This is a genomic window from Bradyrhizobium sp. USDA 3262 (assembly GCF_054060035.1).
In genome coordinates this window covers 8714404-8771747 of the sequence record NZ_JBSSCT010000001.1, presented here as the reverse complement: position 1 = coordinate 8771747, position 57344 = coordinate 8714404, and the positions used below count along the sequence as shown (strand labels likewise).

At 61.2% G+C, this 57344-nt stretch carries 50 protein-coding genes and 3 pseudogenes (2 of these 53 only partly in view); 36 read left to right on the top strand and 17 right to left on the bottom strand.

The features are described 5' to 3' along the window. On the top strand, positions 1-2387 hold the 3' portion of the coding sequence (locus ACVWYP_RS41495) for an efflux RND transporter permease subunit (RefSeq protein ID WP_304497298.1). 787 nt of this gene lie to the left of the window's left edge; only the last 2387 of its 3174 coding nucleotides appear in the window; its start codon lies off the left edge, out of view; it ends in the stop codon at positions 2385-2387. Positions 2388-2581: 194 nt separating this feature from the next. Next, positions 2582-8467 (top strand): AAA family ATPase, encoded by a 5886-nt coding sequence (locus ACVWYP_RS41490; RefSeq protein ID WP_304497297.1) that lies wholly within the window; start codon positions 2582-2584, stop codon positions 8465-8467. Here ACVWYP_RS41490 and ACVWYP_RS41485 read toward each other — a convergent pair. After that, positions 8462-8854: a response regulator transcription factor gene (locus ACVWYP_RS41485; RefSeq protein WP_304497296.1), complete on the bottom strand. Its 393-nt coding sequence runs from the start codon at positions 8852-8854 to the stop codon at positions 8462-8464. The genes ACVWYP_RS41490 and ACVWYP_RS41485 overlap by 6 nt on opposite strands. A gap of 222 nt (positions 8855-9076) precedes the next feature. Between ACVWYP_RS41485 and ACVWYP_RS41480 the strand changes: the two genes are divergently transcribed. The 4 genes from ACVWYP_RS41480 (at position 9077) to ACVWYP_RS41465 (ending at position 13556) form a co-directional block, all read left to right on the top strand. Next, complete coding sequence (locus tag ACVWYP_RS41480) at positions 9077-9712, top strand: response regulator transcription factor (RefSeq protein WP_028341944.1); 636 nt, start codon at positions 9077-9079, stop codon at positions 9710-9712. Positions 9713-10107: 395 nt separating this feature from the next. Next, positions 10108-10998 (top strand): LysR family transcriptional regulator, encoded by an 891-nt coding sequence (locus tag ACVWYP_RS41475; RefSeq protein WP_028341945.1) that lies wholly within the window; start codon positions 10108-10110, stop codon positions 10996-10998. Positions 10999-11197: 199 nt separating this feature from the next. After that, positions 11198-11599 carry an SPW repeat domain-containing protein gene (locus tag ACVWYP_RS41470; RefSeq protein ID WP_028341946.1) on the top strand — a complete coding sequence of 134 codons (402 nt, stop codon included), beginning with the start codon at positions 11198-11200 and terminating at the stop codon, positions 11597-11599. 361 nt (positions 11600-11960) lie between these two features. Next, a complete protein-coding gene (locus ACVWYP_RS41465; RefSeq protein ID WP_304497295.1) occupies positions 11961-13556 on the top strand; it encodes a GMC family oxidoreductase in 1596 nt (531 codons plus the stop codon). 77 nt (positions 13557-13633) lie between these two features. Here ACVWYP_RS41465 and ACVWYP_RS41460 read toward each other — a convergent pair whose 3' ends face one another. The 3 genes from ACVWYP_RS41460 to ACVWYP_RS41450 form a co-directional block, all read right to left on the bottom strand. Next, positions 13634-14647, bottom strand: coding sequence for a helix-turn-helix transcriptional regulator (locus ACVWYP_RS41460; protein WP_028341948.1), 1014 nt, complete (start codon positions 14645-14647; stop codon positions 13634-13636). Between the two features lie 290 nt (positions 14648-14937). Continuing rightward, the gene (locus ACVWYP_RS41455; RefSeq protein ID WP_304497294.1) at positions 14938-17142 is read right to left on the bottom strand and encodes a xanthine dehydrogenase family protein molybdopterin-binding subunit; all 2205 of its coding nucleotides are present in this window, start codon (positions 17140-17142) and stop codon (positions 14938-14940) included. A 4-nt stretch (positions 17143-17146) separates the two neighbouring features. Beyond that, complete coding sequence (locus ACVWYP_RS41450; protein ID WP_028341950.1) at positions 17147-17602, bottom strand: (2Fe-2S)-binding protein; 456 nt, start codon at positions 17600-17602, stop codon at positions 17147-17149. 459 nt (positions 17603-18061) lie between these two features. Between ACVWYP_RS41450 and trpC the strand changes: the two are divergent. Beyond that, positions 18062-18910: pseudogene (gene trpC, locus ACVWYP_RS41445) on the top strand (indole-3-glycerol phosphate synthase TrpC). A gap of 588 nt (positions 18911-19498) precedes the next feature. On the opposite strand, the gene ACVWYP_RS41440 reads toward trpC, so the two are convergent. The 3 genes from ACVWYP_RS41440 to ACVWYP_RS41430 form a co-directional block, all read right to left on the bottom strand. Then, positions 19499-20758: an arsenic transporter gene (locus tag ACVWYP_RS41440; RefSeq protein ID WP_304497293.1), complete on the bottom strand. Its 1260-nt coding sequence runs from the start codon at positions 20756-20758 to the stop codon at positions 19499-19501. Further along, positions 20758-22026 (bottom strand): MFS transporter, encoded by a 1269-nt coding sequence (locus ACVWYP_RS41435; RefSeq protein ID WP_304497292.1) that lies wholly within the window; start codon positions 22024-22026, stop codon positions 20758-20760. Before ACVWYP_RS41435 ends, ACVWYP_RS41440 begins: the two co-directional genes overlap by 1 nt. Before the next feature lie 221 nt (positions 22027-22247). Next, on the bottom strand, positions 22248-22697 hold the full coding sequence (locus ACVWYP_RS41430; RefSeq protein WP_028341952.1) for a hypothetical protein: 450 nt from the start codon (positions 22695-22697) through the stop codon (positions 22248-22250). Positions 22698-22955: 258 nt separating this feature from the next. Here ACVWYP_RS41430 and ACVWYP_RS41425 point away from each other — a divergent pair, with 258 nt between their 5' ends. From ACVWYP_RS41425 to ACVWYP_RS41415, 3 genes are all read left to right on the top strand, one after another. Next, on the top strand, positions 22956-23393 hold the full coding sequence (locus ACVWYP_RS41425; protein WP_304497291.1) for a hypothetical protein: 438 nt from the start codon (positions 22956-22958) through the stop codon (positions 23391-23393). A gap of 85 nt (positions 23394-23478) precedes the next feature. Further along, positions 23479-24144 (top strand): response regulator transcription factor, encoded by a 666-nt coding sequence (locus ACVWYP_RS41420; RefSeq protein ID WP_304497290.1) that lies wholly within the window; start codon positions 23479-23481, stop codon positions 24142-24144. Next, positions 24141-25532, top strand: a complete 1392-nt coding sequence (locus ACVWYP_RS41415) for a sensor histidine kinase (RefSeq protein WP_304497289.1) — start codon at positions 24141-24143, stop codon at positions 25530-25532. Before ACVWYP_RS41420 ends, ACVWYP_RS41415 begins: the two co-directional genes overlap by 4 nt. A 351-nt stretch (positions 25533-25883) precedes the next feature. Here the strand turns inward: ACVWYP_RS41415 and ACVWYP_RS41410 are convergent, their stop codons facing one another. Next, positions 25884-27032, bottom strand: coding sequence for a patatin-like phospholipase family protein (locus ACVWYP_RS41410; protein ID WP_028341955.1), 1149 nt, complete (start codon positions 27030-27032; stop codon positions 25884-25886). Between the two features lie 68 nt (positions 27033-27100). Beyond that, on the bottom strand, positions 27101-27922 hold the full coding sequence (locus ACVWYP_RS41405) for a 3-hydroxybutyrate dehydrogenase (protein WP_304497288.1): 822 nt from the start codon (positions 27920-27922) through the stop codon (positions 27101-27103). A gap of 168 nt (positions 27923-28090) precedes the next feature. Here ACVWYP_RS41405 and ACVWYP_RS41400 point away from each other — a divergent pair, with 168 nt between their 5' ends. Beyond that, positions 28091-28987 (top strand): LysR family transcriptional regulator, encoded by an 897-nt coding sequence (locus tag ACVWYP_RS41400; protein WP_028341957.1) that lies wholly within the window; start codon positions 28091-28093, stop codon positions 28985-28987. Positions 28988-29011: 24 nt separating this feature from the next. On the opposite strand, the gene ACVWYP_RS41395 is transcribed toward ACVWYP_RS41400, so the two are convergent. After that, the gene (locus tag ACVWYP_RS41395) at positions 29012-29722 is read right to left on the bottom strand and encodes a peroxiredoxin-like family protein (RefSeq protein ID WP_304497287.1); all 711 of its coding nucleotides are present in this window, start codon (positions 29720-29722) and stop codon (positions 29012-29014) included. An 83-nt stretch (positions 29723-29805) separates the two neighbouring features. Continuing rightward, complete coding sequence (locus ACVWYP_RS41390) at positions 29806-30090, bottom strand: hypothetical protein (RefSeq protein WP_304497286.1); 285 nt, start codon at positions 30088-30090, stop codon at positions 29806-29808. Between the two features lie 211 nt (positions 30091-30301). On the opposite strand from ACVWYP_RS41390, the gene ACVWYP_RS41385 reads away from it, so the two are divergent. The 8 genes from ACVWYP_RS41385 (at position 30302) to fahA (ending at position 37756) form a co-directional block, all read left to right on the top strand. Beyond that, positions 30302-30790, top strand: coding sequence for a DUF302 domain-containing protein (locus ACVWYP_RS41385; RefSeq protein WP_028341960.1), 489 nt, complete (start codon positions 30302-30304; stop codon positions 30788-30790). Positions 30791-30869: 79 nt separating this feature from the next. Next, the gene (locus tag ACVWYP_RS41380) at positions 30870-32225 is read left to right on the top strand and encodes a dihydrolipoyl dehydrogenase family protein (RefSeq protein WP_304497285.1); all 1356 of its coding nucleotides are present in this window, start codon (positions 30870-30872) and stop codon (positions 32223-32225) included. A gap of 115 nt (positions 32226-32340) precedes the next feature. Then, the gene (locus ACVWYP_RS41375; RefSeq protein WP_028341962.1) at positions 32341-32829 is read left to right on the top strand and encodes a cupin domain-containing protein; all 489 of its coding nucleotides are present in this window, start codon (positions 32341-32343) and stop codon (positions 32827-32829) included. Positions 32830-32939: 110 nt separating this feature from the next. Continuing rightward, a complete protein-coding gene (locus ACVWYP_RS41370) occupies positions 32940-34151 on the top strand; it encodes an MFS transporter (RefSeq protein ID WP_304500406.1) in 1212 nt (403 codons plus the stop codon). A gap of 216 nt (positions 34152-34367) precedes the next feature. Further along, positions 34368-34685: a DUF485 domain-containing protein gene (locus ACVWYP_RS41365; protein WP_051447956.1), complete on the top strand. Its 318-nt coding sequence runs from the start codon at positions 34368-34370 to the stop codon at positions 34683-34685. Continuing rightward, positions 34682-36376: a cation/acetate symporter ActP gene (gene actP / locus ACVWYP_RS41360; RefSeq protein WP_304497284.1), complete on the top strand. Its 1695-nt coding sequence runs from the start codon at positions 34682-34684 to the stop codon at positions 36374-36376. The genes ACVWYP_RS41365 and actP overlap by 4 nt, the downstream gene beginning before the upstream one ends. Before the next feature lie 23 nt (positions 36377-36399). After that, positions 36400-36738 (top strand): hypothetical protein, encoded by a 339-nt coding sequence (locus tag ACVWYP_RS41355; protein ID WP_456684294.1) that lies wholly within the window; start codon positions 36400-36402, stop codon positions 36736-36738. Next, a complete protein-coding gene (gene fahA / locus ACVWYP_RS41350; protein ID WP_456684293.1) occupies positions 36650-37756 on the top strand; it encodes a fumarylacetoacetase in 1107 nt (368 codons plus the stop codon). The genes ACVWYP_RS41355 and fahA overlap by 89 nt, the downstream gene beginning before the upstream one ends. Positions 37757-37886: 130 nt before the next feature. On the opposite strand, the gene ACVWYP_RS41345 is transcribed toward fahA, so the two are convergent. Then, complete coding sequence (locus ACVWYP_RS41345; RefSeq protein ID WP_304497282.1) at positions 37887-38963, bottom strand: AraC family transcriptional regulator; 1077 nt, start codon at positions 38961-38963, stop codon at positions 37887-37889. 249 nt (positions 38964-39212) lie between these two features. Between ACVWYP_RS41345 and ACVWYP_RS41340 the strand changes: the two genes are divergently transcribed. Together ACVWYP_RS41340 and ACVWYP_RS41335 are read left to right on the top strand one after the other, a co-directional pair. Further along, positions 39213-39980 (top strand): enoyl-CoA hydratase/isomerase family protein, encoded by a 768-nt coding sequence (locus ACVWYP_RS41340; RefSeq protein ID WP_304497281.1) that lies wholly within the window; start codon positions 39213-39215, stop codon positions 39978-39980. Then, positions 39980-41194, top strand: coding sequence for a CaiB/BaiF CoA transferase family protein (locus ACVWYP_RS41335; RefSeq protein ID WP_453945822.1), 1215 nt, complete (start codon positions 39980-39982; stop codon positions 41192-41194). The genes ACVWYP_RS41340 and ACVWYP_RS41335 overlap by 1 nt, the downstream gene beginning before the upstream one ends. A 426-nt stretch (positions 41195-41620) precedes the next feature. Here ACVWYP_RS41335 and ACVWYP_RS41330 read toward each other — a convergent pair whose 3' ends face one another. Continuing rightward, positions 41621-41857: a hypothetical protein gene (locus ACVWYP_RS41330; protein ID WP_028341970.1), complete on the bottom strand. Its 237-nt coding sequence runs from the start codon at positions 41855-41857 to the stop codon at positions 41621-41623. Between the two features lie 279 nt (positions 41858-42136). Next, complete coding sequence (locus tag ACVWYP_RS41325; RefSeq protein WP_453945823.1) at positions 42137-43180, bottom strand: helix-turn-helix domain-containing protein; 1044 nt, start codon at positions 43178-43180, stop codon at positions 42137-42139. Positions 43181-43429: 249 nt separating this feature from the next. Here ACVWYP_RS41325 and ACVWYP_RS41320 point away from each other — a divergent pair, with 249 nt between their 5' ends. Both ACVWYP_RS41320 and ACVWYP_RS41315 read left to right on the top strand, forming a co-directional pair. Then, on the top strand, positions 43430-43924 hold the full coding sequence (locus ACVWYP_RS41320; protein ID WP_304497278.1) for a helix-turn-helix domain-containing protein: 495 nt from the start codon (positions 43430-43432) through the stop codon (positions 43922-43924). A gap of 43 nt (positions 43925-43967) precedes the next feature. Then, complete coding sequence (locus ACVWYP_RS41315) at positions 43968-45077, top strand: HlyD family secretion protein (RefSeq protein ID WP_304497277.1); 1110 nt, start codon at positions 43968-43970, stop codon at positions 45075-45077. Between the two features lie 77 nt (positions 45078-45154). Here ACVWYP_RS41315 and ACVWYP_RS41310 read toward each other — a convergent pair whose 3' ends face one another. Then, positions 45155-45370 carry a hypothetical protein gene (locus ACVWYP_RS41310; RefSeq protein WP_304497276.1) on the bottom strand — a complete coding sequence of 72 codons (216 nt, stop codon included), beginning with the start codon at positions 45368-45370 and terminating at the stop codon, positions 45155-45157. Between the two features lie 136 nt (positions 45371-45506). On the opposite strand from ACVWYP_RS41310, the gene ACVWYP_RS41305 reads away from it, so the two are divergent. The 12 genes and pseudogenes from ACVWYP_RS41305 to ACVWYP_RS41250 form a co-directional block, all read left to right on the top strand. Further along, positions 45507-46184 carry a hypothetical protein gene (locus ACVWYP_RS41305; protein ID WP_420888154.1) on the top strand — a complete coding sequence of 226 codons (678 nt, stop codon included), beginning with the start codon at positions 45507-45509 and terminating at the stop codon, positions 46182-46184. 156 nt (positions 46185-46340) lie between these two features. After that, positions 46341-47783, top strand: a complete 1443-nt coding sequence (locus ACVWYP_RS41300) for a DUF1254 domain-containing protein (protein WP_304497275.1) — start codon at positions 46341-46343, stop codon at positions 47781-47783. A 294-nt stretch (positions 47784-48077) separates the two neighbouring features. Then, a complete protein-coding gene (locus tag ACVWYP_RS41295; protein WP_304497274.1) occupies positions 48078-48209 on the top strand; it encodes a hypothetical protein in 132 nt (43 codons plus the stop codon). A 37-nt stretch (positions 48210-48246) separates the two neighbouring features. After that, positions 48247-49212, top strand: coding sequence for a helix-turn-helix domain-containing protein (locus tag ACVWYP_RS41290; protein ID WP_304497273.1), 966 nt, complete (start codon positions 48247-48249; stop codon positions 49210-49212). A gap of 314 nt (positions 49213-49526) precedes the next feature. Continuing rightward, on the top strand, positions 49527-50270 hold the full coding sequence (locus ACVWYP_RS41285; protein WP_304497272.1) for an outer membrane protein: 744 nt from the start codon (positions 49527-49529) through the stop codon (positions 50268-50270). A gap of 74 nt (positions 50271-50344) precedes the next feature. Beyond that, positions 50345-51061, top strand: coding sequence for an outer membrane protein (locus tag ACVWYP_RS41280; protein WP_304497271.1), 717 nt, complete (start codon positions 50345-50347; stop codon positions 51059-51061). A gap of 27 nt (positions 51062-51088) precedes the next feature. After that, positions 51089-51565, top strand: a complete 477-nt coding sequence (locus ACVWYP_RS41275; protein WP_304497270.1) for a DUF992 domain-containing protein — start codon at positions 51089-51091, stop codon at positions 51563-51565. Positions 51566-51627: 62 nt separating this feature from the next. Continuing rightward, positions 51628-51984, top strand: a complete 357-nt coding sequence (locus ACVWYP_RS41270) for an HdeA/HdeB family chaperone (protein ID WP_304497269.1) — start codon at positions 51628-51630, stop codon at positions 51982-51984. Positions 51985-52150: 166 nt separating this feature from the next. Further along, positions 52151-53488, top strand: a complete 1338-nt coding sequence (locus ACVWYP_RS41265; RefSeq protein ID WP_304497268.1) for a TAXI family TRAP transporter solute-binding subunit — start codon at positions 52151-52153, stop codon at positions 53486-53488. A 469-nt stretch (positions 53489-53957) separates the two neighbouring features. Further along, positions 53958-54431 (top strand): annotated as a pseudogene (locus tag ACVWYP_RS41260) (L,D-transpeptidase); the annotation flags it as partial. 55 nt (positions 54432-54486) lie between these two features. Next, a complete protein-coding gene (locus ACVWYP_RS41255) occupies positions 54487-55323 on the top strand; it encodes an IS5 family transposase (protein ID WP_028341158.1) in 837 nt (278 codons plus the stop codon). 14 nt (positions 55324-55337) lie between these two features. Further along, positions 55338-55601: pseudogene (locus tag ACVWYP_RS41250) on the top strand (L,D-transpeptidase); the annotation flags it as partial. A 319-nt stretch (positions 55602-55920) separates the two neighbouring features. Here ACVWYP_RS41250 and ACVWYP_RS41245 read toward each other — a convergent pair. Beyond that, positions 55921-56118 carry a hypothetical protein gene (locus ACVWYP_RS41245; protein ID WP_304497267.1) on the bottom strand — a complete coding sequence of 66 codons (198 nt, stop codon included), beginning with the start codon at positions 56116-56118 and terminating at the stop codon, positions 55921-55923. A 381-nt stretch (positions 56119-56499) separates the two neighbouring features. On the opposite strand from ACVWYP_RS41245, the gene ACVWYP_RS41240 reads away from it, so the two are divergent. Then, a complete protein-coding gene (locus ACVWYP_RS41240) occupies positions 56500-56688 on the top strand; it encodes a hypothetical protein (protein ID WP_304497266.1) in 189 nt (62 codons plus the stop codon). A 458-nt stretch (positions 56689-57146) separates the two neighbouring features. On the opposite strand, the gene ACVWYP_RS41235 is transcribed toward ACVWYP_RS41240, so the two are convergent. After that, positions 57147-57344, bottom strand: partial view of an SIS domain-containing protein gene (locus tag ACVWYP_RS41235; RefSeq protein WP_304497265.1) — the 3' portion only. Its footprint extends 801 nt past the window's final position; 198 of the gene's 999 nt are visible here — the last part of the coding sequence; the start codon falls outside the window, past its right edge; it ends in the stop codon at positions 57147-57149.

Here is a 57344-nt window from a genome sequence, read left to right as displayed (position 1 = left end):
GGCTGCGCGACGTTGCCCGCGTCGAGCTCGGCGCCCTGTCTTACGCCACCAGCAGCCGCATATTGCGCAAGTCGGCCGTCGCAATGGTGGTGACGCAACGGCCCGGATCCAACGCGCTCGATACAGCGAAAGCGATCTCGAACACGATGGCGAAGCTGAAGGAGAGTTTTCCGAAGGGGCTCGACTACAATATCGGCTACAACCCGACCGAATTCATCGCCCAATCGGTCCATGAGTTGATCAAGACGGTCTATGAGGCGATGGCGCTGGTCGTCATCGTGGTGCTGGTGTTCCTGCAGGGATGGCGGCCTGCGATCATCCCGATCATTGCGATCCCGGTGTCGTTGGTCGGCACCTTTGCGGTGATGTCCGTGCTCGGATTCTCGATCAACAATCTGACGCTGTTCGGCCTCGTGCTCGCGGTCGGCATCGTGGTTGACGACGCCATCGTGGTGGTCGAGAATGTTGAGCGCCATCTCGAGCACGGCATGTCCAGGCGCGATGCTGCGCTCAAGACCATGGGGGAGGTTGGCGGCGCGCTGGTCTCGATCGCGCTGGTGCTGTGTGCGGTGTTCGTGCCCACCGCCTTCCTCGGCGGTATCTCCGGACAGTTCTTCCAGCAATTCGCGGTGACGATTGCGGTTGCGACCGCAATTTCCTGCTTCTGCTCGCTGACGCTGTCGCCGGCGCTGGCCTCGCAGATCCTCGTGCAGCACGGGGAAAAGCAGCCGCCGGCGCGCTGGAACATCATCGCGCGCGGCTGGGACAGCTTCACCGCGCTGTTCAACCGCGTATTCGACCGCCTGGCGCAAGGCTATGCTGGTGTCGCCGACTTCGTGATCCGGCACACGGTGGTGATGCTTGCGATCTACCTGGTGTTGATCGGCAGCGCCGGCTGGCTGCTCGCGACCACCTCGCAGGGCTTCATCCCGGCGCAAGATCGCGGTTACCTCATCATCTCGGCGCAGCTGCCGGGCGCGGCGTCGCTGGCGCGGACCACGGCGGTGGTGCGCGAGATCGAGCGGATTGCGCTGGACACGCCAGGTATCGTGCGCGTTGGCGCATTTAGCGGGTTCTCCGGCGCGACGCGCACGCAGGCCGGCAATGCCGCGGCCTTGTTCCCGGTGTTCGACGAGCCGGAAGTACGGCAGAAGAAGGGATTGTCGGCCGACGCGATCACAGCCGACCTTCGCAAGCGGCTGTCGGTAATCCAGGGCGCCTTCATCATCGTTATTCCGCCGCCCGCGGTGCCGGGCATCGGCACCGGCGGCGGCTTCACCATCCGCATTCAGGATCGGCAGGGACGCGGGCCGGAACTGCTGGCCGCCGCGACCGACGAACTGGTACAGGCCGCGCGCAAGTCGCCGAACCTGACCTCGGTGTTCTCGCCGTTCTCGGCTAACACGCCGCAGCTGTTCGTCGACATCGATCGCGTCAAGGCGCAGAAGCTCGGCGTTCCGATCGCCAACATCAACGACACGATCCAGACCTATTTCGGCTCCACCTACGTCAACGACTTCAACCTGTTCGGCCGCACCTATCATGTCACCGCGCAGGCCGACCTGCCGTTCCGGAAGGACAGCCCCGATCTTGCCCGGTTGCGTACCCGCAATGCCGCCGGCGACATGGTGATGCTCGGTAGCATCGTCGACTTCAAGGACGTCTCGGGACCCGACCGTGTCGCGCGTTACAATCTCTATTCGGCGTCCGAGTTGCAGGGCGAGCCGGCGCCGGGGGTGAGCTCGACGACGGCGCTCAACACCATCGAGCAACTCGCCGACCAGACCTTGCCGTCGGGCTTCTCCTTCGAATGGACCGATCTGTCCTATCAGCAGGTGACGAGCGGCAATGCCGGCCTCTACGTGTTCCCGATCTGCGTGCTTTTCGTCTATCTGGTGCTGGCCGCTCAATACGGTAGCTGGACGCTGCCGTTCGCGGTGATCCTGATCGTGCCGATGTGCCTGTTCGCGGCCACCATCGGCGTGCGCATCATGGGCCAGGACGTCAACATCCTGACCCAGATCGGCTTCGTGGTGCTGGTGGGGCTTGCGGCCAAGAACGCGATCCTGATCGTCGAATTCGCGCGCGACATCGAGCTCGAGGGCCGGCCGCGGCTGGACGCGGTGATCGAGGCCTGCCGGCTCCGCCTGCGGCCGATCCTGATGACCTCGTTCGCCTTCATCCTCGGCGTGCTGCCGTTGGTGGTGTCGACCGGCTCGGGTTCCGAGATGCGTCAGGCGGTCGGCGTCGCCGTGTTCTTCGGGATGCTCGGTGTCACGCTGTTCGGCCTGATCTTCACGCCGATCTTCTACATGGTGGTGCGCAACCTTGCGGAAGGAAAGAACGAGGGCAAGAAGGATCAGACGACCGCGGCTGCAGCCGAGTGAACCGCCCCGGGTTCCCCTGCGTCAGCGGGCATGCGGTTATTGGTCCGCGTGTGCCACCCTGCCAGCCGCAAGACCGAGGGGCGACTGGCTTTTCCGGACCGATGGAGTACGCTTTCTCGAGTGGCCGCGTGCGTGCTGCGCGGAGAGCTTGATTAGCCGACTTCAAGCTGAAGCCCGACGCCGGGATCTGACAGATGGTGCAGCAGTTGCTGAACGTCGCGTACTCGCATGGTAGCTCTCAGGTGTTGTGGGCGGACGGCGAGCGCGTGTTCAGCCGAGGCTGGCGACTGGATGACAATGGCAACCGGCTCGCCGTTCTGCTCGTTGCTCCTGCCGCCGACCAACCGTCGCGCTCAAGGCTCGATCGCCTCACGCACGAATACGAGCTGAAGGATGAGCTCGATAGCGCATGGGCGGCACGGCCGCTCGGCCTCATACGTGACGCCGGTCGGACCGTGTTGGTGATCGATGATCCGGGCGGCGTGCCGCTCGACCATCTGCTCGGTGCGCCCATGGATGTAGGGCGCTTTTTGCGGCTGGCTGTCGCTATCACTTCGGCTCTGGGAAAGCTTCATCAGCGCGGGCTTATTCACAAAGACATCAAGCCAGCCAATATCATGGTGGACTGCGCAGATGGAGAGGTGCGGCTCACCGGGTTTGGTATCGCATCGCGCCTGTCCCGCGAGCGGCAGGCTCCCGAACCGCCCGAGACCATCGCCGGTACGCTTGCCTACATGGCGCCTGAACAAACCGGGCGGATGAACCGCTCGGTCGATACCCGCAGCGATCTCTACGCCCTCGGCGTCACGCTGTATCAGATGCTCACGGGTGTCCTGCCCTTCACAGCGGCCGCCCCGATGGAGTGGGTGCACTGCCATATTGCAAGATCACCAGCGCCTCCCAGCGAGTGGTCAACGAATCTCCCAGGCATCGTCTCCACGATCATTATGACGCTGCTCGCCAAGACGGCTGAGGAGCGTTACCAGACAGCTGCCGGCGCCGAGAGCGATCTACGGCGTTGCCTAGCTGAATGGGAAGGCCGACGCGACATCAACGAATTCCCGCTCGGGGAGCACGACACTCCGGACCGGCTGCTGATTCCCGAGAAACTGTATGGTCGGACTGCCGAGATCGATACCCTGCTTGCTTCCTTCCATCGTATCGCCGCCGGCGGCAGGCCGGAGTTGATGTTGGTTTCCGGATACTCTGGCGTCGGCAAATCCACAGTCGTCAACGAGCTTCAGAAGCGGCTCGTTTCGCTTCGTGGCCTTTTTGCATCGGGCAAGTTTGACCAGTACAAGCGCGACATTCCTTATGCCACACTTGCACAGGCCTTCCAGAGCCTGATCCGCCCGCTGCTGAGCAAGACCGAAGCGGAACTGCGGCAATGGCGGGAGGCACTGCTCAAGGCGCTCGAACCGAACGGCCGGCTCATTGTTGATCTCGTCCCGGAATTGAAGCACATCATCGGCGAGCAGCCACCGGTCCCCGAATTGTCGCCGCAGGATGTGCAGGGCCGCTTTCAGCTGGTGTTCCGGCGATTCATCAGCGTGTTCGCGCGGCCGGAACACCCGCTCGCCCTGTTCCTCGACGATCTCCAGTGGCTCGATGCAGCAACGCTCGATTTGCTCGACGATCTGTTGAGCCGGCCGGATGTGCGGAATCTGTTGTTGATTGGCGCTTACCGCAGCAACGAAGTCGATCTCGTCCACCCGCTGATGCGCAAGCTCGAAGCGATGCGCCAGGCTGGAGCGCGATTGCAAGACATCGAATTGGCCCCCCTAACCGGTGGAGACCTCAGACAACTCATTGCGGATTGCGTTCACAGCGAACCCGAGAGAATCGCGCCGCTGGCACGGCTGATTCACGAAAAGACAACCGGCAATCCGCTTTTTGCTATTCAGTTCATTTCGGCGCTCGTTGACGAAGCATTGCTCACTTTCGATTATGGCGAGGCACGATGGTGTTGGGACCTGAATCGCATTCACGCCAAGGGTTACACCGACAATGTCGTGGACCTAATGGTTGGGAAGCTGAATCGCCTGTCTGCCGAATCCCGGAACGCGTTGCAGAAGCTCGCCTGCCTGGGCAATGACGCAGGGTTCGCCATGTTGCGGATCATCTACCAGAGCTCCGAGGAGGAGATGCATGGCCAGCTTTGGGAAGCGGTGCGAGCAGGGCTGATCTTTCGTTCGGACAGTTCCTACACGTTTCTGCACGACCGTGTTCATGAAGCGGCCTACTCCTTGATTCCGGAAGAATCTCGCGCCGAAACCCACCTCCGAATAGGGATGCTGCTCGCAGCGCGAACCCCTCCAGAACAGCTGGAGGAGACGATTTTCGAAATCGTCAATCAGCTCAACCGCGGCTCGCGTCTTATCACGTCAATTGAGGAGCTTGAGCGGGTCGCCGAGTTGAATTTCATTGCAGGTAGACGCGCCAAGACCTCGACGGCGTATACCTCGGCGCTGAACTATCTGCTCTCCGGCGCGGCCCTGTTGCCTACGGGCTCTTGGGAACGCCGTCGCGACCTGATCTTTGAGCTCGAGCTGCACCGGGCCGAATGTGAGTGCCTCACTGGTGCACTGGCGGAGGCAGAGCAGCGGCTGGCGGCGCTGTCAATCCGAGCCGCAACGACGATCGAACGAGCCCGCGTCACGTGCCTGCAGGTGGATCTTTACACGACACTGGACCAGGGCAGCCGTGCGATCGCAGTCGGTCTCGACTATCTCCGTCACCTCGGCATCGACTGGTCGCCGCACCCGACGGAAGACGAGGCTCGGCGCGAGTATCAGCGGATCTGGTCGCAACTCGGCTGCCGCACAATAGAAAGTCTTATTGATCAGCCGTTTATGAGCAATGCCACCTCGCTCGCGACCCTCGATGTCCTGACGAAGCTCGGGCCGCCTGCCCATTATACTGATGCGAAGTTGCGTTCGATGGTCATCTGTCGGGCGGTCAATCTTAGTCTCGAGGGCGGTAATTGCGACGGCTCGTGCTACGCCTATGCGGTGCTTGGCAGGCTTGCTGGACCGGAATTCGGCGACTATCAGGCGGGACTTCGATTCGGCCGTCTCGGCTATGAACTGGTCGAACGGCGGGGGTTAAGGCGCTTTCAGGCCAGGACCTATTTGAACTTTGGATATCTGCTCATGTTCTGGACGAGACATGTCCAGGAAGGCCGTGATCTGCTGCGGCATGCGTTCGAGACCGCAAACCAGATCGGCGACCTGACTTTTGCCGCATATTACTACACCCACCTGAACACGTATCTTCTCGCGGCGGGCGATCCGCTCGATGACGTGCAAATCGAGGTTGAGCATGGTCTCACCTTCGCGCGCAGCATGCGGTTTGGTTTTGCGGTTGATTCAATCGCCGGTCAGCTTGGGCTGATTCGGACACTCCGCGGCTTGACGCCGATTTTCGGTCGCTTTGACGACGGTCAGTTTGACGAACGTCTGCTGGAGTCTCGCTTCTGTAGGAACCCGGATCTTGCGTTGGCAGCGGGCTCGTATTGGACCCGCAAGCTGCAGGCACGCTTCTTTGCCGGCGACTATGCCGGCGCCCTCGAGGCGTCATTGAGGGCGCAACAGCTGCAGCCGACATCGGCGTCCTTTTTCGAATGCGCGGAATACCACTTTTATAGTGCGCTCTCCAGAGCTGCATTCTGCGAGCCCGCGGCGGCCGACCGATGCCAGGAGCATGTCAGGGCACTCGCCGTGCATCACCGGCAGCTCGAGGTCTGGGCGACGGCTTGCCCGGACAACTTCGAGAATCGCACCGCACTCGTCGGGGCTGAGGTCGCCAGGATCGAGGGTCGTGCGCTTGATGCCGAGCATCTTTACGAACATGCTATCCACTCGGCACACACGCATGGTTTTGTTCACAACGAGGCGCTCGCCAACGAGGTCGCTGCACGCTTTTATGCCGCACGCGGCTTCAGGAAGATCGCGAATGCCTATCTGCAAGATGCGCGGTCCGCGTACATCCGATGGGGAGCCGACGGCAAGGTACGCCAACTCGACGAGTTGTATCCGCACCTAGGAGAGGAGAAGCCGATTGCCGGATCCACCAGCACGATCGGAGCATCTGTTGAACAGCTGGATCTAGCTACCGTTATCAAAGTCTCGCAAGCGGTGTCGGGCGAGATCGTTCTAGACAAACTTGTCGACACACTTATGCGTACGGCGATTGAGCACGCGGGTGCCGAACGAGGGCTGTTGATTCTGGCGGTAGGTGATGTCTATCGGATTGAGGCGGAAGTTACGACCAGCAATAATAAGGTGACCGTCGGTCAGCGACGAGCGACTGTAACCGCCGCGGATCTGCCGGAGTCCATCCTACACTACGTGATCCGGACGAAAGAGAGCGTTCTTCTCAAGGATGCTGCAGCTCCGAGCTCGTTTTCTGCCGATAAGTACATTCATCAGCATCACGCCCGTTCAATTCTCTGCCTGCCGTTGCTCAAACAAGGCACGCTTGCTGGTTTGCTCTACCTCGAGAACAACCTGGCGGCCTACGTCTTCACACCCGATCGCGTCGCGGTGCTGAAAGTTCTCGCGTCGCAGGCGGCGATCTCGCTGGAAAATTCGCGGCTCTATCGCGACGTCGCAGATCGCGAAGGTAAGATTCGGCGTTTGGTCGACGCCAACATCATCGGAATCATCATCGCCGACGGCGAAGGCCAAATTCTTGAAGCCAATGACGCGTTTCTACGCATTTTGGGATATGACCGCGAGGATTTGGTTTCGGGCCGTATGCGCTGGACCGAGCTGTCCCCGCCCGAATGGCGCGAGCGCGACATGCTGACTCAAGCAGAACTGAGCTCGACCGGGAGAGTTCAGCCTTTCGAAAAGGAGTATATTCGGAAAGACGGCAGCCGTGTGCCCGTGCTTATTGGCGCCGCTTTGTTCAAGGAGGGAGGCGACGAAGGCCTTGCATTCGTACTCGACTTGACGGAGCGCAAGCGGGCCGAGGAAGCGCTGAGCCAAGCACAAAGGCTAAGCCGCACCGGAAATTGGATCTACGACGCGACAGCGATGCGTTATCTCTACTGGTCGGATGAGAGTTACAGGATTTGGGGGTTTGATCCGCTGCAAGGACTTCCAAGCCGGCAAAGTATGTGGGAACGCATTCACCCGGAGGACCGCGACAGAGTGTGGGCCGCGGTCCAGGGGGCCGTGCACCAGAAGAAAGATTTGATTACCGAGTTCAGACTCCTCCTGCCGGATGGGACGATCAAATGGGTCGAAGGAACCAGCTATCACGTGTTTTCCCCCCGGGGTACGCTGGCTGAGGTTATCAGCACAACCGTCGATGTGACTGAACGAAAGCTGGCACAGGAGGAACGTGAAAAGCTGCGCCAGCTCGAGCTGGATTTCGCCCACATCAACCGCGTGAGCATGATGGGGGAATTGGCAGCTTCGCTGTCTCACGAAATTCTGCATCCGATTGCGACCGCTCGCAACAATGCTCGTGCGGGGGTGCGTTTTCTGGAAATGAATCCACCAAACCTGGGGGAGGTCAGGGAAGCACTCGGTTGTGTCGTCCGGGACGTGGACCGGGCCAGGGACATCGTCGGACGGATGCGTGATCACGTCAAGAAAGCGCCAACGCGGAAGGAGTGTTTTGACCTCAACGCGGCCATCAACGAAGTGCTCATATTGGCGCAGAGCGTGACACATCGGAATGAGGTTTCAGTCAAAACCCGGCTTGTGGATGGACTGCCTCCAGTTCTGGGTGATCGCATTCAGCTGCAGCAAGTCTTGCTGAATCTGATTCTCAACGCGGTCGAGGCGATCAGCTTGGTTGCAGATGGAGCAAGGGAGCTGTTGATCGGCACAGAGCAGGATCCGACAGGCGTCCTCGTGGCCGTACGGGATTCGGGGCCGGGCATTGATGCGCAGCATTTGGATCGGATCTTCGACGCCTTTTACACCACGAAGTCCAGCGGAACAGGGATGGGGTTGTCGATATGCCGATCTATCATCCACGCTCATGGGGGCAAGTTGTGGGTAGAAGCAAACGAACCTCGTGGAGCCGTATTTCGGTTCACTCTGCCTGCGGACGACGACTCATGAATTGTCTTCAATGGGCCGGCCCGGCTGCAGAGCCGAACGAAGGCATCGCTCGAGATGGTCGTCGTCCACCGGCTTGCTGAGGTAGCAAGCAACCCCGTCTTTAAGAGCCTGATGCCTGATGACCTCATCGGGGTAGGCGGTAACGAGGATTGTCGGGATCTGGTACCCTGCATCGACCAAATGCCTGTGCAACTCGAGTCCGGTCATTCCGGGCATGCTGACGTCGGTGATCAGGCAGGCGGTTTCAGCCAAGACAGGCGATGCCAGGAACTCGGCCGCCGACGGGAACGCTTCGACAATGTAGCCCAGAAACATTATGAGCTTCCGCATCGACTCACGATAGGGCTGGTCGTCGTCGACGATAGATATCACTGTACGGTTCAACATTGCGGGTTCCAGGCACGTCCACCGACCGGCACGGCGACACCTCGCAGCATGCAAGTTAATGTCACGGACATTCCCCGATAGCGCAAGGCCGCCGTTCCTAAGCTATGGCCTAGGCTTTTGGCTATCCGCTTAGGCGACGGATATTGTTCATCGCGACAGATCGGGCGTAGAATGACGCCGGAAATAGGGAAAATGTGCTTCCTCAACGCAGGATTACCGAGAATGGGTGAGGCAGATCCCAGTGTCTTGGTTATCGATGACGATCCCGAGTTTCGCGACTCGGTCGTGCGGCTGTTGCGGACAGTCGGCTTATCTGCCCGACAATTTTCGTCTGTTTCAGATTTTCTCAAGGCCGATCCGCCGGACGGTCCCACTTGCCTGGTGCTCGATGTGAGAATGCCGGGGCGAAGCGGTCTTGAGCTTCAACGTGATCTTGTCACCGCAAACAGGCAGGTGCCGATCATCTTCATTACGGCGCACGCGGACGTACCGATGACCGTGCAAGCAATGAAGGGCGGCGCGATCGAGTTCCTCACAAAGCCATTTCGTGATCAGGACTTGCTTGATGCCATTCAAGCCGGCCTCGATCGCGATCGCGCCCGTCGCGAGAGTGATAGCGCATTGGCCGCGCTCAAGGATCGCTTCGGCACGCTCAGCTCCCGCGAGCGTGAAGTCATGCTCGGCGTCGTGGCCGGTCGCCTGAACAAGCAGGTTGCCAACGATATCGGCATCACCGAATCCACGGTAAAGGTACATCGCGTGAATCTGATGCGAAAGATGAAGGCGCGTTCGCTTCCCGAGCTCAGCCGAATGGCGGACCTTCTCAAGGTAAGACACCAGCAACCGCAAAGCTCCTGACCTCAAGGGGCATGTCGTCAGCTCTGTTGTGCGAGCGCAGCCGTCTAATCGCAAATTGTGTCTGCCGCGTTTTGCCGCGCCGTTGATTCCCTCCCTCACGTGCCCATCCGGCTAACGGACACGTCGCGCGATCGCTTCTAAGCGAACGCTTAAAACGGGCGGCGACAAGCGAACCGCACAATACCTGCGTGCAATCGACCGCAGTACCTCAAGCTGCCAGACTGCGCTCAACAAGGTTCTCGTTGGAAAGCCGCCTTTCTAACTAAGCGAGCTTACAATGCGCCCAGTTATCGGCCGCTCGGCGCAGCCCGAACCGGGATTTGATGTGCATTACGGCACTCTTAGTCCGGATAGGGATCGGCAATCGTGTTCCATCAACTTGACGGAGATCAACCGTGGAGCTTCATCAAGTTCGCTACTTCCTCGCTGTGGCATCCACGCTCAACTTCACCCGCGCTGCCGAGCAGTGCAACGTTGCGCAACCCGCCCTGACCAAGGGAATACAGAAGCTGGAGCAGGAACTCGGCGGCCAGTTGATCTACCGCGAACGCCGGCTGACGCAGCTGACCGACCTTGGAAAGGCAGTCCTTCCAATGCTGGAGCGCACTCTGGCCTCGGCAGAGGCGGTGCGCCGCAGGGCACAGGAGTTCCAACGCAAGGAGGTCGCGCCACTGAAGATCGGCCTCGCCCCATCGATCTCTGCATCGCTCGTCCTCGATCCGATTGCGGAGACAGCGAAGTTCGTGCCTGGACTTCACGTCGAGCTGCGCGAGGAGGCCGCTGAGAAGCTCGTCGACCTCTTGCTCAAGGGGGATATCAGCGCCGCAATGGTCGGGGAAGTGCAGGACATGCCTGCCCGCATCGACGATTGGTCACTGTTCGAAGAGCGCTATGTCGCGGTACTCGCGCCGACACACGAGCTTGCAAATCATTCCTCGCTCGGCATCGATGACCTCCGTGAGACCGTCTTGCTGGAACGCGCCGGATGCGACATCACCCCGAAGATTCAACAGTCGTATTTCCCTGAGGGGCCATTCCATCTTGGGCACTCCGGAAGCAATGACTTGCACGTGCAACATCTGGCTGCCGCTGGCTTCGGTGTGATCATCGCGCCCGAGCACATGCCGCGTCTCGCGACGCTCAGGACGATCCCGCTCGAAGGCGATCTGGTCTCGCGGGAGGTGCGGCTGTTGACAGTGCAGGGGCGCCGCTACTCGCCGGCGCTGGACGCTTTCGTCAAGGTCGCACGGCTTCGCGACTGGTCGGCCGTTGTTCGGACGGCGTGAAGATCGTGGTCCGTCGCGCCGGGCGAGTGGAATGGAAATGATAACGACCCGGCATTTCTAATGATTGGCGTCCCTGCTTACTAGTTGTCTAACCGAGCTGAGTGACTGTTGCACGGGACGGCGTAGCCGTCCTCTTGGATACATCCGCTCTCCGCGTCGCAAGAATCGGCTCGAGCAATCAAGTCAGCAGGAGTCTCCGATGTCGTTCCGCTTCATCACCAAGTCCATCCACGCCTACCTGATCGACTACCCCGTTGCGATCGCCTTGATCGCGGCACCGTTCGTCCTGAAGCTCGGCCAGAGCGGGCCGGCCGCGATGTGGCTCTCGGTTGTCGCCGGTGCGGCCGCCCTGCTGCTGGCCGCGCTGACCGACCATCCGACCGGGCTCGTGCGCATTATTCCCTACTGGTTGCACCTTTGGGTCGATCGGGCCGTTGGGGTGGTGTTTGTCATTGCTCCGTTTGCCTTCGAATTCGCCGGGCTTGACGCCTGGTACTACTGGGTTCTCGCCGCCGCCGTCCTGATCACGACCTCAGTCCTGAACGCGCCCGAGAAGCCGGTTGCGATGCATTCGGAGTTCGGCAGGCGCGCCGCTGGTTGAAGGCGCCAATGATGCAATCGAGGGCGAGACATTGCTAAGTTTCGTCCGCTGGCGTTCGTCCCGAATGGGCGCGTTAGAGGCATGGACCGGATCATCCTTTTGAACGTCGATGGGTGGAAGGCTTGCGCGGTGCAAGCCTTCGAGCGGTGCGGCCGGATCCTCTAACGTCCGTGGAGTACGGCGGGTGACGATAACGACCGTCTATCGACTCCATGGCGAGAGGTGATTTCCCTCGCCGAGGTTGCAAGATCACCCTCCAAAGGCAAGGCCAGCTCAATCTCTTGATCAGCGCCGCGATAGCGTGGCGCCGATTATAGGCGTTGATCGGACGAAAAAATGGTTGCGAAAGAGAAAGACACAGATGTCCCAAGAGAGATATGACATCGTCATTGTCGGCGCGGGTGCGGCCGGCTGCGTGGTCGCGAGTTATCTCGCCGAACACACCGATGCGTCGATCGCGCTGATCGAAGCGGGCGAGATGGATCGCGATCCGTTCATCCACATTCCGGCGGGCTTCGCCAATATACTGGTTCACGACCGGCATGTCTGGAAATACGACACAGTTCCCCAGCACGGCAAGAGCCGAGCATATCGCTCGGGCAGGGTGCTAGGCGGGGGCTCCTCGATCAACGCGATGTGCTATGTGCGTGGCCAGATACGCGACTTCGCCGCGTGGCAAGATGCAGTCGGCGACACCGGTAAATGGTCGTATGAAGACCTGCTTCCCGTCTTCATGGCACAGGAGCGCAACGACACCTTCCACGACGAATATCACGGCATCAATGGTGGTCTGGCGGTGCAGTTGCCGAAGGGCATCAACGAGCTGAACCAATATTGCCTCAAGGCCTTCCAGGAGTATGGGATTCCCTATAATCCCGATTATAACGGCGAGAGCCAGATCGGTGTCTCGCCGGTGCAGTCGACGGTCGGAAATCAGCGCCGGTGCAGTGCAGTCGACGCCTATCTGCGTCCGCACCTCGTCTCAGGCCGCGTCACTCTCCTCACCAGCACGACCGTCGTTCGGATTCTTATCGAAAACGAGCGGGCTGTCGGTGTCGAGATGAAGGGCAACGGTCTCGAGAGGATCACGGCCGGCGAGGTCGTGCTGTCGGCCGGGGCCGTCCATAGCCCGAAGATTCTCATGCACTCGGGTATTGGACCAGCCAGGCAACTGCAGCAGCACGGCATTGCGGTGATCGTCGATGCTCCGGGAGTGGGCGAAAATCTTCACGATCACCCGATGGTGCCCGTTCGTGCCTATGTGAAGGGCGATCTGGGCTATCAGGCCGCCGCGCAGGGGCTCGGCACCGTCAAGGCCGGCCTGCGCTATCTCATCACCAAGGATGGCCCGGCCTCGGGCAACGGTATCGAGACAGTTACCCATTGGAATCCGTCGGACTTCGCCGCCGACCCCACGATCCAATGTTATCACGCCCCTATCATCTTGAACGAGCAACTCGGCCCGACCGGCGACCGCTCGGGCGTCACTTTCGAACTCGTGGTGCTTCAGCCCAAGAGCCGTGGCTGGGTGCGCCTGGCCGATAGTGACCCGACGTCGATGCCCCTCATCAACCCGAACTTCGTCGGCGAGGAGGAGGATCTGAGGGCCGCGGTGCAATCGGTGCGCGCGATCCGTGAGGTAATGGCCCAGGAGTCGCTGGCGTCGGTGATTGAGCAAGAGATGGATCCTGGCTCGCAGGTCCAGTCGGATGCGGAGATCGGCGAGTGGGTGAAGCGTGTCGTGACGACGATGTGGCATCCGGTCGGCACGTGCCGGATGGGGCAGGATGAGAAAGCGGTGGTCGACGCGAGGCTCAGGGTCCGCGGGGTCGAGGGCCTGCGGGTGATAGACGCCTCGATCATGCCGAACATCACCAGCGGCAATACCAACGCTCCGACCCAGGCGCTTGCGCGCCACGCCACGGCGATGCTGGTCGACGATCTCAAGCGGGCCTAGCGAGCTCTGTTGAAAGCCGGCGACCCCGACGGTACCAGCCTCCCGCCCATGCCCGCGAGGGTATGCGCGGGAGATGGCTAGATATCCTTCCGGGCATCGTCATGCCTGGCCATCCGCCGATAGTCGCTCGGATCTCGATCGTACGCTTTTCGAAAAGCGCGCGCGAAACTTGAACGGCTCTCGTACCCCGCATTTTGAGCAACAACGTCGATCGACGTCGTCGTCGTCGCCAAATCGATCGCAGCCTGGCGCATTCTCAAGTCCCGCAGGATCGCCATCGGGGTTCGTCCAAAGACTTCAGAGAATCGGGCCATGAACGCCGAGCGGCTCAATCCCGCACTGTGTGCCAAGCTTTGAACCGAGTGGCCGGCTCCAGGCCGCGCCACCATTTCCGCAAAGGCGCGGGAGAGCTGCCTGTCGGCAAGTATCGAGAATCGCTCAGTCCAGCGCTCGGATGATCTGAGGGACCGTCGCACCAATGCGACGATGATCTGCTTGAGCAGGGACGCGGTCATGGCTCCAACGCCGACCTCTTGCTGCAACAGCTCGTCCATGGCTTCGCGAAGCTTCAGATCGATCCTGTCTGCGGGCTCGAACTGCTCGATCACCGGCTCCCGGAGGTCTGCGAACAGCCTCACGGACTGGCCGAACGATGCGTTAAAAAATCCGCATATCTGAACAATTTCGGGGAGCTCGTTTGGCACCGCGACGCGGAGGATGCCCTCTTGACGCGTCCAGCAGTCTCTCGAAATGAGCTTCGGTGGCCCGCCGTCTCCGTCAACCTCGATCGTGAAAGGCGTGTTTGGCGGCACGATGATGAGCAAGTGAGGGCTCAACTGTATCTTTGGTCCGCCGTTGATCGAGATGTGTCCGACGCCACTCAAGTTGTAGTGGATCCCGGGTGCGTCGATCATTCCCATCTCGACTCGATGGCTGCGGGGCACCAGAAGCTCGGTCAGCGCGATGACGTCGATGTCGAGGTCCTGCATCAGGTTGTTGAGGTCTGTTGCAGACAATTTGACAGTCGAGCGCGCGGGCGGAAAGGCGTTCTGCCCGACGACAGCCTGCGCTAGAACCGCTTTCGTGTGCATGACCGTAGTGGCCCTCTACTGTCTGGCTAATGGCGCCAGTCGTGCTTTGAAGCCTGTTCTCCAGCGACGGTGTCGCCCTACTCGCGCGCGCCGTTGACCGATCGTCGTCCCGGAATCGATAGAGCAATCATGATCAGAAACTCCTGGTAGGGAAGTGAAACTCTTGCAGGTCCAACCTGAACCACCTTCAGATCGAGGCAGTCGACCGGAACGAGGGTGTTCGACGCCGCATTGCGGAGCGCAGCTACGGGCTAGCCGAAACGCTGCGGCGCGGTGATGACGAGCAAGGACTAGGACGACGACTTAAGCGAATCCGTATCGATCGGCAGGCTGCGAACACGTTTGCCGGTAGCGGCAAAGATCGCATTGGTCACCGCAGCACTGACGATGGCCGTCGGAGCCTCACCAACGCCACCCGGAGCCTCCGCGTTCTTGATCAAATACGTCTCCACCTCCGGTACCTCGTCGATGCGCATCGGTAGATAGCTGTCGAAGTTGCTCTGCTCGACCCGCCCATCCTTGAAGGTGATCGAGCCATGAAGTGCGGCGGTCAGTCCGAAAAGTGTTCCACCCTGGATCTGGGCTTCGATCGTGTCTGGGTTGACGTGCATGCCGCAATCAAGTGCGCAGATGATCCGCTTGACTTTGACAGAGCCATCGGCCGCCACTTCGACCTCGGCGACCTGCGAGACGTAACTTCCGTACGCGAATTGGACCGAAATCCCGCGGCCGTGCCGCGGAGGAAGTGGTGATCCCCAGCCGGCTTTCTCTGCGGCAAGCGACAAAACAGCAAGCGCGCGCGGATTATGGCCAAGCAATTCCTTTCGATAAGCAACGGGATCCCGCTTTGCGGCATGGGCGAGCTCATCCATGAAGCTTTCGACCACAAACACGTTGTGAGTCGGTCCGACGCCGCGCCACCAGGACGTCTTGACGCCACGGGGCTCGACCTGGACATAGTCGACATGGATGTTGTGAAGCGCATAGGGCGGCTGGGCTGCCGCTTCGACCGCATCGGGGTCCAGTCCATCCTTGATGTAAGGGGGATAATAGCGAGCGAAGATCGAGGAGCCGGCGATCCGGTGCGTCCAGGCAACCGGCCTGCCGGCGACGTCAAGACCGGCCGACAGTCGATCAAGATAGTAGGGCCGATACATGTCGTGCTGAATGTCTTCCTCGCGACTCCAGATCACCTTGACCGGGCCGTCGACGTGCTTGGCGATCTTGACGGCCAGCACAGTGCCATCGGCCTCGAGCCTCCGGCCGAAGCCACCGCCAATCAGATGATTGTGAATCTTGATCGCATCCTGCGGCAAGCCGGTGAGTTCGATCACCAGAGCTTGCGTGATGGTCGGCGCCTGTGTCCCGACCCAGATGTCGCAACGATCCTTCTGCAGATGAACGGTGCAGTTCATCGGCTCCATCGCTGCATGAGCCAGGAAAGGCACCTGATAGATGGCGTCGAGCCGTTGCGCCGCCGCAGCAAGAGCCTTGCCTGCATCCCCATCGCTGCGGGCTACCACGCCCGGCTTGCTTGATTCTTCTTCCAGTTGCCTGACGATGTCGGCGTTGTTGACCTTGCCGTTCGGCCCATCGTCCCACGTGATGGAGGCAACCTCGAGTCCCTTCTTCGCCGCACCCATGTGATCCGCCACCACGGCGACAGCCTCATCGATGTTGACCACCTGCCGGACGCCCTTCACCGCCAGTGCGGCTTTCTCGTTCACTGTTTTCGCCTTGCCGCCGAGCACAGGCGAGATGGCAACCGCGGCAACCGTCATACCAGGCAGCCGTACATCGATGCCGTAGATCGCGCGCCCATCGACCTTTATCGATGAATCCACGCGCTTGGCACGCGTGCCGATCAGCGCGAAATCCTTCGGATCCTTCAATTTTACGCTTGCCGCGGCCGGAACAGGCAGTTTCGCGGCATCTGCCGCAAGTTCGCCGTAGCTCAGATGTTTCGAGCCTGACTTATCGAACACGATGCCGCCCTTGGCGCGGCAAGTCGCCGGATCGACATTCCAGCGCTTGGCGGCTGCCGCAATCAGCAGATTGCGACCGACTGCCCCTGCCTGACGCAGCGGCGTCCAGAAGGCCCGCACTGAAGCAGAACCACCTGTATTCTGAATGCCTATGATCGAGTTGACGTAAAGCGCATGATTTGGCGGCGCATGCTGAACCTGAATCTGGTCCAGTTTGACTTCCAGTTCCTCAGCGAGAAGCATCGACAGCGACGTATAAACGCCCTGTCCCATCTCGACCATCGGCATGATCAGCGTGACGGCGCCGGTTGGATTGATCCGAATGAATCCGTTCGGCGCGAAGGTGCCCATGACCTCGTTTTCGACCACCTGCGAAGCGGACGTCGCAAAGACGGATTCAGTGCTTGTTCCGGTCAAGGCAAAGCCAAGCAGCAAGCCGGTGCCTTGGAGAAAGGAGCGCCGCGACATCGCCGTTTCGTTGCCTCGGCCCTTCAGAATCTGCCTATCCATGGTCTCAAGCTCCCGCTGCGCGCTTGATCGCGGCGCGAATGCGCTGGTAGGTCCCGCAACGGCACACGTTGCCTGACATCGCTGAATCGATGTCCGCGTCGCTCGGCTTCGGAGTGTCTTTCAGCAAGGCCGCCGCCGACATGATCTGGCCGGACTGGCAGTAGCCGCACTGAACCACCTCCAGCTCGAGCCACGCCTTCTGCAAGGCCGCGCCTTGCGGCGCCTGGCCGATCGCCTCGATCGTGGTGACCGCGCTGTCGCCGACGCTGTCAACCGATGTCTGGCAGGAGCGGACCGCTTGGCCGTCGACATGCACGGTGCAGGCGCCGCACAGCGCCTGGCCGCAACCGAACTTGGTACCGGTCATGCCGAGGACGTCGCGCAGCACCCACAGCAACGGGATGTCGCCGTCGACATCGACTTTATGTGATGTGCCGTTGATCTTTAACGTGAAAGCCATGGATGCCTCTCGAGCGCGTTGGGAGCGGGGAGCACCCACGCATTGGAAGTCCTCAACATGATCCAGTCGCCTGATGCGGCCTGGTCCGGCGGATTGAGGTTGCGCTAGCGCTACTCGATGGGGTCTCGCGATAGCGACGCCCATTGATCGCAGCGCGGAACGAAATCTTCTAATAGCTGTCATGTATGGTTTCCATGACAGCGGGGAATACTGCCGCGGTGGCACCGTGTGCCGTTCGTGAATCATGGCAGTGCAGGTGAAATCAGCGCTGGGAAACCTTGGTCACGTGATAGGATGCCGAGCATGCGAAAACGGGTCATGGACGCGCTCGCGTGTGCGTATCGGCGCGGGTCGTCGATGAAGAGGAAGTGAGTAAGTGTCGAAGTTTGTTGATTTGTATCGTTCCGATTATGTGATGCAGGCTGTTGAGCGACAAGTGAATCCACGAACGGGTCGATGATGCCGGACATCTTGAAGAAAATCGAAAGCTATAAGCGCGAGGAGATTGCTGCCTCCAAACGTGCTCGTCCTCTCGCGAGCATCGAGGCTTGCGCCAAAGCGGCGTCGCCACCGCCCGGCTTCTTCCGTGCGATCAAGGAAAAGCATGGCGCCGGCGACTATGCGCTGATTGCCGAGATCAAGAAGGCTTCGCCATAGAAGGGCCTCATCCGCGCCGACTTCGATCCGCCCGCCTTGGCAAAAGCCTATGAGGCCGGAGGCGCGGCGTGCCTTTCGGTGCTGACCGATACGCCGTCGTTCCAAGGGCATCTCGACTTCATGGTCGCGGCGCGCGCCGTAACCAATCTACCGGTGCTGCGCAAGGACTTCATGTTCGACACCTATCAGGTTGTCGAAGCCCGCGCTCACTGCGCCGACTGCATCCTGATCATTATGGCCGCGCTCGACGATGCGGCCGCCCGAGATATCGAGGACGCGGCGATCTCGCTGCAGATGGATGTCTTGATCGAGATCCACGACCGGTTCGAACTCGACCGCGCGCTGAAACTCCGCTCGCCCATGATCGGCGTCAACAACCGCAATCTACGTACGTTCGAGACGACGCTCGCGACAAGTGAGGCGCTGGCGCCGCTGATCCCGGAGGAGCGGCTGATGGTCGGGGAGAGCGGCATTTTCACGTCGGACGATTTGGCCAGGCTTGAGCGGGTCGGCATGTCGACTTTTCTTGTCGGCGAGAGCCTGATGCGTCAGTGCGATGTAGCGGCTGCAACCCGCGCGCTGCTGGAGCGGAACAAGCCAACGACAGCGGCGGAAATACCCTCCGCGCGAACCGAGCCATCCTCTCGATGAGCCCGCGGCCCAAAGCCGAAGCGTTGAATTGAATTAGCGCGGTACGCGAAAGTACCAGCGTTATTTGACGTGCCTCGAATAGTAGGTTCCAGCTTTGGGAGGCAAAATTCTCCTTATCTTTCAATGGGGATTGACTGACACTCTCTCCGCCAAGTCGAGCTTCCGTTCTGTCCCTTCCGGCGGACCGAGCGCCCCTCAAGCTATTGTTTCAACGAGTAATTTGAGATGGTTGCAGGTCCCCGCAACCAAATCGTACGATTTTGTACGCCAAACTACGATTTTCCGCGATTTCCTGCGCTCGACGGCGCTGCTTTGGACGTCGTAGCTCCGAGAAGTGGCTCCCCGAAAGAAGGGGAGCCTCCGGCTGCGGACACCATCTCGGGCTACATTCAAGGCCTCCTTGATGGCATCGAGTTCAAGCAGACTGCCTACCCGTTGGATCGCGATTCGCGAAAGGCCGCCCTGCCGCGCTTCCCATAGAGAACTTCGAGCGGCGACCAACGGCTGATCGGGCAGGGGTGCCAATTGGCGGCTTAGGTTCTATGCCAATCTTGGCGGGCTAGCCTTAGTAGCAACGGCTGAACGCACTTAACTCGCGGTCAGCGAGAGTGCGATTAGCGACAGCGCCAGTGCGGGAGGCATGACCAGGATACCGAGCCGCAGAAAGTGGAGTGCACCAACGTGCACGCCCTCACGCCGCAGCGCGATCAGCCACAGGATCGTTGCGAGCGAGCCGGTGACCGACAGGTTGGGTCCGAGATCGACGCCGATCAGAACTGCGCCGGTGATGTGATGCGACACCTGCGCGGCATGCGTCGTGGTCGACGCGATTAGGCCCATTGGAAGATTGTTGATGAGGTTCGAGGCGATCGCCGTGATGATGCCGGCACCCCACGCGGTTGCGTGCGGCGACAGCGCGGCCATCTGCTTGAGTTCCTCGGCGAGTGTCGGCAGCACGCCGGTACGATTGAGGCCCTCGACCAGGATGAACAGCCCGGCGACGAGAGGAAGGACCGACCATGAGATGTCGCGAGCGATCGATAGCGGCGATTTGCGGCCGAGCAGAAGGACCATCCCGGTCACTGCCGCGCCGCAAGCAAAGGTCGGGATTCCAAGATCGCGATCGAAGGCAGACGCGGCGAGCAGCACCACCGCAGTCGCGCCGATGCCGGCGGCAACGATCGCAGCGCTCCTCGTCAAAATAACCGGCTCTCCGTCACGCTCGTCGACGCCGCCCGACAAGCTCTTGCGCAGGCTGAACCGGAGCACGATGAAGGTCGCAGCGATCGCCACGATCGAAGGCAGCAGGAAGTAGTGTAGCCATTCCAGCAGCGTCGGCATGTGTGCGCCGAACACCACGAGGTTCGCCGGGTTCGAGATCGGCAGCACGAAGCTGGCTGCGTTGGCGATGAATGCGCAGACGAACAGATAAGGCAGCGGCTCGACCTTCGCGGTATGGGTCGCAGCGTAGACGGCGGGTGTCAGCACGACCGCGGTGGCGTCGTTCGACAGGAAGATGGTGACCAGGGTACCGACCGCATACACGATCGAAAACAACCGGGTTGCCGAGTTGCGCGCATGCCCGACAGCCTGTTCGGCCAGCCAGTCGAACAGACCCTCCTTTCGCGCGACCTCGGCCAGCAGCATCATGCCGATCAGAAAAAAATAGACATCGGTGCCTTTCGCTGCGGCCGCGGCTGCATCCCACCACGGCAACAGATCGAATGCGATCAGCAAGACTGCGCCGGTCACGGCCCAGATGTATTCCGGAAGATTCCACGGACGCGCTATGACGCCCAGAGTTGCGAGACCCGCGATACCCCAGGTCGCTGCGTTGCTCCCGAACATCAGGCGACACTCGCAATGCTTGAGACAGTCTTGTCTGTTAGCGGCCGCGCTTTCATTGCACAAGCAGGCTTCACCAACGGAGCGAAGACGCTCCACTGCGCGACCGAGACCGTGGCGAAGCCGCCGAGAATGAGAAACATCGCTCCGTATCCGAGCTCCTGCGCGATCCAGCCGCCGATCGCGGGACTGAGCGAGGCGCCGATGCCCTGCACTGTCATCACCGCGCCCTGGCCAGCATTGATCCGCCCGGTGCCATCGAGGATCCGTGCGACGAGTCCCGGCACCGCGACGCTCTGCAAGCCTGCTCCAACACCGTCGAGGATTTGCACCGGATAAACCCCCCATTTGTTCAAGAGCCATGCCGCGATGATACCCCGGATCGGCAAGGCCATGAACGATGCCAATAGGACCAGCCAGTAACCTTCCTTTTCGGCCATTCGCATAGCGGCCAGCGAGGTCAGGATCATGGTGCCCTGGGCGATGACGATGGTCATGGCGACGAAGCTCGCCGGATCGGCCTGCTTGTCTGCGACGACGGCCAAACCGTAAAGCGGAAGCATGGCCGCATTGCCGAGGTGGAAGAAGAGCAGCGCCGCGGCAAGGATCAGCAACGGCTTCGACTCGGCCAGCACCCGCAGCCCGTTTGCCGGCCCGTCATTATTGCCCTTGCGTTCCAGCCCGCGGGCTGCGTCGTCGTCGATCGATGCGCTCGGGATCATCAGCACGGAGACGATTGAGAGGACGCCGAATAGCGCAGCAAGCCAGAATACCGCGGTGAATCCGTAGACCCACCCGACGAATCCGGACAAGCCGGCGCCCACCATGTTGCCGGCATGATTGAAGGCCTGGTTGCGGCCGTTCTGCTGGTTGAAACCGGCCTGGCGCACGATGCCGAGCGTGATGCCCGCGACCGCCGGCCCGATCGAAGCACCCGCGATCGCGGTCGCGACCTGAGAGGCAGCCACCAGCCAGAACTCCTGCGACAGCAGCACGATGCCGGACGCGATGACGGTGCAGATACCGGGGATGATGACGAAGAGCTTCTTGCTGCGGGTGGCGTCGATCAGCGCGCCAGCGGGCGTCGTCATCAGCATGCCGGCGACGCCGCCCGCCGTCATCACCGTTCCGATCCAGCCGCTCTGCCAGCCGTGCGCGAGCAGGAACACGCCGAGGAACGGGCCGATGCCGGCCTGCATGTCTGCCATGAAGAAGTTCAACGCGAGCAGCGGACGAAGCACGCCATCTCGATTTGCACTGAGTGTGGTCATCGGCGTTGCTCTTCAAATGCTCGAACTAAGGAAAATGCCGGCCTGTACCAGTCGCGTCGAAATTTCATGGATCGCATCGAGACGTTGCATCCCCAAGCTTGATTGAACAATCGCGCCCGCGCGATGAGGCCCTCAACGGACCCCCGAGCCGGTGAGTTCCGGCTCGGGCTCGCTTCGACGTTGCGCGACTTGGTCAGAGCGGACGTCAGTCGTCCCAAGCGCTAAGCGGTGTCATGTCCCGCGCCGACAAGCTTGGCTTTCCGGATTCGTCCGCCCAATTCGACGTGGAGTTCGTAAGTCTCGCCGTTGCGCCGGCCGTCGAGTTCGAAATGCTTGGGCTTGCGGCGGGGCGTGCCCAGCGGCTCGAACCCGGCAGCGCGCGCGGCCTCGACGGCCGTAGCGACGTCGGCGGGCTCGTGGTGGCCGTGATCGGGCTTCTTCTTGTGCTGGATCGTCACAGTCTCGCCGTCGCACGCGAACCGCGTCACCTTGAGCTCGGAGGGCTTCTGTTCGCCTTCCAGCACGACGTCGGCGCCGATCCGGAGCTTGACGCGATCCGCGCCGTGCGGCGTGAGATCGGCAAGTACGGCGCCGCTCGAGGTCTGAACCACAAAGCGGTGCGCGAACACGTACACGATCTTTCCGGATAGCTTGATCTTGTCTTCTGACATCCTGATCTCCTGATTGTTATCCACTTGTCATTGTCAAAGCGCCCTTTTCCCCGGCGCCCTGTTTCCTGGAGTGTCTTTTTCTCAAAGCGTCTTGGGCCCCGGAGGCGGCGGTGGCGGGGCATCGGCCCGCGGCGGTGGCGGCGGAGGAACGTCAGCCCGCGGGGGCGGCGGAGGAGGCGGCCCGTCGGCCCGCGGCGGTGGCGGCGCTCCGCGAGGTGGATGCGGCGGAGGACCGAACGCCTCGGTTCGGCCGTCGGCATGAGAGACGATCTGAGCGCGGAAGATGCCCTGATCGAACATGCCCTGGACTGTCACCGCCTCGCCTTTGACGATGTCGGCGTTCTCGCCGCGCGGTCCGAGATCGATCAGAGCGCGGCCGCTGCCGTCCTCGACAACGAACATGTGGCCGAAGATTTCGGCGACGTTGCCGCGCACGGCGGATGGGCCGCCGGGTTGCAGCCTGTCTATCGCAGTCGGCTGCAGCAGCAAGACGCTGCGCGGCTGCCAATTCTGGGCGACGCGAACGCCGCCAGCACCGGCAGCCGCACCTGCGAGAAGCACGGCAAGTGCGGCTCCGGCCAGCAGGCCGCGATGCCGGACCTGCCGGCGTTCGGGCGGCGACGGGGTGGGGTCACTCTGTGCATCGCTTTCGGTCATTGGAGGCTCCTTTCATCGATTGCGATGCCTGGAGCCTAGGGTGCCGTCCCCAATCCAGCCTGAACCGTTCCGTTCAGGTTGGGTTAAGCTTGGGCGCCTAGTTCCGGTCCGAGGTGTGAACCGAATGAAAATCCTTCTGGTCGAAGACGATCGCCTGCTGGCGCACGAGATCGCCCGCGCCCTGCGCGAGGAGAATTTTGCGGTCGACATCGCCGTCAATGGTGAGGACGGGCAGCACCTCGGCGAAACGGAATCCTACGATGCCGCGGTGCTCGATCTCGGGCTGCCCAAGGTGCCCGGGGTCGAGGTGCTGCGCGGCTGGCGCAAGAACGGCCGGCATTTGCCAGTGTTGATCCTGACCGCACGCGACGGCTGGACCGACAAGGTGGACGGCTTCAAGGCGGGCGCTGACGACTATCTCACCAAGCCGTTCCGGATCGAGGAATTGGTGATGCGGCTGCGCGCACTGGTCCGTCGCGCCTCCGGGCACGCCGCACCGCGCATTTGCTGCGGGCCGCTCAGCTTCGAAACCCAGACGGGCGTGTTCGAGCTGGACGGACTGCCGTTGAAGCTGACCGCGCTGGAATGGCGCATTCTTGAATGCCTGATCCTGCGCAAAGACACCGTGGTCGAGCGCGGCCTCCTGGCGGAAAAGGTTTATGAAGGCGACGTCGGTACGGATTCGAATTCGATCGAGGTGATCGTCGCGCGGCTCAGGCGCAAGGTCGGGAAGGCACTGATCGAGACCGAAAGGGGCCGCGGCTACAAGCTCAATTCCGGATCCCGATGATGAGCCGGAACGCATCGCTCGGCCGGCGTCTCATGATCGGGGCCGGCGTGTTCATCACCGCGGCCCTGATCGTTGCCGCGATTCTGATATCATTCGTGCTGCATCGGTTCGTGCAGGGCCAAATCGATCAAAGGCTCGACGCCCAAATCCTCTTCCTCGCGTCCATGCTTGAAGTGGACGGCGCCGGCTACATGCGTCTCGCGGGATCCGCCGATGGGCCGCCGTTCGATCGACGCCGGCACGGCTGGTACTGGCAACTGTCCGGACCAAAGAATGTCTTGCGGTCGCGGTCGCTCGATGGGGCGGATCTTGCTGCGCCCGACCTCCGCAATAGACCGTTGCCGCCCCCGCCGCCGCGTCCTCCGGCCGGCGACGATCCGCCGCCGCGAGAACGCCCGCTGCCTGCCGACGGCAAGGGTCCATACGACCGCATGCTTCACTTCCGCATCTTGAACGTGGCGGTGGCCGGCACCCCCGTCACGATCGTGGCCTCTGCGCCCAGAGACGCGGTGCGCGGACCGCTGTGGGAGGCGATGCGCACATTGGGCCTGTCGCTCGGGGTGCTCGGCGTCGCACTGATCTGCGCGATGCTGATCCAGGTTCGTCTGGGATTGCGACCGCTGGAACGGCTTCGTCTGGCGGTCGCCGATGTGAGATCGGGCCGTCGCGACACAGTGCCCGATGCTCAGCCGGACGAAGTGCAGCCGTTGGCGACCGAGCTCAATGCGCTGCTGATCCAGAATACCACCAATCTTGAGCGGGCGCGCAAACACGTCTCGAACTTGGCACACGGACTGAAGACGCCGCTCGCCACACTGGCGATCGCGCTGCAAAAGCAGCCGTCGGGTTCAGACGATCTTCACGGCCTCGTCGTGCTGATGGACCGACGCATCCGGCATCATCTGGGGCGCGCCCGGTCGGCCGCAATCGGCGGTCCGGTTCGGGCCAGAACGGTGATCGCGTCACGCGTCACGGATCTTGCTCTCGTTCTCGGCAAAGTAAACGCTGACAAGGCAATCGATTTTGTCAATGACATGCCGGCTAGCCTCGCCGTGGCCTGCGAACCGCAAGATGTGGACGAAATATTGGGAAACGTGCTGGAGAACGCGTTTTCCTGGTGCCGCAGCAAGATCGCTGTCGGATCTCTCGAGGAGATGCGAAGCGTCATCATCGTCGTCGACGATGATGGACCGGGACTTTCGCCGGAGCAGATGTCGCAAGCGGTGCAAGCCGGCCAACGGCTCGACGAGAGCTCTCCAGGATTCGGCTTCGGTCTGTCGATCACGCGCGAGCTTGCCGAGTTGTATGCCGGATCCCTGACTCTGGACCGGTCACCACTCGGAGGACTTCGAGTAGCGATACGTCTGCCGTCCGCGGGCCCGGATTGACCAATTATTCCAGATGCCTCGCGACGTCCTCATTGAACAGTCGCGGGTGCGTCGCCGCCAGGAGCTTTGGCTCCCGGATAAACGACAGGCAGGCGAACACCGTCCGGTGCTTTTGAGGGCGGTCCTTGCATGGTCCTCGACGAACCAGCATAGCGGTGGCGTTCAACACCGGGAAACGGCGATGGAGCAGGCGTAGCGAGAACTGGTTCGGTGCGGAATCGCGGGCTCGCTTTTCGAATCAAATTACAAGAACTGCTTCGTCCAACGATGGCATCCTGCGCCCGATGCCAAAGGCGAAGCGGCTGTGTCGACGTATGCCGATCCGAAGCAAAAGCCGGCCGCAGCCCGTGTCTACTCGGCCGCGAGGAGCGCCTCCCGGGGCTCCTCGTGGAGAATGACGCCAGACAGCGGGTCGAATTCGCCGATCCAGGGCCGGCGTTGCAGCACCGCCTTGGTGTGCGCATAGCCAGCGTCCCAGCGTTGCATGATGCCCGACGGACTGAAGTCGATATCCTTGGTGTGGGTCTCGCGGTCGAGCTGCGGCGCCAGCAGGCGAACGACGTGCATGCGTGTTGGGCAGCCATAGCTTGCGAGTTCGCGGACGGCCGCGCTGTTGCGTTCGGCCTCCGGTAGGCGTTCGGCGAGCTGATTGATGACATGGCGCAGACGATGCGCCTGCTGCTGGCGCGCGATGTGGCTGGCAATCCGGCTGGAATATTGCACGTCCTTGTGCCGGTTCAACACCTCCGCCATTGTGGTCGGCTCGGCGCCGGATGGATTCCAGAGGTGCACGGCAAAGATCAGCGAATTCCGGCGCGGATTGTCGTCGAATACCGCTTCCGTCGGGGTGTTGGACAGAATGCCACCGTCCCAATAGAGCTCGCCATCGATGCGGATGGCGGGGAATGCTGGTGGCAGCGCGCCGGAGGCCATGACGTGCCTGAGGCCAAGCCTGACGTCGCGGCTGTCAAAATAGTGCATCTCGCTGGTGCGAACATGCGCCGCGCCGACTGTGAGCCTTGGTCGGCATTGGTTGACGAGGTCGAAATCGACGAGCTCGGTGAGCGTCTTCTCCAGCGGGGCTGTCGAATAATAGCCGGCATTGTCGGCGCCGAGCGGATAGCTGTCACCGGCATGCGCAAGCGCGTTCGGCCGGAAGAAGCCGGGAATGCCGTTGGTCACCGTTGACCAGTACGACAGCTTCTCGTTGAAGCCTGGAAAGACATCGCGAAAGCTCCAGACCGGGCTTTGCTCCATCTTCTTCCAGAACTCGCGCAGCCGCGACACCCGCCTCTCTGGCGCATTGCCGGCGATGAGGCTGGCATTGATTGCGCCAATCGAGGTGCCGATGATCCAGTCCGGCTCGATTCCGGCCTCGTGCAGCGCCTGGTAGACGCCGGCCTGGTAGGAGCCGAGCGCACCGCCGCCTTGCAGCACCAGGACGACTTGCCCTGGATCGGAAGCCTGCGTCTTCGACGAACAATTGTTCTGGCGGGTCATATCAAGCTCCCTGCTGTTCATCCCTGATGCGGTATTCGCTGACCAATGGTCCCTGTTACCTTCACGTTTCAGTGCGCGGTCCAGCCGCCATCGACCGGCAGCGCAACGCCGGTGATGGAGGCCGCAGCGTCGCTGGCGAGAAACACCGTCAGCGCGCCAAGCTCATCGACGCCGGCGAAATGCTTGTTCGGCTGCTGCGCCAGCAGCACGTCCCGGATGACCTTGTCGCGCGAGATGCCGTGTGCCTTGGCCTGGCTGTCGATCTGTGCCTCGACCAGCGGCGTGTAGACGTAGCCGGGGCAGATTGCGTTGCAAGTGATGCCGTCCTCGGCGGTTTCCAGAGCTGTTACCTTCGTGAGGCCAACCAGGCCGTGCTTGGCCGCGACATAAGCTGATTTGTAAGGCGAACCGACCAACCCATGCGCTGAGGCGATGTTGACGATCCGGCCGAACTTGTTCTGCCGCATCACCGGCAGCGCCAGCCGCGTGGTGTGAAACGCCGAGGACAGGTCGATGGAGAGGATCATCTCCCACTTCTCGACCGGAAACTGCTCGAGTGGCGCGACATGCTGGATGCCGGCATTGTTGACCAGCACATCGAGCCGGCCATGGGTCGCGATCGTCATCGCGATCATCTCGGCAATCGCCATGGCATTGGTCATGTCGGCTGACGAATAGCTCACGGCGACGCCGAACTGATCCGCCAGCTGGTCCCTGGTCTTGGCGATCTCGCTGGCGATCCCTAGCCCGTTCAAAACCAGCGTTGAGCCCGCCTGGGCCAGAGTTCGTGCGATGCCAAGCCCGATCCCGCTGGTCGATCCCGTAACCAGGGCGACCTTGCCGGCAAGCGGTCTGGCGGCGGCATCCTGGGGCTTCAACTGTATGTTCATGGCGTATCCTTCGGTTCCTGACGACTACCGCACCGTGCGCCTTGCGCGAACCCAACTGAAATGCCCGTTCGCTTCCATAACGATAGGCCGCCGCTATCGACGTCTGGGTGTCAATCCGCCGGGGTTTGGGCTAGTTTGGCGCATGAGAGCATGCAGGGCAGCAGCGTCATGGAAATGCATCAGGTCAGGTATTTCCTCGCCGTCGCGCGGTTGTTGAACTTCACGCGCGCCGCCGACGAGTGCAACGTGACGCAACCGTCACTGACGCGCGCGATCAAGCAGCTCGAGGCCGAGCTCGGCGGCGACCTGTTTCGCCGCGAGCGCCCGGCCGCACAACTGACCGAGCTCGGCCAGCGCATGCTGCCGCTGCTGCAGCAGTGCTACGATGCCGCCTCCGGCGCGCGCATGCTGGCCTCGTCCTTCAAGAGCGGCGAGATCGGTGCGCTGCGGATCGCGCTGACCCATTCAGTGGATCTGTCGCTGCTGATCCCCTATCTCGACCAGATCAAGCGGCAGTTCAACCGGCTGGAATTCCGCTTTCTCCGTGGCAGCAGCGCAGAGGTCGCCGAATATCTGAAGAAGGGCGAGGCTGAGCTCGGCATCGCCGCTGAGCTCGGCAGCGATTGGGATCGGCTCGACACCTGGCCGCTATTCACGGAGCACTTCTGCCTGGTGATGAGCAGGATGCACCCGCTGGCCGCCCGGGATCGCATCGGCTTCGACGATCTGCAAGGTCAGCAGCTGCTGTCGCGTAGCTATTGCGAGCACGCCGATCGCGTCGGCAACGCGTTGCGCGAGCATGGCGTGGCGGTCGACGGCAGCCACCAGATCTCCTCCGAACGCGATCTGATTGAACTGGTCGAGGCCGACATCGGCATCTCCGTGATGCCGCACACCGCGACGATCCCGGAAACGCTGAAGCGTGCGACGGTCGATGGGCTGGATTCGCGGCGGACCGTGCATCTCTATGGGGTCGCCGGCCGCGAACGCACGGCGGTTGCATCCGCCGTGATGCGGATGCTGCGCGGCACGGACTGGCAGCAATATCTGGCCAACGGCGCCTGAAGGCGCGCCTTGAGTAACCGCCGTTCAGCGGCCGGCGTCTTCCACCGCTTTGATGAGATCGTCGATCTCCATCCGCTTGCGGAAGTCGGGGTCGACGAAGCGGGCCTTCACCAGTCCGTCGCGGCCGATCACGAAGGTCGCGGGGATCGGCAGCACCCAACCGTCATTGCCGTGGAAACCGGACAAATCGAGATATGACAGCAGATCATGGATCTCCGCGCCGAGCCAGATCGCGAGGTTGAGCGACAGCGCATAGCCGTTGTCGAGATCGGTCAGGATCGGAAACGGCGCGTCCGCCTCGGCCTTGAATTGCGAGGCATATTTCTGCGTCTCCGGCATGATGCCTACAACCTGCCCGCCAAGCGCCGTGATATCCGCTAGCGCCTTGACGACGGACCCGACATTGATCCGGCAGTATGGGCACCAGTGCCCGCGGAAGAACATGGCGATCACCGGCCCCTGCCGCAGCAGTGCCGGCAGCGTGACGAGCTGGCCACGTTCGTCGGGCAGCATGAAGGGCGGCATCATATCGCCCGGCCGCGGCGCATTGTTGCCGCCGCCATTCTGTTTCAGCCGTTCGACCAAGCGGTCGACCGCATCGCTATAGGCCGGGAAGATGTCGCGGCCGGCTGCTGCATAGGCTTCGAGCCGCTCGCGCAGCGAGCCCTCCATATCACGGCAGTGCAGGAAGGCCTGCCTGAGACGTTCGGCGCTGGCAGGCGAGAGCTGCGTCATGTCTGGCTCCGGCGGACGAGTTGAAGGTGATCTTATTTTCCGGCGATGGCCGCCCGCAAGGGGCGGCCCCGCTACAGCTACGATCAATTGATATAGAAATTGCCGGTCGGATCGAGCCGGCCCGACGCCGAATAGAGCTGGCCGTTGTCCATGAAGAAGACGGTGTTGTTCGGCACCTTTGTGGCGTGCTTCATCATCGTTTCGTGGTTCTTCTCGGTCGCGGCCATTGCCATAGCCGACATCTTCCCGGGGCCGACATACATGTAGGCCATGCCGGATTTGAGCTCCCACGCGGCCTGCGCGAGAGCCGAAGTAGCGACGACAGCAAGCGCCGCGGCGGTAATCAGGATCTTGGAATGGTTGGTCATGGGGGCTCCTTGAGGACGCCCGCCAATCGGGCGCGGCTTTATCAAGGAGCAGCCTGTCCTCGCAATGAAATGCCGATGCCCAATCGGTTCGATAGCCGCCATGCATCGCGCGCCGATAGCGCCTGGCTATCGAGACGAGAGCAGGTTCGCATTTCCGTGATGCGGTCCGGACCTCCATCCTGTGCACGACGCCAAGCACAGGAGAAATGCTATGCCCCGTCTCGTCCTCCGCCGGTTTGCAACCCTCTGCGCGCCGCTACTGATCGCTCTCGCCCTCTCGATCCCTCCTTCAGCCCGCGCCGACAGCGACGACGGCGTGGTTCGCGTCAAGAGCGCGGTGCCGATGGCCGAGGCGATCGCCCGCATCAAGGGCGACATCGCCAGCAAAGGCATCAAGTTCTTCTCCGAAATCGATCAGTCGAAGCTTGCCGCCGACGCCGGCATCAAGCTGCGGCCGTCCACCTTGCTCGTGTTCGGCAACCCGCCGCTCGGGACTCAATTCATCACGTCGAACCCGAATGCCGGGCTCGACTGGCCGGTGCGGCTGCTGGTGACGCAGGACCAGAATGGCGATGTCTGGGCCGTCTGGACCGATTTCCAATGGATCGGCCGCCGGCACAACATTCATGACCGCGACGCCCAGCTCAGAATGGCGACGGCGGTGGTGCAATCAATCACCGCGACGATCGCCGCCAAGTAACGCGCGCGGAGCCTGGACCGTAGAATCAGCGGGCCGCGTCACAGATGCGGCCCTGTGCCTGTTGTTGGAGGATATGAGGATGGAACAATTCGATGTCGTGATCCTCGGCGGTGGCAATGCCGGGATCGGCGTCACCGGACCGGTGCGCCGCGCCGGCATGTCGGTCGCGATGATTGAAGGAGATTTGCTTGGCGGCACCTGCCCCAACCGTGGCTGCACGCCGAAAAAGGTGCTGGTCGCGGCCGGCCATGCCCTGCATGAGATTGAGCGCGCCTCGGTGCACGGCATCACCGTCGATAAACCCAAACTCGACTGGGCCGCGCTAATCGACCGCGAAAAGGATCTGATCAAGGACATTCCGGCAAATCTTGCGCGGTCGATGGCCCATCGCAATGTCGAGGTTATCAGGGGATACGGTGCCTTCGCCGGCCCGAACGCGATCCGCGTCGGCGGACGCCTGCTCGAAGCCAAACACATCGTGATTGCCACCGGATCGAAGCCGCGGCCGCTCCCGATTCCCGGCTCGGCACACATGATCACCTCTGACGACATGTTGAGTGAGCGAACGCTGCCCGGCTCCGTGGTTTTCGTTGGCGGCGGCGTGATATCGCTGGAGTTCGGCCATGTCTATGCGCGCGCTGGTGCCAAGGTCACGATCCTGGAGGCCCTTCCGCAGCTGCTGCCGTCGCTGGACAGCGACGCTGTCGCACAATTGCGCGCCGACAGCGAGCGGATCGGTATCCGCATCAAGACCGGCGTCAGCGTCAAACGGGTGGAACAGGCCGACGGACCGCTGCGTGTCGTCTTCGTTCATGACGGCGTCGAACAAACTGTCCTCGCCGACCGCGTCGTCAACGGCGCCGGACGCATCGCCAATGTCGACGGGGTGGACCTTCCGGCGGGCCAAGTTGCCCACGACAACGGCCGGATCAATATCGACAACTATTTGCGTTCGACCTCAAATGCGTTGGTCCATGTCTGTGGTGATGCGGTGCCGATCTCGCCGCAGCTGTCCCCGATCGCAACCTATGAAGGCGATATCGTCGGCCGCAACATCGTGGATGGGCCGGTGCACAGCCCGGACTACGCCAGCATGGCGACTTCGGTCTATACCGTGCCCGCGCTCGCTTCGGTCGGGCTGGCCGAGGCCGTCGCCGGAAGGAACGGCCTTGCCGTCGACGTCCACGTCAACGACATGCACGACTGGTTCTCGGCGCGGACCTATGCCGAGACGATTGCGTGGTCGAAGATCATAGTCGAAAGGACCAGCGATCGCATCATCGGCGCGCATTTCGTCGGCCATGCCGGCCAGGAGCTGATCAATCTGTTCGGGCTGGCGATGCGATTCGGTATCACCGCGCGGCAGATCCGCGAGCAGGTTTACGCCTATCCGACCTTCACCTCCGACATCAAGAACATGCTCGGTCGCGGATAGCGCGGCGCTATCGAGTCCAGAGCGAGTAGGCATTTCAAGCCACGCGCGATTTCGATCATGGTGCCGTCATCGCCAGCCACACCCGAAGGCCACGGCAGAACCAGAGGAGACCACCATGTTAAAGCCCACGCATTCACGTTCGCTACGCCAAGGCATCGCCCTTGCCGTCGCCATTGCAGGCTCGCTGGCGGCCGCGACCGCGGCGTCTGCCGGCGAATGTCCGGCAGGCAAGATGAAGGCGGATGTCCGCGAGAAAGTCGATTACAAGCCGGTCGGCGTCACCGACGTCACGCTCGGTTCGATCGACCTCGAAAAGCAGCCCGCCCACCTCAAGGATCGCGAGTTGCGCTTCCGCAAGCTGACCATCGAGCCCGGCGGCATCGTGCCCTGGCACAGCCATGACGATCGTCCGGCGCTGATCTTTGTCCAGCAGGGCGAGATCGTCGAATACGCCAGCAACTGCGCCGAGCCGATCGTGCACAAGGCCGGAGACATCCGCCCCGAAGTGTTCGGCACCTCGCACTGGTGGAAGAACCTCGGCAAGGAAACCGTGATCCTCTATGTCGGCGACGTCCGCAAGGACCCGCACGACCACAACATGTGAACGAGATCAACGAGCGTAGCCCTGCGCTTCGTTGCCGGATGTGACGCCCTGGAGTCTCGTGCTGCCCCACACGTGCCGGGCGTCACATCCCCCTTATTGTGGAGCGGGCCATGACAGAGATATCACCCTCATTCAAGGCGCACGCGATGGTGGGGTATTCGCCCGGCGCCACGTTGCGTTCGTTGGTCATCGGCCTGACCGCCTTCCTGACGGTTGTGGACCTGTTTGCGACACAGGCGATCCTGCCTTCGCTGACCCGGCACTATAACGTCACGCCGGCGGCGATGGGCTTTGCAGTCAATGCCAGCACCTTGGGCATGGCGGTCGCGGGGCTGGTCGTCGGCTTCCTCAGCCCGCATATCGAGCGCCGTCTAGGCATTCTGGTCAGCCTGCTGCTGCTCGCCATTCCGACCAGCCTGCTCGCGGTGGCGCCTGATCTCACCACCTTCACGTTCCTGCGCGTGATGCAGGGCCTGTGCATGGCGTCCGCCTTTGCACTCACGCTCGCCTATCTCGGCGAGCAATGCGGCGCGATAGATGCCGGCAACGCCTTCGCAGCCTACATCGCCGGCAATGTCGTCAGCAATCTGATCGGCCGCCTGGTGTCGGCGGCAGTCGCCGACACGTTCGGTCTGGCGTCGAATTTCTACTTCTTCGCGATGCTCAATCTCGCCGGCGCGGCCCTGGTCTTTGTCACGATCAAGCGTGCCCAGCCGATGCATCCGATGCCGACGACACAATCGCCGTTGCAGGCGACGATCGCGCATTGGCGCAATCCGGCATTGCGGGCCGCATTTGCAGTCGGCTTCTGCATCCTGTTCGCCTTTATCGGCACGTTCACTTTCGTCAACTTCGTGCTGGTACGCGCGCCGCTGTCATTGGGCATGATGGATCTTGGCTTCGTCTACTTCGTCTTTCTTCCATCGGTAGTGACGACCCTGCTGGCTGGTCAGGCCGTCACGCGCTTCGGCACGCGTCAGGCGATCTGGGGGGCGCTGGCATTGGCCGGGCTGGGAATGCCGTTGTTGCTGACCTCTCATCTCGCCGCTGTGCTGACCGGACTGGTCGTGGTCGGTGTGGGGACGTTCTTTGCGCAGGCGGCTGCTACCGGATTTGTCGGTCGTGCCGCGCAGCAGAATCGAGGCGTGGCGAGCGGGACTTATCTGGCATGCTATTTTTTCGGCGGTCTGGTCGGTACCGCTGTGCTCGGTCAACTGTTTGATCGCTTCGGATGGACGGCTTGCGTGAGTGGCATCGTGCTGTCGCTTGCGTTGGCGGCGTTTATGACCCTCCATCTGAGGGATCCGCGGTCTCATAGCTGATTTCTGCGTTCGAGACAGGCGATCGGGCAACGATAGCGGCGCACCCGGCATGGCATGAAATCACCCGGAGTTTGGCATGATATCACCTTGCCGGATGGGGTCCGGATTCTAATGCTCCGACCCTGGAGCGGAGACACCCCGAGCCCTTGAATCCAAGCGGCGTAACGCGCGCGGATGGGCACGGCGATCTGAAAATGTCTCCGAGGGAGGAATCGGATGCTGCAACTGTCGCCGGACCGCACGCGAGAAATCCTTGCCGATGCCGCGTTCAGGGAGCTCGTCTCGGGACGCGCGCGGCTGCGATGGGGTCTGTCCATTCTGACGCTGCTCATGTTCTTCGGCTTCATCGCCCTGATCTCGACCGCGAAAGCCGCGCTCGGCGCGAGTTTTGCCGGCAGCGCGATGCCGCTCGGCTTCGCGCTCGCGCTTCTCATGGTCGCGGCGATCATCGCCTTCACGGGCTTCTATGTTCAGCGATCAAACGCGCGCTTCGACGAACTCGCGCGCAGCGTCAAGCGGGAGCTCGGCCGATGATCGCCAGATCGCTGTTGATCGCGCTGTGCGTGGCGTTTCCGTATGCCGCGGCGGCCCAGGGAGTGTCCACTGCAGGGGCGCGCGGGCCCGACTGGATCGCGGTCGCAATGTTCCTCATGATCGTCGCCGTCACGCTCGTCATCACCTGGCGCTCGGTCGGCAGCACCGGATCGAAGGCCGGCTTCTACACCGCCGGACACGCGATCACGCCGGTGCAGAACGGGCTGGCGACCGCCGGCGATTTCCTGTCGGCGGCAGCCTTCCTCGGCATATCCGCGCTGGTCTATGCCAACGGGTTCGACGGCTTCATCTACGCACTCGGGTTTCTCACGGGATGGCCGATCGTGCTGTTCCTGATGTCGGAGCGGATGCGCAATCTGGGCAGCTACACGTTTGCGGATGCCGCCGCGTTCCGCCTGCAGCGGACGCCGGTCCGGCTGGTCGCAGCGACCGGAAGTCTCGTCGTCGTCCTGTTCTACCTGATCGCGCAGCTGATCGGCGCCGGCAAGGTGATCCAGCTCCTGTTCGGCATCAGCTACATCTTCGCCGTGCTCGGCGTCGGCGTGCTGATGATCCTCTATGTGATCGTCGGCGGCATGCAGGCGACCACCTGGGTGCAGATCACCAAGGCCGTGCTGCTGCTGTGCGGCGGAACGCTGCTCGCGCTGGCGGCGCTGTGGCATTTCGACTTCAGCCTCGGGCGGCTGCTTTCGGCCGCAAGCCGCGTCCATCCCAAGGGAGCCGCCATTCTCGTCCCAGGCGGGCTGTTTGCCGAGCCGGTGTCCGCCATCTCGCTTGGCCTTGCTTTGGTGTTCGGCACGGCCGGCCTGCCGCATATCCTGATGCGGTTCTTCACGGTGAAGGATGCCGCGGCCGCCCGCAAATCGGTGTTCTATGCGACCGCCTGCGTGGCGTATTTCTGCTGGATCATTCCGGTTCTGGGCTTTGCCGCTGCGGCGATCCTGATGACCGATCCGAGCTATTTCAATGTCGCGGCGTCCGGGCAGTACAACAAGATTGCCGACCTGGTCGGTGGGCCGAACATGGCGTCGATCCATCTCGCCCATGCGATGGGCGGCCCGCTGCTGCTCGGGTTCATCTCGGCAGTGGCATTTGCGACCATTCTTGCCGTCGTCGCCGGCCTAACGCTCGCCGGCGCGTCCGCCGTCAGCCATGACATCTACGGCCAGGTGCTAGCCGGCGGCAAAGCATCGGAAGCGCGCGAGCTGTTGGTCTCGAAGATATCGGCTGTCGCCATCGGCGTCGTTGCGGTTCTGCTGGCCTATGCCTTCGAGAACCAGAACGTGGCATTCATGGCAGGACTTGCGTTGTCGGTGGCCGCGAGCTGCAATTTTCCGGTGCTTGTGATGGCGATGTTCTGGCGGGGCACCACCACGCGCGGTGCCGTCGCCGGCGGCCTCGCCGGGCTGGTAGCATCGGTCGTGCTGGTCGTGCTCAGCAAGACGGTCTGGGTCGCCGTCTTCGGTTTTCCGACCGCGCTGTTCCCGTACGACAATCCTGCGCTGGTCTCGATGCCGCTCGCCTTCCTGTTCGTCTGGCTGTTCTCGGTAACGGACCGCAGCGAACGCGCGGCGCGCGAACGCGAGGCGTTCGCGGCGCAGTTCATCCAATCCGAGATCGGAACGGCTTTGGCCAGCGAACGCCCGGCGCTCGCCGCCGCGGCCTCGTGACATCGGGGAGTCTGGAAGACAGCATGGCCAACGCGTATCAGCTCGACGAGACCCACGACCCGGCAAGGCGCAGCTTTGTCGAGGCGGCAAACGGCGACGCGACCGACTTCCCGATCCAGAATTTGCCGCTCGGCATCTTCAGCACCGCGGCCGATCCCCAGCCGCGGACCGGCACCGCAATTGGGGATTTGGTCTTCGACCTGAAGCGAGCGCTCGGTTCGGATGAGCGCCTTCCGGTACCGATCCGCCAGGCCCTCGGGCAGGGCACGCTCAATGAGCGTGTTCGCGCTCGGACCTGTGGCGATGCGGGAGCTGCGCCGCCGTGTCGCCGATCTGCTTGGCCAGGGCAGCGCGGCCAATGACACCAGGCGGCGTGCCTCCGAACTGCTGACGCCGCTCGCCGACGCAACGCTGCATCTGCCCACACGCGTCCCGAACTACACGGACTTCTATGCCGGCATCTATCACGCACAGGCGGCAGGTGCGCTGCTGACGCCGGAGAACCCGCTTCCCGCGAACTACAAATGGGTGCCTATCGCCTATCACGGCCGCGCCTCGTCCGTGCAGGTCGGTCGCGGGATCGTGCGGCGGCCGCTCGGGCAGCGTCCGCCAACGGTGGCGGGCGGCGCGCCGGGCTTCGGCCCGTGCGAACGGTTGGATTTCGAGCTCGAGATGGGTTTCTACCTCGCTGCCGGCAACCGGCTCGGCAATCCCGTCCCGATTTCCGAGGCATCGCAGCAGATCGTCGGCTATTCGCTGCTGAACGACTGGTCAGCGCGCGACATCCAGCGCTGGGAGATGTTTCCGCTTGGACCGTTCCTCAGCAAGAGCTTTGCCACCTCGGTGTCGCCATGGGTCGTCACGTCGGATGCGTTGGCGCCGTTCCGGGTCGCGGCGCTGGCCCGGCCCGACGGCGATCCGCGTCCGCTCGATTATCTGTTCGACATGGCCGATCAGTCGCACGGCGGACTCGACGTTCATCTCGAGGTCCTGATCTCGACGGTAAAGATGCGCGCCGCGAACCAGCCGGCCGCGGCAATTCTCACATCTAATGCCAAATACCTGTATTGGACGCCGGCGCAGATGGTCGCGCACCACAGCATCAACGGCTGCAATCTGCAGCCGGGCGACCTGATCGGCACCGGCACCATCTCGGGACCGAGTCCGGCCCAGCTCTCGAGCATGCTCGAGTTCACCGCCGCAGGAGCGAGGCCGGCCGTGCTTCCGAACGGCGAGCGCCGCGGCTTCCTCGAGGACGGCGACGAGGTGACCTTCCGCGGTCGCTGCAGCCGGGAAGGTTTTGCGAGCATCGGGTTCGGCTCATGTGTCGGCCGGATCGGCCCAGCCGATGCCGTCATTGCCGGAAGTAACCACGCCTGACGGCGCGAGGCTGATATGGAGTGTCAATCGCTGCTCATCTACGCACATCTTCAGACGGGAGCGGTCGACCCGGACGATGTCCGCTTCGGACAGCTCGTGACCTTGGCGGTTGGACTGTCGCTGCTCCTGGTCACGCGTCTGGCGATGCTGCTGCTCGCGGCCCTGTAGGGTGACGGAAGTCGGACGGCGAACGGCTTGTCCATTTCTTGAACGCCTTGCGAAAGCTGGTCGCATCGGCAAAGCCGACACGCTCGGCGACCTGGTCGATTGCCAGATGGGTGTTCTCGAGCAGCTCCGTCGCGATCGACCGCCGCATCCCGTCTACGATCGACTGGAACGACTGCCCGTCCTCCGCCAGCCTGCGGTGGAAGGTTCGCAACGAAAGCCCGAGCTGCGATGCGATCTCCGGCGCGCCGGCAAATCGGTTGGGACTGTTGAGGCAGGCGGCCCTGATCCGCCTGACCAGCTCGGATTCGCCGGGCCGCTCGGTCATGACGACGTCGCAGAGCTGGTGGCAGATCTTCGCGGTGATCGGGTTCGCGTTGGGGCAGGGCAGATCGAGCACCTTGGCGTTGAAATGCCATTCCATCCGATCGGCGCCGAAGTCGATCGGGCAGTTGAACATCCGCTCGTAGTTGCGCCAGTGCACGGGGGCGGCGAACGGAAAGATCATCCGCTTGCTCGGGAACGGCGATTCGAGGATGCGGCTGAACACCGCGGTCATCGAGCTGCGCCAGAATTCCGCGGCGAAGGGCAGCAGCTCGCCCAGCGGGTCGAGCCCATGGCTGCGCAGGATCGCGGTTGTTCCGTGCTCGATCCGGAAGCTGATCTGCGGCACCGCCGGCCCTGCCATCGTGATGTGATCGAGCGAGAACATCAGCGCTTCGCCGAATGTGCGGCTCGACACCAGCGCATAGCCGTAGATGCCGTAATCGCTGATACGTTGCCGGGCTCCCGCGAGCAGCCCGATGTCGGATCGCTTCGCCAGCCGCATCGCGTTGCGGTAGATCGCCAGCCGCTGGCGGTGCGAGATCCGGGCATGGGGATCCTCGAGCTGGGAAGCGTCGAGACCGGTCCGTGCAAACAGCTCGCGAACCGACACGCCCTGCGCCGCGAGCTCGGCGGCCAGCGCGCCGAGGCCCAGCAGGCTCTGCGTCGGCGCATCGGGATCGCTTGAGATCGGCATCACGATCTTGATCGGCTTCATGGCACGTCCTCCACGTCCGGCTGGCACAGATTGACAAGCCGACGAACGGCTCTTCCGGCCGTTTGGCAATTTTCGACATCATAATTGGCAGAGCTTGACGTTGTCACGCTTGTTATGACGGGTGACATTCAAATGGTCGGAATCGCGGGAGCTGTACGGAACGGCCCCGCAAGAAGAGACGTCTGGCCGCCGTGACGCCGCGCCGAAAGCGGGGCCGGCCGGCTTTTGCATCGAGCGGAGGGAACCTGGATGGCGACGGTACTTCATGAGATGGACGGCAAGGTCGGCGTGGTAACGCTTGCGAAGCCGCCGCACAATTTGCTCGACGACCAGCTCATCAACGATGTGGTCGGCGCGTACCTAGCCGTGGTCGCAGCCGGCTGCCGCGCCATCCTGCTGCGCAGCGCGATGCGGCACTTCTGCGCCGGCGCGGAGATGGCCTCGTGGGGAACCGGCACCAAACTTCACACCGATCAGGCTGGGCTCGAAAGAGTCTGGCGCAGTCTTGAGGATGTACCGGTCCCGACCGTTGCAGCCGTCAACGGCGGCGTGCTCGGCGGCGGGCTTGAGCTCGCTTTGACCTGTGACATGATCGTCGCCGCGAACACCGCGTTCCTTGGCCAGGTCGAGGTTGCGGTCGGATTGCTGCCGTTGCTCGGGGGTACGCAGCGCATCGCGCAACGCGCCGGCATCGCGCGGGCCAAGGAGATCGCGATGCTAGGCCGCCGTCACACGCCCGAGGCGTTCGAGCGCTGGGGCATCATCAACCTCGTCGTCCCGGAAGCGGAGCTGGCGGCATCATCGATGACCATGGCCCGGCAGCTCGCCGCCGGCCCGACCAAGGTCATCGCGGGCGTCAAGATGCAGGCGAACCTGCAGGCACGCGGCGGCGTCGCGGCGGCAGACGCGCGACAGGTCGAAATCAACGACATGATCTGGAAAGCGAAGGATCGCCAGCGCGGTGCCGATGCTTTCTTCTCGTCGGGCCCGGCAACGGCCGTCTTCGAGGGAGATTGATGATGTCAGCTGCACCTCTCCAAGGATTGCGGGTGGTCGATTTTACCCGCGTGCTGGCTGGTCCTCATTGCACCAAGGCGCTACGCGACCTCGGCGCCGACGTCACCAAGATCGAACCGCCGTCAGGCGACATCGGCCGCGCCGGACTGCCCTATGTCGGCGGCATGGGCCTCTATTTCGTGCAGCAGAACGCCGGCAAGCGGAATCTCAGCATCGACCTGAACTACGCGGAGGGGCGCGAGATCGTCGCTCGTCTGTGTAAAGATGCCGACGTCATCGTCGAGAATTTCCGTCCCGGCACCTTGGCGCGATTCGGCTTTAGCTATGACGACGTCCGCGCCTTCAACCCCGGCATCATCTACGTCTCGCTGAGCGGCTACGGGCAGTCGACCTCGTGGCGCAATCGTCCGGCCTTTGCGCCAACGGTGCAGGCCGAGACCGGCCTGACCTCGATCGTGCAGGATCACTTCGGCGAGGCGCTGTCCGAGCCGCGCGGCGATTCCTGCAGCCATGCCGATGTCTATACCGGGCTGCAGGGCGTGATCGCCGTGCTCGCCGCGCTTCAGCATCGCAACCGTACGGGCGAGGGACAGCACATCGACGTGTCGATGGCCGCGACGATGCTGTCGGTCAACGAGCGCGCTGGCGCGATGATGTCGGGGATTGATACCGACGGCGAGCCGATCGCTCTGTCGGCGAACGAGTCGCACATCTTCGAGATGTCCGACGGCGTCCGGCTGACGATCGCCGCGAGCCCGATCTATTCGCCGATGTTCACGCGCTACTGCGCGATGATGCGTCGAAGCGATCTGCTGGTGGATCCGCGCTACGCCACCGCCAGCCTGCGCCGGCAGAACCTCGCGCCGTTGCTCGCGGAAATCCGTGCCTGGATCACCACGTTCGAGAACCTCGAACAGTTGCAGGCACAGGTCAGTGAAGCCGGGCTCGCGGTCGGGCGCGTGCGTACCGTCAACGAGTTCGTGGAGACCGAATGGGCCAGGGAGTGGAACGCCGTGGTCGAGGTCGATGACCGCGCCGGCGGGCTGGTCCGCATGCCGGGCAACCCCTGGATCTTCAGCCGCTCGGAACTGCCGTCGCCCGGCATGCCGGCCTATCAGGGCGAGCACAATGAAGACGTTCTTGGCCAGCTCGACTTTGCGCCCGCGAGGATCAAGGATCTGCAGCAACGGAACATCCTGCTCAGCCGGCGGTAGGCGGAACTTGTCCGAGGCTGGTCAAAAGAGCGCTTCAATTGCATGGAGGAGGAACCCGACAGGATCAGGCGGCCCGCGCCGAGCTTCTCGGCATGGTCCGCTGCGGAGTTTTTTGCGACGCAGACTCCCCAGGGCCGGCGGCTAACTGATTCCGACCCTCTTGCCGTGGCCTTAGGCCTCGGCCTCGAAGAGCAATTTGAGATGGTTGCAGGTCCCCGCAACCAAGTTGATGAAAAACCCCAGTAATCTCAACGGATTGCTGGGGTTATTCTTGCTTCTTAAATCGGCCCTAACAACATCAATGACTTAGCTCATAGGTTCAAATCACGACGTAACCACGCACATGATGTCGTCGCGGCACGAACTTCGGCCGGCAAGCGCTACGTTTCTGAATCCAATGGCCAAGCTCAGCATAGCGTGAGCACGTCATTTCAACAGTTCGTCGAGTGGCTCATGTTCCGGGGGCATTGTGGCCCGCTTCACCGCATCGATGACGACGGCGGCCGTATCAGAGGTACGGCACGTCCGTCGACTGGCAGCCTCCATCCAGTCGAAACGCTCAGCGCGCCGACGATGGCGTGTGATCTCAACAGGCTCGAAGCGGGCGCGTTGCCGAAACGCGCCGAGCTTGCGGCGGAATTTCCAGATCGTCGTCGTGATCATGGTATCAACTGTCGACGAAGCCGATCTTGTGGAGGCCCATCTTCCGTTTGCGGAATGGGCAGTTATGGAAAGAAAATCGTCCTCTCCGCCCATGGCTGGTGGCCCAAAGACAACGTTGGCGATGTTGAGATCGTGGGAAATTATCACCAAATTTGAGGAGGCGGCGACAGAACGAGGTCTCACGTTCGGCATCCTATGGCGGGTACACGTTGTCAAAGTTGCCATTTTTGCGCCAATCGGAAGCCGCCATGTTTGACGTTCATATCACCGGGCCGATGCCTATTGCGGCTTCCATTTGCCGCGAAACTCTCTCGGCGTAATTCCGGAAAATCGTCGGAACGCGCGAGTGAAATGTGCAGGGTCGGCGTAGCCCGAGGAAAATGCGACATCGATAATCTTGGAATTCGTGTCACGCAGAAGTTTAGCGGCATTTTCAAAGCGGACCCCGTCAAGCAGGTCAGAATATGTAACGCCGGCGCTTGAAAGCTTGCGTTGAAAGCTTCTGATGCTGATGCCGGCCATCTCTGCGATCTCCGCGAGTGTTGGAATCCTTTCGTCCAAATAGGACGGCAGCATCAATTTGACTGCTGAGACGATTTCGTGGCCGGACGGCACAATCCCGTCGTCAAGTGAAGCCGCCTGCGTCTCGCTTGCGCGGTTGGGGAGATCCAGGAATGAAACGGGAATATCGATCCATGAGGAATCCTGATCCGATATGAAGCGGGTGTTTTCCCAGAACGATCGAGTCTCAAGGCTCGGTTCATGGCGGGCTTCGAAGGCCATCGTCTCCGGAACCCAGTGGAGGCCGGCAAATTGCCTTACGATATGCATCACGACAACATTCTGAAGCCACTGCGAATGTTCAAGATGCGGTATGCAGGCCGCGCCTGCGAGCTTGCTGCAAATTCTCACGTGATTATCGTTGCGCTCCAGCCACACACTCACGGTCGTGTCTTCAAGCGGCGCCCATTTGCACAATTGCTGCAAGGCAATGAACAGCGTCGGCGAGAAGCGGATGCTGGCGCGAAGCTTTTCGCTCAGGTGGCAGAATTGCAGCCGGCGAGCAGCTTGAAAACCAATGTCTGTGATGCCCTGCGACCGCTGTGCTGCTTCCGCGAAACGTATCGCTTGCAGGATTGGGATATAGTGCTCGGGCTTTTCCTCCAAAGAAGCTGGAAGGCGAAACTTGGTCAGCAACGCCTCCGTTGGAGCACCGATCTCATCACAAATGTGAGCGAAAGGAATAATGAATTGGCAACGAGTTAGCGGAAGTACGGTCAATTTTGGGTTCTCGCGCTGAAATTGAGTTCGGCGATTTTCCACGTATTCGGCGTGCGGCCTGGCTGAGCGGCCGAAAGCTTAATAGCTCCCGGTTGGCGTGTATTGCAAAATATTTACTCGCTGCATTGGGAGGAAGAGGCTGGGCTGGTCCATTGGCAGCCAGCGCGCCCTTCGGTTTTAGCTTGGCGGCTTATGGCAAGACGTCCGACGATTCTTCACCCATGCTCCAGCAAAAGCGAAGGCTAGACGAGGCGTCTCGGCGTTTGGTCTTCACCACATGCCTTCGGTCCCATGAAGCCTGTTCATATTCCTTCCCGGTACTCGGTGCGCGCGGCGATTGCTGCCTCACTGCGTCACGGTGACGCAGCGCTTCAACGCACCGCATTCCAACTGGGGATGAGCCCGCGCTCGTTGCAGCGTCATCTCGCCGGAATGGGCACCAGCTACAGCGACATGGTTGCGGAAGTGCGCCTCGATACAGCCTGCTACCTGCTTCTGGAATCCAACCAGCGCATATCGGAGATCGCCCTGCGTCTCGGCTATGCGGGAACGAGCAGCTTCAGCCGTGTCTTCATGCGTTTGACAGAAATACAGCCCGTCATCTATCGGCGGCAGCGAACTGTTCAAGGAAACGACAAGTCCCGACTCGGGAAGGGGCCGCATGCGGGCAATCAGCAGAAATCGTCGCGATTGGCGCGAAATGGCAAGACATCTTCGCTGCCAAGCGGGAGTAACGTCGCGCCCCCTCGACAAGGGAAAAAACAGCGTTCTAACGGCACTGACTGAAGAACATTAGCGTCAGCCTGCCGCCGCTACGACAGGACAAACGATGGTTATCATTCTCGTCAGTTACCTTGTCCTGATTTGGCTGGCATTTTCAAAGTTCAAGCTGATACGCCTGACCTGGTCGTCCGGAACCGTCGCTGCCCTTGCAGGCATTGCCATTCTCGCCGTCTTCATGGCGATGCTGAATTATCTCACCCCCAACGGGCGCGTCGTGGTCGTATCACGAGTCGTGGAAGTGACGCCGAACGTCAGTGGTGAGGTGATTGCAATCCCCGTCAAACCAAACGTGCCGGTAAAGGCCGATGCGGTCTTGTTCGAAATTGACCCGACGCCGTTTCGATACAAGGTTCGTCAGCTTGAAGCCGCACTAATCGCAGCTCAGCATCAGGCCGAGGTGCTGAAGGCGAATTACGATCAGGCCAATGCAAATGTGGCTGGTCTTGAAAAGCAGGTCTCTTTTCATGATAAGAGGCTGAACGATATCGCCTCCTTGACAAGCAGCGGGGCCGCCACGTCGTTTCGTGAACAGGACACGCGCGAGCAGCTCGATATTACGATTGCGCAGTTGCAGTCCGCAAAGGCGCAACAGCAGAGCGCTAAGGCCTCGTTCGAATCGTCGATCGGCGGTGTCAACACAACCGTGCTGCAGACTCGCGCACAGCTCGATGACGCAAAATGGGAGCTTGAACAGACGACGGTCAAGGCGCCGTCGGACGGCTACGCCAGCGTCGTGGCGCTCGCGGTTGGTGCCCGCGCCCTGCAGGCGCGTGCGGCGATGTCCTTTATCATAGAGTCGGACGTTTCCATTGTCGGTGTGTTTTCGCAGAATGGCTTTCGCACCATCAAGCCCGGCGCGCAGGTGAAACTCGTTTTCGACAATGACCCGGGACGCATCTACGAGGCCAGGATCGCGGAGATTCCGGAGGGCGTCGGGCAGGGTCAGATCGCGGTATCAGGGACGCTCGCTCGTGTCGGATCAATCGGCGGTACGAGCGCGTACCCCGCGGTGATTTCGATTCCAGCGAATGCCGACCGCTCTACCTTGCGCCTCGGTACATCGGGCACGGCGACGGTGTTCGCCGAAAATGCGGGACCCATCGGGCTCATCGCCCGTATCGTGCTCTGGATCCAGTCCTACACGGCCTATCTGTAAGGATCCGATCTGATAGCCGCATGCGAGGGGTGTAGCCGGCAACCGGAGATGCAGCGTCGGGGCATGGCTGCCGTCCGTCAAACCCGATCAGCAGGCATCCGTACTCCAGCGATCCAAAAGCCTGCAACCCGCGTGATCTTGTCGAGCGCTTGTTTTGTCGGCTCGACGATCTCACGGGCTTCGCAATCCGGCAGCAAGAATTGGCAAAGCGCGCCGCTATTGGCGTGAAATGGCAAGACATCCTCCTCAATGGCCGTGAAATAGCGAGATGAAAACCATTTCCCGGTGCTCACCGGATGCCAGCAACGATGGTCCAAGTTGGGGCGGAGAGCATGACACGGGACACGGTGATCTGGCAGTCGAGGTGCCCCGTTCGAGGGCACGACATCGGTCTGCCGCCGTGCGGACAGGATACAGAAAGATGAACCAATGACAATATTGCGCGCCGCTCTTCTCGCCATTGCCGCCGCTGGTATGGCGTGTGTGCCGACGGTTCTTTCCGCTCAATCGGCAGCCGAGCCGAAGCAGCATATGCCGTTGGAGAAATCCATCGGACAGTCGAAGCCCGAGGTCGTTCCGTCGTTGTTTGTTCTCAACTCCAAGGGCGCCGTCCTGAAGGACGGAAAGCTTGTCCTGGCCGGAATTTCTCCGAATGCCATCGTGTTTGCGGATCGCCCGGTGCGGGCAGCCGGGCATGATCTGACGGCGCGGATCGTCGAGGATTGGGGCAACGGAAGCGACAATTTCGCGAAGGATCCGCCGAACGCAACGGTTTCCGGATTCAAGAAGGACGGATCGGCTGTTGTCGACGCCGTGGTTGTGCTGAAGTCACCGAAGCTTGAAGGCGACAAGCTGACTTTCGATGTTGACGTGCTCGAAGGCGACCTGGCGGGGTCCGATGGACCGGCATCGGTCTTCATCGACATCATTGGCCGGCCGTTTACGCCGCTATCGTTTGCTGGTGTCGCCCGCAGAACGGCATGGCGCGGCGCTTACTATCGCGGCGCTGCCGTTGCCGGAGCCGCGGCTGTTGGAGCGGCCGCAGTCGCCTATCCTTATTACTACCCGCCGCGCTGTGGCTATTACCCCTATCCGCCTTGCTACTAAGGATACGTGCGACCAGCGGCCCCTGCGCAGGACCGGGCGCGGAGGCCGCGGTCAATGTGTCGGTCGGCATATCAACCAATAAGCTGCAATGGATTTCCTGACATCCGAATGCAGATCGTTTCGATAGCTCAATCGAACAACAAAGGAGTACGGCAAATGTTGACGAAGCGAGACTTACTTCGCTCCACCGCGGCGCTCGCGGCGCTCGCCGCCACGACGGCGAAGTACACCCCGGCAATTGCGCAGAACAAAACCGATTGGCCCAGGCTGTTAGAGGCCAAGGACATCGCTGAGGAAGGCTTCATCTACGGCTTGCCGCTCGTGATGAATTATGCGGTCATGCAAGAATATGCCGTGGACAGGAACTCGGGGCAGTTCAAGGCACCGTTCAACGAAATCTACAACATGCACCACGTCGCCACCCCGGCGGACACGGCAATCATCACGCCGAACAGCGACACCCCTTACTCGATACTCTGGCTGGATTTGCGCGCCGAACCAATGGTCATCTCGGTGCCGACGGTCGAAAAGGACCGCTACTACTCGGTTCAGTTGATCGACGGCAACACCTACAATTTCGGCTACATCGGCACGCGCGCCACGGGGACCGAGCCGGGCGACTATCTGGTGGTCGGCCCCGACTGGAAAGGCGAAACGCCGACCGGAATCAAGAAGGTTTTCCGATCGACGACGCCGTTCACATTCGCGGCTTTCCGCACCCAGCTCTTCAATCCCGGCGACATGCCGAACGTCGAGAAAGTTCAGGCCGGCTACAAGGCCCAACCGCTTTCCGCCTTCCTCAAACAGCCCGCCCCGCCCGCCGCGCCGAAGATCGATTTCCTTCCTGCCACCACGGCCGGGATCAAGGATAACTTCTTCCAATATCTCGACGCAGCCCTGCAATTCGTCCCCGAGACGCCGAGGGACAAGGCGATCCGTGCGAAACTTGCGAGAATTGGCATCGGTCCCGGCAAGACCTTCGCGTTCAGGGATCTATCGCTCGAACACAAGGCCGAAATCCTGGTGGGCATGAAGCAGGGTGACGACAAGGTCGACAAATGGCTGGCCAGCGGAAACAAAAACATCAATGGCTGGAACGTTGGTTCGTTCTTCGGCGACGAGGCCTTCTTCAACGGCGATTGGGCGATGCGGGCAGGCGCCGCCAAGGGCGGTCTCTATGGCAACGATGCCGTAGAAGCGATGTACCCCTATACACGGAAGGACGCGGCCGGTGAGTTGCTCGACGGCAGCAAGCACAAGTACACCATCACCTTTGCACCCGGCCAATTGCCGCCAGTGAATGCGTTTTGGTCCGTTACGATGTACGACGGCAAGAGCCAGTTCTTGGTCAAGAATCCGATCAATCGCTACCTCATTAACTCTCCGATGTTGTCGGCGATGAAAAAGGACGCAGACGGTTCGCTGACGCTGTACATTCAAAAAGACAGCCCCGGAGCGGACAGGGAAGCCAATTGGCTTCCGGCGCCGGATGACAAGATCTACCTCGTGATGCGCCTCTATTGGCCGAAGCCTACGCCGCCGTCGATCCTGCCGGCGGGTCAAGGAACTTGGCAACCGCCCGGTATCAAGCGGGTCTGATGGCACCTGGACCAATCATGCTGCCTGGAAAGTGATTTGAGCGCGCGAACTCGTGCCGGCCTTTTTTGGCGGGCGCGAGTTCGAGCGTGACCCACAGGCTCTCAAGCAGCAATCGGAAACGAAGATGGTAAGCAATTACACACAGAGCGCTGATCGTCGCAGCAAGGATACATCGACGTTCAGACGCTGACCTGCGCTCAACTTGCGGGCGCTTGGTAGGAAGACGCGGAGTTGCTCACCACGTAGTACGGCGGCTGCTGCGACGGTCTCGCGCGTAAGCATCGTCTCAACGTCATGAGAGCGAAAGAAGCGGGGCACGACGTCATCCAGTACTGCAAGGCCGATCCCAGCAAGCTGGTCGTCGAAGTGATTGCTGTCGTGTTCAAGGATATGCGCGCGAAGCTTGGCATCAAGATGAAGCCGTAGGCGAGCCTGTAGGAAACCGGGTGGGAGGACTTTTCCGTTGGCGGCTGCGAGCGACGTAGCATCATACAGCCTTAGCTTTGACGAATATTCCGACATGGTTATTGGAGCGACGGGGAATTTCCTGCTGACTGGTCCCAGTCAAGCTCCTTGGTCGGTCGATCATTGCAAACTGGGTTCGATCGTCTTGCAGTTTGGCCTGGAGGGAGGCTCCAAGATCTTGCACGGCGTTTCGTGTCCAGATGCTTTGAGCTTTATCGTTCAGGATGAGCAAATTGCTGATTGCCTGATATTTGACGGTCAAATCCTTCGGCCTCACGACTTCGTGGTGCTTCCGCCTGGGAGCGATTTTACGTTCGCGTCGTGCGGCATCCATCGTTGGATGTCGATTTCGATGCCTGTTGGGCTCTTTGAAACATTTGTTGTCAGGACCGGCAGAAACCATCTTACACGGCTCAAGAAAGCAAAGTGCGTCATTTCGTCCCCGAAACAATTTCTCAATTGTTTGACTGAGGCAACCGCGAGCACAGCCGCGCTCGTACGCAAGGAGCAAACGTCGACGCTCCACGGACTTAGCATTGCCCGGTTGTTAAACGCATTGATCGGTGCAATTGCGGATTTGGACAACGAAATGTGCCTCCCAACGGAAAAGTCGCGATTGTCTAGTGACACTGTGACAAAAGCGTTGGAGCACGCCCATGGTCAGAAATGGGGAGGGCTCCAGGTTGCTGACCTGGCCCTCGCGGCTGACGTAACAAGCCGGACGCTCCTGAGGACGTTCCGGCAGCAACTGGGTGTTGGACCAGCAAGCTATCTCAAGCTACGTCAACTCAACATGGTCCGCCGTTCACTCCGCGGAAAATGTGGGCCGTCAAGCAAAGTCACAAACATCATGAGCGAACACGGCGTTACCGAATTCGGTCGTTTTGCCTCGGAATACAGAGCCCTTTTTGGAGAGCGCCCGTCGGAGACGGTGGCGAGGTCGCGGGTGCAAAGTGCGGGATGAATCGACTCGCTTCAACCAGCGTCGTCAACCGCAATACCCAAATTTGCAAAGTGCGATTCGCGTCTCCGGACGCGCCGAGAAGGAGCGCGGGTGCGATCGTCTGCGCAATGGCATTCGACAGCTGACTGTCGGCGTGTCGGATAGCTTTGAGTCCGGCCTGAAACAGAAACGTCACGCTGCAGTGTACCGAATTTGCAACGACCGACTTCTTTCGATTAATTGTCCGATTTTACATAGCGACCGGGAGTTGACCCAAATACGTTTCGGTACAGGCCCTCGAACTTGAGGCTGATGTGTTTGCAAGGGATTTTGAAATGAGAAAGATCGTACTCACCGCCGCCGCATTCACTGCATTCGTAGCTCCTGCGTTCGCTGCCGACCTGCCGCAGCGGCCCTACCCGGCCAAGGCCCCCATGATGGCAACTGCCGTCTACGATTGGACCGGCTTCTACATCGGCGGTAATGGCGGATATGGCACGAGCCGCAATTGCTGGGGTGTCGTACCGGCAGGTGGCCTGGTCATTCCTGATGGTTGCCACAGTCAGTCTGGAGGCGTCATCGGTGGACAGCTGGGGTACCGTTGGCAGGCCGGTCAGTTTGTGTTCGGTTTGGAAGGCCAGGGCGACTGGGCAAATATGCGCAGTTCACACGTGAGCGTTGTCAATCCGCTTCTCACCAATTCTTCCAAGGTCACCAGCTTGGGTCTTTTCACCGGCCAGATCGGCTACGCGTGGAACGCTGCGTTGCTGTATTTGAAAGGCGGCGCGGCGGTGACGAACAACGACCTTCTTCAAGCTACCACGATTGGAGGCGTTGGCCTGAACTATGCGACCTCAACCCGTTGGGGCGGCGCCATCGGCGTTGGGTTTGAATACGGCTTCACGCCGAACTGGTCGGCCGCCATTGAATATGATCGCTTGATCATGGGTAACGCCAACAATTCCTTCTCGGTACCGGCAGGCGCTGCTGCCGTGGTCAATCAGGTCAGCCAAGACGTGGATCTGATCACCGTGCGCGTGAACTACAAATTCGGTGGACCCGTCGCTACGAGTTACTGATCTTTGCCGGCGAGGGCCGGCTTAGCAGCCGGCCCTTGTTGGCCTCTTGACCAATTTGGGACGAAATTTTCGTGATGGACGACATGAAGAAACTTATCATTGGGGCAGGATTTGCTGCCGTCAGTTCTATCTGCGCCTTTGCGGCAGACCTTCCCATGCAGACCTACAAGAGCGCGCCCGTGGTGGCCCAGGTCTATAATTGGACCGGCCTTTACGTCGGAGTGAACGGCGGTTACGGCTGGGGCACGCAAGATCCGCTGACGCTCGTCTCTGGCAGGTTTGACCGTGCAAGCTTCGATATCAGTGGCGGGATGTTCGGCGGCACCATGGGTGCCCAAATCCAGCAGGGATATGTCGTGATCGGCCTTGAGGGCGATCTTGATTGGGCGAACGTGAAGGGCAACGGCATCATAAGTCCGGCTATCGCGGGCATCGGGCAGGGTATTACACTCAATATCGCGTCCAACATCAGCGCCGTTGGAACGGCTCGGGCGCGAGTCGGCGTCGCCGTCAATAATCTGCTTTTGTATGTCACCGGTGGTGCTGCTTTCGTGAAATCGAGCGCGAATGGCACCTCAATTGCCGGCGTCGCATGTGGTACGCTCGGCGTACTTCCAAATTGCACAGCCTCAGCCTGGCGTCCTGGCATTGTTGCAGGCTTGGGTATCGAATATGGTTTCACGCCGAACTGGTCCCTGAAGGGTGAATATCTCTACACCCAGGTGGTCGGCACGGGCGTAAGCACCGACAAGCTCAACACCTTCCGCGGCGGCATCAATTATCGATTTTGAAACGGAAGATGCGGGTAGGGCGCTATCATGAATCCTAAGGCGTTGGCTCTCTGTGCAACGTTGGTTGCACTCACCGGTCCTGCTTCGGCCCAGACCCCGACATGGACCCAGACGGGTATGCTCACCTGCAAGCCTAACCCGAGCATTGGATTCATTATCGTCGGACACCAGTCGATGGAGTGCCGCTTCGTGCCATCCATGCCCGGTCCCCCACAATTTTACGAAGGCGCCCTCAACACGGTAGGAATTGATATTGGGGTAATCGGTGGCGGCGCCTTGGCGTGGGGCGTTCTGGCGCCCGTCGCCGGCGTTCCTGCCGGGGCTCTGGCTGGCACCTATGTTGGTGCGAGCGGGGACGTGGCGTTGGGTGTTGGTGTCGGGGCAAACGTTCTGGTCGGCGGATCCAACAGAAGCTTCGCGCTGCAACCGGTATCAGTCGAAGGTTCGGTCGCGCTGAATGTCACGCTTGGCCTGTCAGCGCTTCAACTGCGAGGGGTCCCTTGAGCAAAGCGCGCCTGCCGCGGAACACCCAAGTCGAACAAGAGACGCGAGATAGAGGATCTAGAATGCGGTATTACTACCTTCTTGCAGTTGCTACGACAATTGCGTGCTCCGGCGCTCTCGCCCAGACGCCGCTTTCGGCCTATGTCGACGGCAACGGCTTCATTGATGTTCAAAAGCTGACATGTGCCCAACTCGCGGGTACCTACCAGGAAGACGCGGACGCCCTGACGGCCTGGTACAGCGGTTGGTACAACGGCCTAGCCAAGAAGCATTATCTGGATCTCAGGAAGGGAAAGGTCGTGGAGCATGAGGTGATCCAGTACTGCAAGGCAAATCCAGACAAGCTGATTATCGAAGCCATCGCTGTCGTATTCAAGGATGAGCGGGCGAGACTGGGAATTCGGATGAAGGCCGATTGAGACAAGAGCGCCATTCGTTAGGCCCGGCGTTCGATGAGGGGGACCTACTGATGTTGTCCTTTGCGAAGCGTATAGTCGGCGCCAACGTGCTGTTTGGTGGGGCAGGCGGGCATCAGCGTTTCCTTAGGGGTATCCGGCCTGATGCTGGCGTTCGTACCGTGATGCCATGAGCAACCTCGCAATCAATCTGTGGCCGCGATGGCTCAGGATACTGATTGTCGGAGCAGCCACGGCCGCGGCGATCGGCAGCGGATGGTTCGCGTATCGCTACTTCGCAAAGCCTGTTGTGCTCACCGTGGCTGCCGGGTCGGCCGATGGCGAGTCGCTGGCGCTGATCTCGGCGATATCAGCGCGCCTGTCGGCGTCGAACTCGCATGTCCGGTTGAAGGTCAGCGATGCCGGAAGTTCAGCGAAGGCCGCCGAACTGCTGGCGGAGGGCAAGGCCGATCTTGCAATCGTTCGAGGCGATACCAGAGGCCTGGCAGACGCGCGGAGCGTTCTGCTCCTGACCCATGGGGTGGTCCTGATCGTGACGCCCGCAGCCACCAGCGCCGACAGCCTCGGTGGCTTACACGATATGACCATTGGCGTGGTCGGCGGCGCCATCAACGCCCCGACAGTTGAGGCCCTCAAGCAGGTGTATCAATTCGACCGCGCCAAGGTCACCTTTCTGAATGTTGCCATCAACGACGCCGCGGCGTCGCTCGCATCAGGAAAGGTTCACGCGTTGCTGGCCGTTGTTCCTCTAACGGAAAAATACCTCTCCAAAGTCAGGCAATTCTTTCACCAGGAACGCGCCAAAGGGTCAGCGCCAAAACTGATCGAAATCGAGTCGGCCGGCGCGGTCGCCAACGTCGCGCAGCAATACGAGAGCTATGACATCCCGAAAGGCACCTTGCGGGGCGCTCCGCCGGTTCCCTCCGATGACCTGACCTCGCTGCGCTTGTCGTACTTTCTCGTCGCCAATAAGTCAGTCAATGCCGACACCATTACCGATCTGGCGCAGTCACTGGTCGATGCAAAACGGGATCTGCTGTCACAGTTTCCGATATTGGCCCAGGCGGCGGCGCCGAGCACGGATGCGGACGCGTTGATCCCGATCCATCCGGGAGCTGCGACCTACTACAATGGCAACCAGCAGAGCTTCTTCGACAAATACGACGACAAGCTCTACTACGGGTCGCTGTTGCTGGGCTCACTGATCTCCATCCTCGTGGCAGCCTGGCGTTTCGCCCGCTCAGGCAGCGGACCGCAAAGTATGCTGGAGCCGCTTTACGAGCTTGGCAACGAAATCAGGATGGCGAAGAGCGAGGCCGAACTGGACCAAATCGAACGGAGAATTGACGGTATCCTCAAGGCTGAACTCGCCAGGAATGCAGGCGGTGAGGGCGCCGACGGCGCCGAGATGGCCGCGCTAGGTCTTGCCGCCCAACGGCTCCAATACCTGATGAGCCATTGCCGGACCCGGCTTGGCCACACATCGGTTCGCGCGGCAAGCAACTAGCGCGTGCCTGAACACTCACTCTGCAGGGTAAACGCCGCATCCTTGATCTGGATAGGCGCGCTCCGTTGCGCTTCGCTGCGAGACTCAGCTGTCGTCAGAGGAGCCATGATAGTGACCGAACCGCGAGGCAGTCAGGCAAGGGCGATGCGCCTCCTGAACAGGAGCTGAAACGCCCCTTTGAGGTTGAAAGGACCCGTTCGATCCACGTCATCGGCATAAGTCGTTGAAACCGCAGCAAATGCGACCTCCCTCCGAGCGCACCATAAACCCACGTTCGGCTTCGAAGTCGCCGGCCGCGACATGGATAGAAATGGCCGTCAGCTGCCTGCTCCCAGGCGGCAGCCAAAAGGCCATCTGTTGGTCAAGGAGGTTCAACCTCGAATGACGAAGAACTTTTTCTCCTCCCTCACTATCCCGTATGCCAAAGTCTGGTCCGGCCGTACAACGGGACAATGGAAAATCCGAAATCATGATCATGGACCGTGGAATTGCCGACGCCGGCGCGGTGGGTGAGGGGGCTCTGCCCGGACTTCGGTCGCGGCCTCTCAACCGCCGGGCGTTTCTGTTCGGCTCCGCTGCTGGTCTCGCCGCACTGGGCCTGGCCGGTTGCGCATCCGACTACATGAGCTTGGCCGAGGCGGAGAAAGTCTACGGGCCTGTGCCGAACGAGAAATTCCCGATCCCTGCGGTCGATGTTAGTAAGGTCAATCCGAAATATCTTCGCAAGACAGTGCGCTATGACAGTAGTGAGGCGCCCGGTACGATTATCGTCGATCCCAGCAAATACTATGTTTACCGCATCGAGGGCGAGGGAAACGCGACCCGCTATGGAGCCAATGTCGGCCGCGATGGATTCCGGTGGAGCGGGGAGGCTTATGTCGGGCGCAAAGCCGAATGGCCTACCTGGACGCCACCTAAGAGCCTGACTGAAAAATGGGGTGAGTGATCTCAGTGGGGTGTGATTCCATCGGATTTGCAAAGATTCGAGGGAGAGCACGATGCCCTGGACTGAGATCACTCGGGAGCAATATCGGCGGGACGATCTGCGTTATGCAAGCGATATGACCGATGCGGAGTGGGCGCTGATCAGACGCCTGTTGCCGCGAGCGAACCGGCGCGGCCGGCCGCGTAAGACGGAGCTGCGTCGTGTGGTCGAAGCGATTCTCTATATCGTTTCGACCGGCTGCCAGTGGCGGGCGCTGCCGCGGGAGTTCCCGCCCTACTCGACGGTGCAGGGCTATTTTTATAGATGGCGGGATACAGGCCGGTGGCAAAGGATTGTCAGCGTCCTTGTCCGACGGGCGCGAAAAAAGCTTGGACGCGCACCGAAGCCGACGGCAGCCGTGATCGACAGTCAAAGTGCGCCGACCACGCAAGCTGGCGGACCGCGCGGCTACGATGCAGGCAAGCGCATCTACGGCCGCAAGCGGCATATTGTGACGGATACCAATGGCCTCCTCCTCGGGGTTCATGTTCATCCGGCCAACGTTCAGGACTGCCATGGCGCCGTACCGCTGCTGAAGAACGTGCGGATGAACTTCCCCCGGCTGCGCCACGTCTTTGCCGACCGGATCTACCGCGGAAATCAACTCCTCGACGCGCTCTCAGACTGCGGTCCATGGACTGTCGAGATCGTCGAGCGGCCCCAAGGCGTCAAAGGCTTCCAGCTTCTGCCGAGGCGGTGGGTGGTCGAACGCACATTCGCTTGGTTCGGCAGATGCCGCCGCCTCGCCAAGGACTTCGAGGCGACGGTGGCAACCGAAGCTGCCTGGCTGCTGATTGCACACATGAGGCTCCTGACCCGCAGACTTGCCGCTGCCCGCAAGGATGGGTGACTTATGAGTCAGACTCTAAGGAGATGATCGCGCGCCAGCCGGAGGCGGGCAAATATGCTCGCGGCATGCCGGGAGGTCTCGACAATCCACTTGGTGCCCGCGTGCTCTACCTCTATCAAAATGGGGTGTACACGCTTTACACGATCTATAGCACCACCGACCCCGAAACGATTGGGAACGGCATTACGAGCGGCTGTACCGGCCTCCTCAGTCAGGACATGATCGACCTATATGCGCGAACGCCCGTCAATACGAAGGTGATCGTGCTGCCGGCATAGGCTTGCCGACACGTCTTTGCACGGCGAAGAGCCAATTCGGACTTTGTCGCCGGCTTCTTCGGTGCGCTGTGGGTCCTTCAATCCGCCGGTGTGTAAGCGCGTCATCGAGAGACGGGGTTTGGCCAGGGGGCTCGAAATTGTCTGAATAGAAATTCCAATGGGTGAATGGATTTCGCTGGCTATTGTCGCGCGGCGGCCGGCCAACGTTCATCGAACGATGATCAGCGCTTGGCCACACGCAGAACGGGCTGGGGGATGCGTGCGTTCAAGTCAGTCGCAGGTTTGGCTCCGCCGGAGCCGCCCCTCCAAGGGGGCTTGTTCAGATGAGCCTGAAGGTGATTGCGATCAAGAAGAACACGATCAGCCCGATGCCGACCAGCTTGAAGATATACGGGGCCTCAACGTCGTCGCCGAGCCGCTCGAAGGACGGCCCCCACAGGACCGTCGCGACGAACCCCAGAACAAGGAGCGTGATCAACAGGATTGTGGAGGCGGTGTCGCTAATCGAGGCTCCCATCTGGACATTCCGCTTCTTGGATGTGGTTGAGAAATTTACAACATCTACGGGTTGAAGCATAGTTTCCGACGCGCCCCAATCTAGGCAACAAGCGAAAAGCGCTGTCTCTTCTTGGCCCATTGTCGACCTCGCAAAGAGTTGGCATCGTGGTGCGATGAATAAACAACCGCTTGCCCATCTGCGTACATGGTCGCTCTGTTTTGCGATTTATTGCGTCGCGTGCACCAACGCCGTTGCCTGCGTAATCCCAGGCGCCGGATCAAGTATCTTATTTGAGCAGGTTCCGACCGACCCCGCTTTTCTTCCTCCGAGATAATTGAAGCATCGGTCTACGATCGTACGCGAGTCGAACGCGCTGGTTCTGGTTATCAGGTGGAACTGTTGACCGCACGCGTTGATCACGTGATCAAGGGATCGATCAATACCGAGACCGTGAAAATCCTCCTGCACCCCGGTTGCCCCATAGTTGGTTACAACGGGCACGGCATTATTCTCGGAGAGCTTCAGGACGATCCGCAGCTCGGGCTTGTGCTGATACCAAAGGAGCATGGGCTGAGGGAGCCGTTGTGAGAAACAGGCTGGCTTGCTTCCGATTGTGGCCCTTAGCGACTTGATTGGCGTTGTGGCTGACTTCCGCTTTGCCGGAGATAGCCGACATCATTGCCAAAGGAGAGACTGCTTCTGTCGATCCTCTCCGTCGGCGGGAAAGGCAAGGATCGTGGGTGGCACTGTCGCGTCCACTCATCAGCAGACGAGCTTGCCTGACGCCGTTGCGAACTTTCGTGTGAACGAAAACAGCACGTATCTGGTGCGGTTTCTGTTGCGGTCGTCGCGGTGGGGACAACCAAGATCCCGTAAGACATTAATCTCATTGGTGGCCCGGCAGGACTCGAACCTGCAACCAGACCGCTATGAGCGGCAGAATAGCGATCAGCCTCGTTGCCTTTGTCGCGCATTCGGTCGCTTCTGCTCGCGTTTGTTACGTTTTGACGATTTCGCTCCCGCTTTGGTCGCCAGCCAGCGATCAGTCAAAACGTCTCGGTAATCTTGCTCAGGCGAGGGGGACGATCCGGGTCAAATCCGCGGGCGCATGCCGCCTGCTCGATCATCCGATAGGCCGGAACGAGCATGGTGATCGGGTCGGTGGCGGGGTCATCCTCGACCAACCAAGGCAGCGAGCCATGCGGTCCGCCGCAGAGATGCAGCGCGATCTTTTGCTCACGCAA

What these genes read in the sequence shown, in the direction of transcription:
- ACVWYP_RS41490 (WP_304497297.1), top strand. Translation starts at nt 2,582, where the DNA reads ATGGTGCAGCAGTTGCTGAACGTCGCGTACTCGCATGGTAGCTCTCAG.
- ACVWYP_RS41485 (WP_304497296.1), bottom strand. Translation starts at nt 8,854, where the DNA reads ATGTTGAACCGTACAGTGATATCTATCGTCGACGACGACCAGCCCTAT.
- ACVWYP_RS41480 (WP_028341944.1), top strand. Translation starts at nt 9,077, where the DNA reads ATGGGTGAGGCAGATCCCAGTGTCTTGGTTATCGATGACGATCCCGAG.
- ACVWYP_RS41470 (WP_028341946.1), top strand. Translation starts at nt 11,198, where the DNA reads ATGTCGTTCCGCTTCATCACCAAGTCCATCCACGCCTACCTGATCGAC.
- ACVWYP_RS41465 (WP_304497295.1), top strand. Translation starts at nt 11,961, where the DNA reads ATGTCCCAAGAGAGATATGACATCGTCATTGTCGGCGCGGGTGCGGCC.
- ACVWYP_RS41460 (WP_028341948.1), bottom strand. Translation starts at nt 14,647, where the DNA reads ATGCACACGAAAGCGGTTCTAGCGCAGGCTGTCGTCGGGCAGAACGCC.
- ACVWYP_RS41455 (WP_304497294.1), bottom strand. Translation starts at nt 17,142, where the DNA reads ATGGATAGGCAGATTCTGAAGGGCCGAGGCAACGAAACGGCGATGTCG.
- ACVWYP_RS41450 (WP_028341950.1), bottom strand. Translation starts at nt 17,602, where the DNA reads ATGGCTTTCACGTTAAAGATCAACGGCACATCACATAAAGTCGATGTC.
- ACVWYP_RS41440 (WP_304497293.1), bottom strand. Translation starts at nt 20,758, where the DNA reads ATGTTCGGGAGCAACGCAGCGACCTGGGGTATCGCGGGTCTCGCAACT.
- ACVWYP_RS41435 (WP_304497292.1), bottom strand. Translation starts at nt 22,026, where the DNA reads ATGACCACACTCAGTGCAAATCGAGATGGCGTGCTTCGTCCGCTGCTC.
- ACVWYP_RS41430 (WP_028341952.1), bottom strand. Translation starts at nt 22,697, where the DNA reads ATGTCAGAAGACAAGATCAAGCTATCCGGAAAGATCGTGTACGTGTTC.
- ACVWYP_RS41425 (WP_304497291.1), top strand. Translation starts at nt 22,956, where the DNA reads ATGAGAGACGATCTGAGCGCGGAAGATGCCCTGATCGAACATGCCCTG.
- ACVWYP_RS41420 (WP_304497290.1), top strand. Translation starts at nt 23,479, where the DNA reads ATGAAAATCCTTCTGGTCGAAGACGATCGCCTGCTGGCGCACGAGATC.
- ACVWYP_RS41415 (WP_304497289.1), top strand. Translation starts at nt 24,141, where the DNA reads ATGATGAGCCGGAACGCATCGCTCGGCCGGCGTCTCATGATCGGGGCC.
- ACVWYP_RS41410 (WP_028341955.1), bottom strand. Translation starts at nt 27,032, where the DNA reads ATGACCCGCCAGAACAATTGTTCGTCGAAGACGCAGGCTTCCGATCCA.
- ACVWYP_RS41405 (WP_304497288.1), bottom strand. Translation starts at nt 27,922, where the DNA reads ATGAACATACAGTTGAAGCCCCAGGATGCCGCCGCCAGACCGCTTGCC.
- ACVWYP_RS41400 (WP_028341957.1), top strand. Translation starts at nt 28,091, where the DNA reads ATGGAAATGCATCAGGTCAGGTATTTCCTCGCCGTCGCGCGGTTGTTG.
- ACVWYP_RS41395 (WP_304497287.1), bottom strand. Translation starts at nt 29,722, where the DNA reads ATGACGCAGCTCTCGCCTGCCAGCGCCGAACGTCTCAGGCAGGCCTTC.
- ACVWYP_RS41390 (WP_304497286.1), bottom strand. Translation starts at nt 30,090, where the DNA reads ATGACCAACCATTCCAAGATCCTGATTACCGCCGCGGCGCTTGCTGTC.
- ACVWYP_RS41385 (WP_028341960.1), top strand. Translation starts at nt 30,302, where the DNA reads ATGCCCCGTCTCGTCCTCCGCCGGTTTGCAACCCTCTGCGCGCCGCTA.
- ACVWYP_RS41380 (WP_304497285.1), top strand. Translation starts at nt 30,870, where the DNA reads ATGGAACAATTCGATGTCGTGATCCTCGGCGGTGGCAATGCCGGGATC.
- ACVWYP_RS41375 (WP_028341962.1), top strand. Translation starts at nt 32,341, where the DNA reads ATGTTAAAGCCCACGCATTCACGTTCGCTACGCCAAGGCATCGCCCTT.
- ACVWYP_RS41370 (WP_304500406.1), top strand. Translation starts at nt 32,940, where the DNA reads ATGACAGAGATATCACCCTCATTCAAGGCGCACGCGATGGTGGGGTAT.
- ACVWYP_RS41365 (WP_051447956.1), top strand. Translation starts at nt 34,368, where the DNA reads ATGCTGCAACTGTCGCCGGACCGCACGCGAGAAATCCTTGCCGATGCC.
- actP (WP_304497284.1), top strand. Translation starts at nt 34,682, where the DNA reads ATGATCGCCAGATCGCTGTTGATCGCGCTGTGCGTGGCGTTTCCGTAT.
- ACVWYP_RS41355 (WP_456684294.1), top strand. Translation starts at nt 36,400, where the DNA reads ATGGCCAACGCGTATCAGCTCGACGAGACCCACGACCCGGCAAGGCGC.
- fahA (WP_456684293.1), top strand. Translation starts at nt 36,650, where the DNA reads ATGAGCGTGTTCGCGCTCGGACCTGTGGCGATGCGGGAGCTGCGCCGC.
- ACVWYP_RS41345 (WP_304497282.1), bottom strand. Translation starts at nt 38,963, where the DNA reads ATGAAGCCGATCAAGATCGTGATGCCGATCTCAAGCGATCCCGATGCG.
- ACVWYP_RS41340 (WP_304497281.1), top strand. Translation starts at nt 39,213, where the DNA reads ATGGCGACGGTACTTCATGAGATGGACGGCAAGGTCGGCGTGGTAACG.
- ACVWYP_RS41335 (WP_453945822.1), top strand. Translation starts at nt 39,980, where the DNA reads ATGATGTCAGCTGCACCTCTCCAAGGATTGCGGGTGGTCGATTTTACC.
- ACVWYP_RS41330 (WP_028341970.1), bottom strand. Translation starts at nt 41,857, where the DNA reads ATGATCACGACGACGATCTGGAAATTCCGCCGCAAGCTCGGCGCGTTT.
- ACVWYP_RS41320 (WP_304497278.1), top strand. Translation starts at nt 43,430, where the DNA reads ATGAAGCCTGTTCATATTCCTTCCCGGTACTCGGTGCGCGCGGCGATT.
- ACVWYP_RS41315 (WP_304497277.1), top strand. Translation starts at nt 43,968, where the DNA reads ATGGTTATCATTCTCGTCAGTTACCTTGTCCTGATTTGGCTGGCATTT.
- ACVWYP_RS41305 (WP_420888154.1), top strand. Translation starts at nt 45,507, where the DNA reads ATGACAATATTGCGCGCCGCTCTTCTCGCCATTGCCGCCGCTGGTATG.
- ACVWYP_RS41300 (WP_304497275.1), top strand. Translation starts at nt 46,341, where the DNA reads ATGTTGACGAAGCGAGACTTACTTCGCTCCACCGCGGCGCTCGCGGCG.
- ACVWYP_RS41295 (WP_304497274.1), top strand. Translation starts at nt 48,078, where the DNA reads ATGAGAGCGAAAGAAGCGGGGCACGACGTCATCCAGTACTGCAAGGCC.
- ACVWYP_RS41285 (WP_304497272.1), top strand. Translation starts at nt 49,527, where the DNA reads ATGAGAAAGATCGTACTCACCGCCGCCGCATTCACTGCATTCGTAGCT.
- ACVWYP_RS41280 (WP_304497271.1), top strand. Translation starts at nt 50,345, where the DNA reads ATGGACGACATGAAGAAACTTATCATTGGGGCAGGATTTGCTGCCGTC.
- ACVWYP_RS41275 (WP_304497270.1), top strand. Translation starts at nt 51,089, where the DNA reads ATGAATCCTAAGGCGTTGGCTCTCTGTGCAACGTTGGTTGCACTCACC.
- ACVWYP_RS41270 (WP_304497269.1), top strand. Translation starts at nt 51,628, where the DNA reads ATGCGGTATTACTACCTTCTTGCAGTTGCTACGACAATTGCGTGCTCC.
- ACVWYP_RS41265 (WP_304497268.1), top strand. Translation starts at nt 52,151, where the DNA reads ATGAGCAACCTCGCAATCAATCTGTGGCCGCGATGGCTCAGGATACTG.
- ACVWYP_RS41255 (WP_028341158.1), top strand. Translation starts at nt 54,487, where the DNA reads ATGCCCTGGACTGAGATCACTCGGGAGCAATATCGGCGGGACGATCTG.
- ACVWYP_RS41245 (WP_304497267.1), bottom strand. Translation starts at nt 56,118, where the DNA reads ATGGGAGCCTCGATTAGCGACACCGCCTCCACAATCCTGTTGATCACG.